Source organism: Marinobacter sp. UBA3607 (genome assembly GCF_002375525.1).
In the GTDB taxonomy this organism is placed as follows: domain Bacteria; phylum Pseudomonadota; class Gammaproteobacteria; order Pseudomonadales; family Oleiphilaceae; genus Marinobacter; species Marinobacter vinifirmus.
Window position 1 is genome coordinate 57672 of the sequence record NZ_DFLY01000003.1, and the last position, 57671, is coordinate 115342.

Below are 57671 nucleotides of genomic sequence, written 5' to 3' on the forward strand. Positions count from 1 at the left end.
CGCGGTTTTCAGTACCACCGGCAATCCACTCAACCGCGTTATCCACACCCACCAGGCGGGACAGGCGAACAGTACCGCCGAAGCCCGGGAAGATACCCAGCTTCACTTCCGGCAGACCTACCTTGGCCTTGGGAGCCATAACCCGGTAGTCGGTGGAAAGGCACATTTCGAAGCCACCACCCAGAGCGATACCGTTAATAGCGGTAACGGTCGGGAACGGCAGGTCTTCAATGGCGTTGAATACTTCGTTGGCCTTCATGCTGTTGGCCACGAGAGCTTCTTCGGAACCTGCGAACAGCTCGGTAAACTCGGTGATATCGGCACCGACAATAAAGCTGTCCTTGGAACTGGTAACCACCAGGCCCTTGAGGTTCTTCTGGGATTTGAGTGCTTCAGCTGCGGCGCCCAGCTCTTCGATGGTGAGACGGTTGAACTTGTTGACTGACTCGCCCTGCAAGTCAAAGTTCAACTGAGCGATCCCGCCTTCGATCTCTTTAACCGTGATGGCTTTACCTTCGTAAATCATCAACTGATCTCCAGTCTGTGTTTGGAACTGCTGACAACCGGCTGACAATAACTGCCGGGCCGGCTGTTTGTGCAGCGAGATTTCGGTCACTGCCCGATCTTCCGATCCAAAATTCATACAGTCGTTTGAATCGTGAGGCCACACGATGGAAAAAAACGGAGCGTTTGTCAATTTGTTTCTGCAGGGAACCCGGAGAAACTCATGATAAAAAAGTGAAGTGGTACCGGTAACCGCCGGAAATTAGTTGATTAGGCTGCGTAGTTACTTTAACTTCGAGCTGAGACTTTAGTCCACAATAATAAAACGGCATTACGGAGACTGATCCGATGAAAGACGCCCACCTGCGAATCCGCTCACTTCTGGCTGCCCTGATCCTGTTGTCCTTTACCGCATTCGGCGCCAAGGCACAGGAATCCGGTAACGAGTTCCTCGCAGACCTTCATGATTTCCGCATCAACAACTACCTGGCGCTGGACGCCTTCTACGCCTTCAGCGCAACCTCCGACACCGAATTACTCAACCGTGTTGTGGTTGGAATCAATAGCGCCAACGACGCCATGAACTCTGTGGTCGGCAGCAACAGTGGCGTGCTTTCAGACGAACAGGTCGAGGAACTGAACAGGTCCTTCGACAGCTTCAAGGACCTGATGCGCAGCAACATCAACGAAGTACGGGATCGCGGTTACCCTGACCTGCGCCTGATGGCCGAACTGGCCAACCAGGGGCAGTCGATGAACGATACCGCCACAGAGCTTTACGACCTCGCCAGGGAAAGCAGCGGAACCGAAACCAACCCGCAAGTGGAATCGGCGCGCTCAGCGGCAGTGCTGATGGCTCAGATGATGGCCCGATACGCCGCCCGTACCCACTCTTCTGTCTCCCAGACGTTCCAGGGCGCCGCCAACGAAGTGTCGCTCGACCAGCAGGCGCTGATGTTTGACGAGCTTCTGGCGCAGGCGCGCTCCGGCTCAGCGACCGGCGAACTGAAAACTGCCCTCGATGATGTGGCCGCCAAATGGCAGTTCATTCGCGGTTCCTACATCAACTACAACGATAACAACGTCAGCTTTATCATTGACCGTTACTCCAAAGGCATTATCCAGGGTCTGGACGACGCCATTGTAATGCTCCGCAATAACGCCTGATTCCTGCCTGGCCGGCCGGGTTAACTCATTGCCCGCCGGCCAAAAACTTCCCTTTCCGCTTGATGCCGGTCAGAATGGCTATACACTTGATTGATATACAATCCAGAGTCATTCAGGATCATTTCCCAGCGCGAAGGAGCAAGACCCCATGTCCACCTACAAAAAAGTTCTGGTTGCCATCGACCTGACCGAAGAAGCACCGCAGGTCCTTAACAAAGCCAAGTCCATTGCCGAGTCACAGGCGGCGGAGCTGTTGCTGGTTCACGTTGTGGAGCCTGTCGGCTATGCCTATGGCGGCGACATCCCCATGGATCTTTCTGAATTGCAGGATCAGCTGGACAAGGCCGCCCATGACCAGCTTGGGCAATATGGCGAGCAATACGGCGTAGCCAAGGACAGCCAGATTGTGACGGTTGGCCGTCCGGAATCTGAAATTCACCGGCTGGTGAAGGAACAGGGAGTGGACCTGGTGATTGTCGGTAGCCACGGACGCAAAGGTTTCCAGCTGCTGTTGGGCTCTACCGCCAATGGCGTGCTGCACGGCACAGAATGTGACGTTCTGGCAGTGCGCATTCACTGATAATGGGCGATGGCGGGGCTGCTACTGCCCCGCCTGCTCTTCCAGCTCCATCCAGCGCTCGATGACCTGCTCAAGGCGGGCTTCTGCGTCAGACAACTGCTCCAGTGTCTTCGAAACCTTCTCCGGATCTCCGGAATAAAAATCCGGCGCGGAGATCGCTTGCTGAAACTCCGCCACTTCCTGCTCCAAAGCCTCGATTTTACCCGGTAACTGCTCCAGTTCGAGCTTGAGCTTGTAACTCAGTTTCACCGGTTTGGACTTTGCTGCGGGAGCGGCAGAAGCCTCAGGCTTCTTTGTCGTTGCCTCAGTCTTTTCCCGCTTATCCTGTTTGTCCGGCCGACTGCCGGAAGACTCCGCCGGAAAAACCCCGCCTTGCCGGCGCCAATCGCTGTAACCGCCAACAAACTCGCGCACCCGACCGGTGCCATCCAGGAAGATGGTGTCGGTGACCACGTTATCCAGGAATTCCCGGTCGTGACTGATCACAATCACCGTACCCTTGAACTCCGAGAGCTGTTCTTCAAGCAGTTCCAGGGTTTCCACATCCAGGTCGTTGGTTGGTTCGTCCAGAACCAGGATGTTGGCAGGCTTGCTGAACAGCTTGGCCAGCAACAGACGGGCTCGCTCACCACCCGAGAAAACACTGACCGGCGAACGGGCACGTTCCGGGGTGAACAGGAACTCCTGCAGGTAACCCAGAACGTGTTTGCTTTGGCCGTTGATATCGATAAATTCCCGGCCCTCGGCCAGGTTATCCAGAGCGTTGCTTTCCAGGTCCAGCTCACCCCGCAGCTGATCGAAGTACGCCACCTGCAGATTGGTGCCCAGCCGGATGCTACCCTCGGTAGGCTCAAGCTCACCCAGCAGCAATCGCACCAGCGTGGTCTTGCCGGTTCCGTTCTCCCCCACCAGGCCGATCTTGTCGCCTCGCAGAATGGTCAGCGTCATATCCCGGATAACCGGCTCACTGCCCGGGTAGGCAAAGCCTGCCTGCCGGGCTTCGGCCACCAGCTTGCCGGAACGGGCCGCCTCTTCGACTGAGAAATTGGCAGTGCCACCGCGAACCCGGCGCTGGCGATGTTCTTCCCGCATGGCCCTGAGCGCCCTTACACGGCCCATATTGCGGGTTCTGCGGGCCTTGATGCCCTGCCGGATCCACGCCTCTTCCTGTTTCAGGCGCTTGTCGAACAAGGCGTTCTGGCGCTCTTCATCTTCCAGCGCCTTTTCTTTCAGCTCCAGGTACTTGTCATAGTTGGCCGCAAAACTGATCAACTGCCCCCGGTCCAGCTCGACTACGCGGGTCGCCATGCGCCGGATAAAGGCCCGGTCATGGCTGACAAACAGCATGGCACCCCGAAACTGGCCCAGAGCCTCTTCCAGCCAGGCAATCGCGGGCACATCAAGATGGTTGGTTGGTTCATCCAGTAACAGGATGTCCGGCTCTGCCACCAACGCCCTTGCCAGCAAAACCCGGCGCTGCCAGCCGCCAGACAAGGTATTGAGCGTACGGTCCGGATCTACGCCGTACTGGGCCAGGATCGTGGTGACCTTCTGGTCCAGGCGCCAGCCATCCAGGCTCTCGAGGCGCTCCTGAACCTTCATCATCCGGTCCAGGCTGGCTTCATCTGCCTGCTGGGACAAGCAGTGAAACTCCGCCAGCAACTCGCCGGTTTCCGGAAACGCCGAAGCCACCACATCGTAGGCGGTGCGGGTGTCGCCAGACGGCAGGTTCTGGGGCAATACCGCCAGCACCGAGCCCTCTTCCAGGCGTACAATGCCTCCATCAGGAGTAACATCACCGCTGACGATTTTCAGGAGCGTCGATTTACCTTCGCCATTTCTCCCTAACAGACACACCCGCTCACCCGGTTCGATGGTCAGCGAGGCCTCATCCAGCAAGGGATGCATGCCGAAGGAAAGGGAAATTTTATCCAGGTTCAGTAAGGGCACCTTGTTCACGACTCCTGTTGGGAAATGGCAACACCGTCTCCAACCGAGATTCTGCCACTACTCAAATGAATGGCATTCTGGCCGAAGATTACGCCATCAGGCGTTTTACGATAGGTAGAGAGCGTTTTCAGAGGCTCGGTTCCGGCATCTTTGATGCCCGTTTCGGGATCTACGGTTGTCAGAACGCATCGGGAACAGGGTTTGACGACCTGAAATCCTACAGTCCCGATCACCAGCGATCGCCAGTTATCCTCGGCCCATGCCGGCACGCCCTGTATGACAATATTGGGCCGGAACCGTGTCATGGATACCGGCTGCGTCAGGCGGGTATTCAGCTCATCCAGTGACCCCTGGTTGGCGAGCAGAAACGGAAAGCCGTCGGCAAAGCCCACACGCCGGTTATCGGCGACCCGCTCCGAATCGACCCGGCGAAAACTGGAATCGGGCATATAGACAAAGCGAAGCGGGACACCACAGAACTCACTTAACGCCGCACTTGCTGCAGGGTCACCCATCAGGGCATCGACGGTATCACGCCAGACCACGACCCGAACCTGCTCCTCCTCCTGCGGCACCAGGGAAAAACGCCCCTGATCCGGAATCTGCACCTCTACCGCATCATCGCTCATCACCGCACTGACCAGGGCAAGCCTTGGCACCTGCCGCTGGGTTACAAACCGGTTCTGATCGTCCACGATCATCCAGCGGCGATCCCCTTTCGGGCCGAAATCGTCCAGCTCAAAACCTGGAACTTCAACGCCTGCCAGGGATTTTACGGGATACAGGTAAAGTGACTGCACCTTCATCTTGAGCGCTCGCACAGATCAGTTTAAAAATGAGGATGCCGAGTATAGCTGACACAGACAATAGAAAGGGGAGTTATCCGGAGCCTGAAAGCAAAAAACCCGACACTGGGGTCGGGTTTTTTGGAATCTGGAGCGGGAAACGAGATTCGAACTCGCGACCCCAACCTTGGCAAGGTTGTGCTCTACCAACTGAGCTATTCCCGCAGATCTTTGTGAGGGCGTTGCCTCTCAACGGCTGCGTATTCTACTGATCGATCGCAGCGCGTCAACAGTTTTTTTAAGAAATTATGAAAGCGGATTATTGGCCAAACCTCCGCCCTCCCTCCAGATATTCCAGCTCCTGCTTCGTAGATTTACGCCCGAGGGCACGGTTACGGTGGGGAAAGCGGCCAAACCGGGCAATGATGTCGTGATGGTCCCGGGCTGACTGCAGGAAGCTCTCAAGAAAATCTCCCAGCAAGCCGTTGTGGCTTGCCGCCAACTGCCGATAGCACTCCACCGACAATTCCTGGTCCTTGATCTTCTCGGAGTGCTGTAACGGCATATACAGAAAGGCGCGTTGAACCGCCGGTAACTGAACATCCTGGCCCTGGTCCATCGCCCGCCGGCACAATTGCCTGGCCAGGCGATCGTGCTCGAAAGCCAGCGCAGCGCCCCGGAAGATATTCCGGGTAAACTGGTCCAGCAACAGGATTTCCGCCAGGGCACCGCCGGCAGCTGTACGCCAGTGCTCCAGCCCCTCCTCGGAGGCAAACAAAACCAGGGACAAAAAGCGGCGGCGAATCTCCTGGTCAAACTTTCTGTCAGACCGGAACCAGCGGTTACGATGAAATGCATCCGGCAGGCCCTGGTCATCCAGGGGGCCAAACCAGTAATCCAAAAGCTCTTTCCAATCGAACATTCAACCACTCCCTGATACATTTAGGGCAACAGTATCGTATAACTTTGCAGTCATTACGTATCAGCCAATCCATCTGATCATTCCGGAGACCTCATGGCAAATCCTCACCGCATTATCCTGCTGGCTCACGGCAGCAGCGACCAGCGCTGGTGCGATACCTTTGAACAACTGGCCAAGCCTACCCTCGAGTCAGTCGAAGACTCGTCCATTGCCTATATGGAGCTGGCCGAGCCTTCCCTGGAGACGATTGTTGCCCGGGGCAAGGAAAGCGGCGCCACCAGCTTTACCATCGTTCCGTTGTTCCTGGCTGCGGGCCGGCATTTACGCAAAGACGTCCCGGCCATGATTGAAGAGCTCGAGAAACAGCATGGTGTAGAGATCCGGCTGGCAGACCCTATTGGACAGAACCCGCACCTGGGTGAAGCCATCCGGGATGTTGTCCAGGACGAACTGGGCCGCGCTGCAGTCTGACCACCCGGTTTGCATGGAGGGAAGCAGACATGGAAAAGCGAATTCTGATAACCGGCGGTACCGGCTTCATTGGCCAGGTTCTTTGCCAGGAACTGGCCAGCCGGGGCTGGTCACTGACAGTGCTGAGCCGACAGGCGCCCAACATCGTCAAGGAACTTTGTGGCCCCGTTCAGGTAATTGGCGACCTTGGGCAGACCTCCGGTGGCGCCGGCTTTGATGCGGTCATCAACCTGGCCGGCGAAGGCATTGCAGACAAGCGCTGGTCTGATAAACGAAAACAAGCCCTCAGGGACAGCCGCATCGCACTGACCCATGATCTGGTCAGCGCCATGGAAAGCTGGGCGACCAAACCCGGGGTACTCGTATCCGGCTCTGCTGTAGGTGTGTACGGAAACCAGGGCGATCAATTAGTTACCGAAGAGACCTCACCCAATATCGAGTTTACCCACGAGCTTTGCCGCGATTGGGAGCAGGCAGCTCTGGAGGCGGAGAAACTCGGTGTACGGGTATGCCTGTCCCGTACAGGCGTGGTGGCCGGCCCCGGTGGAGGTTTCCTGCAGCGAATGCTGCTGCCCTTCAAACTGGGGCTGGGCGGTAAGCTTGGAAGCGGTCTCCAGTATATGCCCTGGGTGCACAGAGACGACGTTGTCGCCGCCCTGATCTGGATGCTGGAAAACGAACAGGCTCACGGCCCCTATAATGTAGTCAGCCCTGCACCTGTAACAAATGCCGAATTTACCAAGGGGCTGGCACGGGTGCTGAGCCGGCCCGCGATACTGCCTGCACCTGCATTCGCATTACAGTTGATGCTGGGGGAAATGGCCCGGCTGTTGCTCACCGGCCAACGAGCGGTTCCGGCAAGACTGGAAAAAGAAGGATTCCGGTTCAAGTACCCGGAGTTAGCGGATGCCCTGCAAGAAGGCGTGAAGTGAATTTTTTTGAAAAAAAGCGTTGACAGGCCCAAGGCCCTTACTTAATATACGCGCCACCTCGACGAGGCAAGCTTTTGAAAACGTTGCGTCCCCTTCGTCTAGTGGCCTAGGACTCCGCCCTTTCACGGCGGCAACAGGGGTTCGAACCCCCTAGGGGACGCCAATTTTTCCCAAGCTTTGATAGCACCCGAAGGTGCTATCCGCCATGGCTTCCATGATGATGCTTGGCGACACCCTTCGCACCGTGGTGCTTCTGATCTTTCATGATGAAGACACCAACGCCTACGAAAAATCCGATCATCAGCAACACTGTTACGATACCTGCGATTACTACAGCGTCCATATACATGGCCGTTCTCCTGTTTGATTCCGAACTTGACTAAGCTCAGGTTACGCCCCTACCGCCCACACCATCTTGACCTGCATCAAGCCCGAAACACCGTTGCAATAAGTGTCAAACTGAGACTTCTTCCGGCAATTCTTCCGATTTATCCTGAGTTTGCAGGGCAGTTGTCATAAACTGTTGCTATAGTCGTTTGCAGGGAAGCTGGGTTAACGCCCAAATCACAACACGGTTTGCAGCGCCTGGTTATGTCAGATACTTCACAAGGTGGCCTGGTCACTGAAATGCCAGACATTACGACACGTCTGAAACGTATTCGTACGGCCTCTCCTCTCTCTATCAGGCTCCTGGCATGGATCCTTCTCTTCAGCTCGGCCTTTACTTTGCTGGCGTCCGGCATACAGATCTATTCGGACTACCGCCAGGACCTCCACAAAATCCAGCAGAGGCTCGATGTGATCGAAGCAGGCTACTCGTCCAGCCTTGCCCGCAGCCTATGGGCCCTCGACCAGAAATCCCTGCAAACCCAGATGGAAGGCATTCTCAGCCTGCCCGATATCGACCACCTGCGCCTGCGCATAGAGCCGGATTCCGAACTGGTCATGGGGCAAAGCCCCCGGGGCGACGTGCTCAGCCACAGCTTTGACCTGGTTTACCGGGATGACGAACCCTTCAACCTTGGCCGAATTACCATCACCGCCGGACTGGAGCGGGTCTATCAGGATCTCAGGCACCGGGTGGGCGTCATCATCGCCACCCAGTTCTTCACCATTTTCTTTATTTCCATCCTCATTCTCTGGATTTTCCGCCACCTGGTTACCCGGCACCTGACCGCCATGGCCGGTTACACCCGCGATCTTTCCCTGAAAACCCTGTCGCGGCCGCTCAAACTGGAACGGCCGGACACCCCGGGCAATCGCCGGGACGAACTGGGCCTGGTAACAGACGCCATCAACGAGATGCGTGAGCGGCTGAACGAAGATGTGGCACGCCGTGAGCGGGACGCTGCCGATATCCTGAAGTTCTCCCAGGCCATCGAACAGAGCCCCTCTTCTGTGCTGATCTGCGACCGGCAGTGGCACATCGAATACGCCAACCAGAAATTCAGCCAGCTCACCGGCTACACCCAGGACGACATCATCGGCAAACACCCGTCCGCACTGGTGGACCAATCCATGAACAGCCGGGAAGCGTGGCACCTGTGGCAGGCAATACGGCTGCAGGTGAAGCGGGTTGGCGTTTGGCAGGGTGAAGTGAACAGCGTAAGGCGCAATGGTGAGCGTTACTGGGAACAGCTGGTGGTAACACCCATCAAGGATTCCAACAGCGATACCACCGGCTACCTGATTCTCGGTGAAGATATCAGCATCCGTAAACGCTACGAACAACAACTGTTGCGCCAGGCCAACTACGATGTGCTTACCGGCCTGCCGAATCGCATGCTGGCACTGGATCGCCTGAAGCTGGCTATCGCCCAGGCCCGCCGGGATGAAACCCAGGTTGGCGTTATGTTCCTCGACCTGGACAACTTCAAACACATTAACGACACCCTTGGCCACGATGCCGGGGACACCCTGCTGATTGAAGCCTCCAAACGGGTCTCCAGCTGCCTTCGCGGCACCAGTACCGTCGCCCGCCTGGGCGGCGATGAATTCCTGGTGGTGCTGCCCGGCCTGAGTGGCCCCGATGCCGCCTGCCAGGTGGCTGATCGCATCCTTCAAACCTTCTCGACCCCGTTCATGCTGGGCGGGCAGGAAGTGTTCGTTACCACCAGTATTGGTATCGCTACCTTCCCACAGGACTCCGATAACAGTGGCACCCTGCTCCAGCACGCCGATGCCGCCATGTACGAAGCCAAGCACAAGGGCAAGAGCGCCTATTCCCGCTTCACGCCGGAAATGACCGAGATCTCCCACGAGCGGTTGCAGATGGAATCCTACATGCGCAAGGCCATGGAGCTCGGCGAGTTCGAGCTCTATTTCCAGCCAATCATCGACACCCACTCCGGCAAGCTGGTGTCTGCCGAAGCCCTGCTGCGCTGGAACAACCCTGCCCTGGGCATGGTGATGCCGGATCGTTTCATTCCGCTGGCCGAGGAAACCGGGCTGATCATTCCGATTGGCGAGTGGGTCATCCAGGAAGCCTGCAAAGCCGCCCGCAACTGGCAAACCCTGACCGGAAACCCCATCGGTGTGGCGGTGAATGTGTCGCCGCGCCAGTTCAGGGATCCGGGCTTTACCGATGCCGTCATGCGTGCGCTCGACGCCAGCGGGCTGAGCCCGGAACTGCTGGAACTGGAAATCACCGAACGACTGATTCTGGACAACTCCATTGAAACCGCTGATATCCTTCGCAAGCTTGACCGTTCCGGAATCCGCCTGACGGTGGACGATTTCGGTACCGGCTACTCAGCTCTGAGCTACCTCAAGAGCTACCCCTTTGATACCCTGAAAATCGACAAGTCCTTCATCCAGGACGTGCTGACCGAAAACGACGATGCCTCGCTTGTTCGCGCCATCATCACCATGGCCCACAGCCTTGGCCTGAAAGTGGTGGCAGAGGGCGTCGAAGCCGAAGCCCAGACCCACTTCCTGAAGGAAGAACATTGCGATTACTCACAGGGCTACTTCTACAGCACTCCGCTCCCGGAACAGGATTTCATCCAATGGCTCGACACCAACGAGCGGGCCAGCACCTAGAACCAACACGGCGAGAACATGGAAGAATCAATACTGGTTGTGAACTGCGGCAGTTCCTCCCTGAAACTTGCACTTTTTGATCAGAAAAACCGGAAAATCGCTTCGGCGCTGGCCGAAAAGCTGAACAACAGCGATGCCTTTGCACGGATTTCCGGTGACGACAATCCGGTGAAACTGCCGGCCGGCGCCAGTCACGAACAGGCCCTGCAGGCGCTGGTGAACGAGTTTCGGAACCGGCAATTGCTGACCGGCACACCCAAGGCTATCGGCCATCGGGTTGTACACGGTGGCGAAACCTTCCGTGAAGCCGTCCTGGTGGATGATGCCACCGAACAGGCCATCGAAGCCTGTGCTGAACTGGCCCCCTTGCACAACCCGGTCAACCTCGCCGGTATCCGTGCCATGCGGGCCCTGTTCCCGGACCGCCCCCACGCCGCCGTCTTCGATACCGCCTACCACCACACCCTGCCGGAGCGGGCTTATCGCTATGCGCTACCCGAGCATTGCTATACCCAATGGGGCATCCGGCGCTATGGCTTTCACGGCACCAGTCATTACTTTATGGCCCGGGAGGCCGCAAAGCTGCTGGGTAAAACACCGGCGACCACATCGATTATCTCGGCACACCTGGGCAATGGCTGCAGCATCACCGCCATCCGCGATGGCCTGAGCGTTGACACCAGCATGGGCCTTACACCCCTTGAAGGCCTGGTGATGGGCACCCGAAGCGGCGACGTCGACCCCGGCCTGTTCGACTACCTGGCTACCCGGGGCGTCAGCGCCGCCGAAGCCCACCGTATGCTCAACAACGACAGCGGATTGCTGGGTCTGTCCGGGCAAACCAACGATATGCGATCCCTGTGCGAGCTGGCTGATCACGGCCACGAACCCTCACAACTGGCAATTGATGTGTTCTGTTTCCGCCTTGCCCGCTATGTCGGTGCCATGACGGCCTCTCTGTCACAACTCGACGCCCTGGTGTTTACCGGCGGTATCGGTGAGAACAGCCCCCGCATCCGACAGGAAACCGTCAAACACCTGGGGCTGCTCGGAATTGAACTGGACACCGGCCTGAACCGTGATCATGGCAGGATGAGCGACGGCTTTGTCAGTAGCCCCGACTCACGGTTCCCCGTACTGGTGATTCCCACCAACGAAGAACTGGTTATTGCCCAGGAAGCCGAGCGCCTGGCCTCCGCCTGAACGACCGAACCCGATAGATTTACAGGACAACCCATGGCAAAAAGTCTTTTTATTGCACCTACCTCGATGGAATCCGGCCTGACCTCCGTTTGTCTTGGCCTGCTCCGGGCCCTCGAGCGTGAAGGCGTGAGCGTTGGTTTCTACAAGCCATTCAGCCAGTCGGTACACCGCGGCGAAGCCATCCATAACGCCGGCCGCGATTCTTCCACGGCGTTTGTCACCGCCAGCAGCCACCTGCAACCACCCGATCCGATTCCCCTGAAAGAAGCCCAGCAACTGCTGAATCGAGGCAAGGGTGACCTGCTTCTGGAAAATGTCGTTGGCGAGTACCAGAAAGTCGCCAACCAGGTCGATATCGTTATCATCGAAGGCCTGGTGCCAGACCGGAGCGAAGCCTACATCGCACGACTCAATGTCGAAGTGGCTCGCAACCTGGGCTCCGAGGTAATCCTGGTGAGCGCACCAAGAAGCTGTTCCGCCTCCGACCTTGACGAGGAGCTGGATTTCTCTGCGCGCCTGTTTGCCGCCCCCTCAGATCCGGACGTCATTGCCGTCATCCTGAACAAGATTGGCGCGCCGGAGAAATCCGGCATGACCCTGGACCACCACCGTCCGGCGAAGGGAGACGTTATTGATTACCGCTCGGCCTGCAAGGTGTTCACGTCTGGCCGCTTCCACTTGCTGGCCGAGATTCCCTGGCAGCCACACCTGCTGGCGCCACGGGTGTCCGATGTTGCAAGGGAGCTCGGGGTGCCGGTATTGCACGAAGGCCATATGCACAGCCGGCGGGTTCAGAAAGTGTCTGTGTGTGCCCGCACCATCAGGAATATGACCGACACCCTGAAGCCTGGCACCCTGATGGTCACCCCCGGTGACCGCGAAGATATCGTGGTGACCACGGCCCTGGCAGCCCTGAACGGTGTGCCCCTGGCGGGCCTGATGCTTACCGGCGGACTGATGCCGGACAACCGGGTCATCGACCTGTGTCGCAGGGCACTGGATACCGGCCTTCCGGTACTCAGTTCCGATGCCAACACCTACGAAACCGCCCATATGCTGGCCAGCCTGTCGTCCGCCATCCCGATTGATGATCCGGAACGGATCGAGGAGTCCATGGAGTCGGTTGCCCGCCGCGTGGATACCGACTGGCTCCAGGAACACCTTAAGGTTCAGCGCCAGAGCCGGCTGTCGCCACCGGCTTTCCGTTACCAGCTGTCGGAGCGAGCGAGGTCTGCCAATAAACGCATCGTATTGCCGGAGGGCTGCGAGCCCCGTACCGTGCACGCAGCCATTATTTGCCATCAGCGCAAACTGGCCCGCTGCGTGTTAATCGGAAATCCCCAGGAAATCCGCTCGGTAGCGGCAGCACAGGGGCTTGAGTTACCGGAAGACCTGGAGCTGATGGATCCTGCCTCGATCCGCGACCGCTACATCGCACCGATGGTGGAGTTCAGGAAGCACAAGGGGCTTACCGAAGACATGGCAGAAGCCATGCTGGAAGACAACGTGGTGCTCGGCACCATGATGGTCGCCATGGATGAAGCCGATGGCCTGGTTTCCGGTGCCATCCACACTACCGCAAACACCGTGCGCCCTGCCCTGCAGCTGATCAAAACCCACGACAACGCCAAGGTGGTGTCGTCAGTATTCTTCATGCTGTTGCCGGAACAGGTGCTGGTATACGGAGACTGTGCCATCAACCCGGACCCGAACGCGGAAGAGCTGGCCGACATCGCCATCCAGAGCGCCGAATCGGCGGAGGCCTTCGGTATCCAGCCAGTGGTTGCCATGATCAGTTACAGCACCGGCGAGTCCGGTAGTGGGCAGGATGTCGACAAGGTGCGTGAAGCCACCCGCATTGCCCGGGAACGTCGTCCGGACCTGCTGATCGACGGTCCGCTGCAATACGATGCCGCTGCGATTGAAAGTGTCGGCAAATCCAAGGCACCAGACAGCAAGGTAGCCGGTAAGGCCACGGTGTTCGTGTTCCCGGATCTCAACACCGGTAACACCACCTATAAGGCCGTACAGCGCAGCGCAAATGTAGTCAGCGTTGGCCCGATGCTTCAGGGTTTGAGAAAGCCGGTGAACGACCTGTCACGGGGTGCGCTGGTGGAAGATATCGTGTTCACCATTGCCCTGACCGCCGTTCAGGCGCGCCAGGTAGAGGAAGCGGGAGTGGCGTGAACCACTCCCGGTCCTGCGGAGAGCCCGGTTGATCAGCGTTTAACGCTTTTCTGCCGGGTTTTCTTGATCTTGCGACCTTTCTTCAGGTCGTTATCCTTCTTGACCTTCTGCCGTGGTGTCAGCCGGTCAACCTTGTTGGCAAACGGGTTTTCACCGGACTTGAATTCGAAGCGGATGGGCGATCCCACCACTTTCAGCACCTTGCGGAAGGTGTTCTCCAGATACCGTTTGTAAGCCCCGGGCAGCGAATCCACCTGGTTACCGTGCACCACAATCACCGGCGGATTAGAGCCGCCCTGGTGTGCGTAACGCAGCTTGATTCGCCGGCCATGAACCATGGGCGGCTGATGCTGGGCTACGGCATCCTGCAGGATTGCCGTCAGGCGGTTTGTGGGCCACTTCGCCATGGCAGATTCGTAGCAGGCCTGCACCGATTCGTACATCGTGCCTACCCCGGTGCCATGCAGCGCCGAGATATAGTACTTGTCTGCATAATCCAGGAAATCGAGGCGACGGGCCACCTGCTCCTTCACCTTGCTTCGGTCTTCCGGATCCATGCCGTCCCATTTGTTGACGGCGATCACCAGTGACCGGCCGGCATCCAGCACAAAGCCGATCAGGTGCAGGTCCTGGTCTACCAGACCTTCCCGGGCGTCAATCACCAGGATCACCACGTGGGCGTCGTCGATGGCCTGCAGGGTTTTGATGATGGAGAACTTCTCCACCACTTCGTGAACGTTTTTACGGCGCCGTACCCCGGCGGTATCAATCAGGGTGTACTGCTCACCATGGCGCTCGTAGGGAATGTATACGCTGTCGCGAGTGGTACCCGGCATGTCATAAACCACCACCCGGTCTTCACCCAGCATCCGGTTAACCAGTGTGGACTTGCCTACATTCGGACGGCCCACAACGCCGATGCGGATACCCGGATAACGATCGGCCCGGTCCTGCTCCTCCGGATCTACCGGTTCAGGCAGCAGGGTTTCCAGCAAGGTACGGATACCGCGGTTATGGGCTGCGGCGATGGTAAAGCTGGATTCAAAGCCCAGGCGATAGAAATCCGCCGCCGCAACATCCGGATCCTGGCCGTCGGTTTTGTTAACCACCAGGTGCGCCTGCTTGCCGGAGCGGCGCAGGTGGTCAGCAATCATTTCGTCACCGGCCGTCAGCCCTGCCCGGCCGTCTACCAGGAACAGGACGATATCGGCCTCTTCCACAGCCTGCAGGGACTGCCTGGCCATTTCAGCGTCCAGGCCGACTTCGTCACCGGTCAGACCGCCGGTGTCGATAACAATGAACTTCTGCCCTTCGTAATGACCTTCCCCGTATTTTCTGTCACGGGTGAGGCCCGGAAAATCTGCCACAAGGGCATCCCGGGAACGGGTCATCTGGTTGAACAGGGTGGACTTGCCAACGTTTGGGCGGCCCACCAGGGCTATTACTGGGGTCATATTGGTCTGCTATGCAAATAAAACAGAAACCCGGCCGTAGCCGGGTAAATTCATGGGGCTGTCAGTCGTCCTGCTCAAGCCTGAGCACGGACAGTTTGCCGCCGTTTCCGTAAACCAGCAGATTACCATCTCTCGTAACCTGAACCGGTACGCGGATACCCTCACTGTCGAACTTCACCTGGCCCTGCAGGCTGCCGTCCTCGGCGGACAACACGTGCAGATAACCCTCGAAATCGCCTACCACCAGATAGTCTCCGGAGACGGCCGGACGGGTTACCTGGCGCCAGGACAACTGATCCTGAACCCACAGCTCCCTGCGGTCGTTGCCACGAAGCGCCTGGATGTCACCATTGGCCGAGGCCAGGTAGATATTGCCGTTACCGATTGCCGGTGAATAGAAGCTGGATGCCGGCCTGCTCCAGATTTCCTGGCCGGAACGAATATCCACCAGGGCCAGCTTGCCCTGATAACCCGCCACCATAATGGCGGAATCCAGCACCAGCGGCTGGCCGCCAATATCCACCAGGCGCTCAAGCTCTGTACGGCCCTGCGGCTGGCCTACTTCGTACTGCCAGACCGGCTGCCCGGCGGCTGCCGTCAACGCAATGACCCGGCCGTTGGCGAAGGACGCGATCACCACGTCTCCACCCACCAGCGGAGCAGCGCCGGTGCGCATGGTCAGAACCGGAACCTGGGCATCGTACTGCCAGAGCTGGTCACCGTTCCCGGCATCAAAACCGATCACCCGGCCATCGGTGGTCTGCGCCACTACCAGGGAACCGTTAGACTGCGGCGCAGCTACCACTTCCGTTGGCAGGCTCACGCGCCATTGTTCACTGCCATCCTCACTGGACAGGGCGATCAGTTCGGCATTCCGGCTTGCCAGGTACAGTTGCCGGGCATCAGCACCCGGGCCCGCAAACAAACGCTCGTCCAGGTCCTGCTCCCAGATCAGCTCGCCGTTTTCGCTTTGGACCGCGACAACCTCGCCGTCTGCAGAGGCAGCATACAAGGTGTCACCCGCATACAGCGGCGCCATGTGCAGGAACTCACCGTCGTGGCCATCGCCAACCGACATGGACCACACCCGGTCGAACTCCACACGCTCGTCGATTTCCGGCAAGGGGGCAGGCTGTTCAAAGGTATCGGTGGTGCTGCATCCGGCCAGGGCCATTGCCGCAATGGATGCCGCCGCCAGGAAACCCGAGCGGATGCTTCTGGATACCGGCATCAGGCGTCCTCCCCGACGCCCAGGTCAGACAGTTTCAGTTCCAGGACACCGCTTCGGCCCTGTTGGTTCTGTTCCCGGGCGGTCAGATAGGCTTCCCGGGCACCATCCTGGTCGCCTTTGGCCAACAGGATATCGCCCCGAAGTTCGGAGAAAATGGCATTGAAGGCATCCGCTTCGCCAGCACCATCAAGCGTGGCCAGGGCATCGTCGTGGTTGCCGGCGGCAAACTGGGCCCGAGCCAGGCGGTTGCGCACGACCAGGGAAAGCGCCTTGTCATCAGCAGCCTTGTCCAGCGCCCAGCTGAGAGATTCTACTGCAGCGGCTGGATCGTTCTGTTCGGCCAGTTGCTGGCGCGCCATCACCAGGTTGCCGTAGATGGCATAGGCGCTGTCGGAGTGCTCTTCACGCAGGGTTTCGGCGACAAAGGCCATGGTGTCTGTGTCAGATTCTCCCTGCTCACCCGAAAAGGCGTTCAGCAGATTGGCGAACTGGTTGGCTGCTTCCGCCCGTTGCTGGGCCTGGTGGTTCTGCCAGGCTTGCCAGCCGAAGACAATGGCGAGTGCCGCGCCGATACCGATCAGCAGCGAACTGCCGTTCTTTTTCCACCAATCCTTGATCGCCTGGACCTGTTCTTCTTCTGTGCGCAACTCGGCCATGAAAACTCCTGATTAATTATTAAAATACAATGCGTTACCAAGAAAACTTAAAGCAAACCCTTCAGGACTGAAGCCAGTTCGGACTGGTTAACTTCCTGCTGGGGATCGTCATTTCGAAGTGGTTTCAGGGCCACCGTGCCGCTGGCAATTTCGTTCTCTCCCAGAATGACTGCGTAGCGGGCATTGCTCCGGTCAGCCTTTTTCATCTGGCTCTTGAAACTTCCGCCACCACAATGGCTGACCACCACCACTCCGGGCAACTCATTACGCAGACATTCGGCCACCGCCATGGCTGGTGCAACGGCCTGCTCGCCCATGGCGGTTACGTATACGTCGGCGTTGTTGTTGACCTGCTCCGGCACCAGGTCGAGGGTTTCAAGCAGCAGAATCAGCCGCTCCAGACCCATGGCAAAACCTACCGCATCGGTGGGCTTGCCGCCAAGTTGCTGAACCAGCCCATCATAACGGCCACCGGCACAGATGGTGCCCTGGGCGCCAAGGCTGTCAGTGATCCACTCGAACACGGTTTTACCGTAGTAATCCAGGCCCCGAACAAGTGCCGGATTGACGGTGTAGCTTACGCCGGCCGCATCCAGCAGTGATTTCAGTTGCTCGAAATGGGCGCGGGATTCGTCGTCGAGGTAATCATCCAGCAACGGTGCCCCGTTCAGGATTTCACGGGTGGCCGGGTCCTTGCTGTCCAGGATGCGAAGCGGATTGGTGCCAAGACGACGCTTGCTGTCGTCATCGAGCTGGTCTTTATACTGCTCGAGATAACGAACCAGCGCCTCCCGGTACACCTTGCGGGATTCGCTGGTACCGATGGAATTGATTTCCAGCCGGGCATGCTCGGTCAGCCCGAACGCCTTCCACAGGCGGGCGGTCAGAACCAGCAGCTCCGCGTCAATGTCAGGGCCGGCCATGCCGAAGCACTCGACACCGATCTGGTGAAACTGGCGATACCGCCCTTTCTGGGGCCGCTCATGGCGAAACATCGGGCCGGTGTACCACAAACGGCGTGTCTGGTTGAACAGCAGGCCATGCTCTTCTGCGGCCCGAACGCAACCGGCTGTACCTTCAGGGCGCAGAGTCAGGCTGTCGCCATTGCGGTCGTCGAATGTATACATTTCTTTTTCGACGATATCGGTCACTTCACCGATCGAGCGCTTGAACAGCTCGGTGTGCTCTACCACCGGCATACGGATTTCCTGGTAGCCGTACTGGCCGAGCACCTGTCTTACCGTGGACTCTACATACTGCCAGACCGGGGTCTGGTCCGGGAGGATGTCATTCATCCCCCGAATTGCCTGAATTTTAGCCAAGTTTAAACCCTGAAAATCTTTGAATGGTGTCTTTGTAACGCTCAGTCTGAAGACCGGGCGATAACGGCTTCTTCCTGCTCCTGGCGCTTGGCAACCTGCTCGCGGATCAGCCGCTCGAGGTCATCAGCCAGTGCCGTGTTGTCCAGTTTCTGGTTCGGCTTTCCGCCCACATACAGCAGGTGTTTCGGGCTTCCGCCGGTCAGCCCCAGGTCTGCTTCCTTGGCTTCACCCGGCCCGTTAACGATACAGCCAATGATGGCCACATCCAGTGAGGTGTTCACATCTTCAAGGCGGGCTTCCAGGTCGTTCATGGTCTGGATGACGTCGAAGTTCTGGCGTGAACAACTCGGGCAGGCAATGAAATTGATGCCGCGGCTACGCAAACGCAGGCTCTTGAGGATGTCGAAGCCTACCTTGATTTCCTGTACCGGGTCTGCCGCCAGGGAGACCCGTATGGTGTCGCCAATGCCATCCATCAGCAACATGCCGAGGCCGATGGCGGATTTCACGGTACCGGACCGGAAACCGCCCGCCTCGGTAATGCCCAGGTGCAAGGGCTGCTCGATCTGTGAGGCAATCTGGCGATAGGCTGCGACGGTCATGAATACGTCGGACGCCTTCAGGCTGACCTTGAAGTTCTGGAAGTCGTGCTTGTCCAGAATATCGATGTGGCGCATGGCAGATTCCACAAGCGCCTCGGGGGTCGGTTCGCCGTACTTGCGTTGCAATGCCTTTTCCAGTGACCCGGCATTCACCCCGATGCGGATCGGAATATTGCGATCCTTGGCAGCGTTGATCACCGCACTCACCCGGTCGTCCCGGCCAATGTTGCCGGGGTTGATCCGCAAACAATCAACACCCAGCTCGGCAACCCGCAACGCAATCTTGTAGTCAAAGTGGATATCCGAAACCAACGGCACCGAGACCCGCTCACGAATCTTGCCGAACGCCTCGGCCGCCTCCATAGACGGCACAGACACGCGGACAATATCCGCACCGGCCTCTTCAAGGGCCTTGATCTGGCCGACGGTGGCATCAACATCACAGGTATTGGTGTTGGTCATGCTCTGTACCGAAATGGGCGCATCTCCGCCCACTGGCACATTGCCCACCATGATCTGGCGGGATTTACGTCTCTTGATCGGGGAATCTTGCTTCATGGTCTGGAACCAACAATCTGTTCAGGCGGTCGTTCAGGGTTCTAGGGTGAACTCTGCTCGGTTGTTCACTACGCGGAAACGGCCAGGGTCCAGGGCCTCGCCCCGGAACTGGATGGTTTCAACGGCACTCATTGCGCCAACTACCACTCTCAGTGGCGCCTCACCGGATACGTCCAGCTGGTTGCCGCGGGTACGAAGACCGGCAGCCAGGCGGTTACCGGCGCCATCAGTAACCTGAATCCAGCAATCATCACTGAACGTCATCTGCAGACGGGCCGCTACCGGCGGCTCGTTAGCCACAACTGTTTCTTCCGGAACCGGTTCAGCGACAGGCGCAACGTCCGCCGGCTCGGTCTCAAGGGCTTGGTCGTCAGCCTCAGGGGCTGTTGCAGGGGCCATGTCAGGCTCCAGGGTCACCCCGTCTTCGGGCATAACCGGCCCTGCCTCGGGCGCGGATTCAACAACAGACTCCCGCAGCTCTGGCACCACCACATCGGGCTCGTCAGCTTCAATCAAAGGAGCAGTTACAGTGCTGTCCGGCTGCAACCCGGCAGGGTCTTCGACGGCTTCGGGCTGCTCTGCTTCCGGTTGCGGTGTCGCCGGAAGCGCGGAGTCTTTGTTGCTGAGATAAGTAAAGGCCAGAAAGCCAATCAAAGCTGCGGCCACCAGCACGAGAATCAGCTTGGCGGCCCGACGCTTCTGGCGTCGGCGTCGTTCGATATTTACCAGCGGGTTAGCCTGCAGCGCCTGCTCCCGCTCCTGGCGGCGAGGCTCAAGCTCTGTGTCCAGGTCACGGATAATCGAGTCTGCATCCAGGCCTACCTGCCGCGCATAGGCACGGACATACCCCTTCAGGAACAGCTCGGTATCAATTTTGCTGTAATCACCGCTTTCAATCGCCTGGATCACGGAAACCCGAAGGTGCTGTTGGTCTGCAACCGCTGCCAGACTCAGCCCTGCCTTCTCCCGTGCCCGCCGGAGCTGCTGTCCGACAGATTCTGCGGATACGTTATTCAGCTGCTCGTCACCGGTCATTGGCAATCAGCACCTTGTATTGTTGATACTCTATGGATTCCGGGAATTCGTTCCGCAATAACAAAGCCATACTGGCTTCCTGGTCTTTGTCCCCGAAATAACGGGCAATGCGGATACCTGTGTAAAGGCTTTCTGCGGAATGGGTCAGTCGTGTATTGCCCTGAATCATGGTCTGAAGGCGACTGTAATACCGGGACGCTTCGGTGTAATTGTCCTGTTCCACCAGCACACGTGAAAGTGACAGTAACGAGCGAGCTTCGCCGCGGGTCAGCTCTACGGCTCTGCGGTAGGCTGCCTCTGCGCCTTCGAGGTTATCCAGGCGCTCTTCTGTCATGCCCAGATTGTAAAAGACACCTCCGCGCTCTCTGTACCCGGTATCCCGGGACGCAACGGAAAACTGGTTACGGGCACCTTCGTATTCTTTTTGGCCGTACAAGAAGGCACCGTAATAGACTCGCCCACGGGTATAGCTTCCGTCCGCTGACACAGCCTTGCGGAAACTTTCTTCGGACAGCTGCTCTTCGCCTTCATAACTGTACACCAGCCCCATGGCAGCCAATGCCTCGGCATTTCCGCTGTCAATTTCCAGGGCGCGATCAAGGTGGTGCCGGGCCCGCTCCAGGTTACCCTGCCCGATGTAGGCTGTCGCCAGCTGAACGTAGCTGCTCAAGGCCTTCTCGCGGTCAGCCTCCCGGCTGAAACGGCTGTCTGTGGTGGTTACGCATCCGGACACCAGCATCCCTGAAAAAATCAGGGCCAATACAGCCAGTTTTACCTTGGAATTCCTAACCATCAACAAACACCTTACCTTGGTTGTTTCTGACCCCCTGTATTCAGGGATTAACTTGCTGAACGGCAATATAACGCTGGCTTCTGCGAGTCCGGTCTTCCACCCGGCCTACCAGCTGGCCGCAGGCAGCATCGATGTCATCACCACGGGTGGTTCGGATGGTGGTCACGAAGCCGGCTTCGTTCAGCACATTCTGGAAGCGCCGGGTTGCGTTCATGCTGGGCCGGCGGAAATCGCTTTCCGGGAATGGATTAAACGGTATCAGGTTAATCTTGCAGGGCAACCCCTTCAAGATTACGGACAGTTCCCGGGCGTGCTCTGGCTGGTCGTTCACACCTTCTATGACCGTGTACTCGATAGTGGCCTTACGCTTGTCTGGCAGGCGCGCCAGGTAGCGGCGGGTCGCTGCCAGCAACTCGGCAATCGGGTACTTTTTATTCAGCGGCACCAGCGTGTTACGAAGTTCATCATTAGGGGCATGCAGAGAGATGGCCAGTGAAACATCGGTAACCTCACCCAGCCGGTCAAGGGCCGGAACAACACCGGAGGTACTCAGGGTAACCCGACGCTTGGAAATACCGTAAGCCAGGTCTTCCATCATCAGGTTCATGGCGTCAACCACGTTATCGAAGTTGAGCAGGGGCTCTCCCATGCCCATCATGACCACGTTGGTAATCGGCCGATCGGTGGGATCAAACGGCATGAAAGCGCGGCGCGCCACCCACACCTGGCCAATGATTTCTGCCGCTGTCAGGTTACGGTTAAAGCCCCGCTTTCCCGTCGAACAGAAAGTACAGTCCAGGCTGCAGCCAATCTGGGACGACACACACAAGGTGCCACGTTCCCCATCAGGAATAAGCACAGTTTCAACACTGTTGCCGTTATCCATGCGCATAACCCACTTGCGGGTGCCGTCTTTGGAGGTTTCGTCGTAAACCACCTCGGGGCCACGCACTTCAGCAATTTCCTTGAGCCTTTCGCGCAGAACGCGGCTCATATTGGTCATTTGATCGAAGTCATCAACGCCACGCTGGTGGATCCACTGCAGCACCTGCTGGGCCCGGAAACGTTTTTCCCCCAGGGTTTCAAAAAATGCCTCGAGCTTGGCTTTGGGCATCCCCAGAAGATTAATTTTTTCGGCAGGGGCAGTCATGACATAACCTCGATCAGATAACCAATTCAGGGGCAGCCGTAAGCTGCCCCTGAACAGACAACATTAGCCGCGCGGGCAGATTTCATTGTCGGAGAAGAAATACGCAATTTCGCGCTCGGCAGAAGCTGCAGAGTCGGAGCCGTGAACGGCGTTTGCGTCGATGGAAGAAGCGAAGTCTGCACGGATAGTGCCGGCGTCGGCTTCTTTCGGGTTGGTTGCACCCATCAGCTCACGGTTCTTCAGGATGGCGCCTTCGCCTTCCAGAACCTGCACAACAACCGGACCGGAAGTCATGAAAGCAACCAGGTCGTTAAAGAACGGGCGCTCTTTGTGCTCGGCGTAGAAACCTTCGGCCTGCTCCTGGGTCAGGTGCATCATTTTGGCCGCAACGATTTTCAGGTCGGCTTTTTCAAAACGGCTGTAGATTTCGCCGATAACGTTCTTGGCGACCGCGTCGGGCTTGATGATAGAGAGCGTGCGCTCGTTTGCCATGATGTTTCTCCAGTCTGGTTAGGGTAAAAATTCAGGGGTGCGATTATACGCAGTCCGAGTGCAACTGCCTACCGCACCGTACGAAGTCGGGACACAACCTGCACTATCTGCTCCACGGCAAAGTCGATTTCCTCATCGGTGGTGAACCGCCCGAAGGAAAATCTCAATGCCCGATGGGCCAGTTCGTCACTCACACCAATGCCACGCAGCACAAACGAGGGCTCTACCGTAGCCGAAGCACAGGCAGAACCGGATGACACCGCCACCTGCCGCAAGCCCAGCATCAGGGACTCGGCTTCAACACCCTCAAAGGACAGATTGACAATGCCCGGCACCCGATGTTCCCGGCTGCCGTTGAAATGAACGCCGGAAAGGGATTCCAGCCCGCCCATAAAGCGCTCACGTAGGGCTTCCATGCGCATAAGTTCGTCGGACAGCCCTTGCCCGGCCAGCTCGAAAGCCTTCCCCATGCCGGCAATCTGGTGGGTAGGCAAAGTACCGGAGCGCATGCCCCGCTCGTGGCCGCCACCATGCATCTGGGCCTCGATGCTGACCTCCGGAGATCGACGCACATACAGCGCACCGACACCTTTCGGACCGTAGACCTTATGGCCGGAAAGCGACATCAGGTCGACATTCAGTGTGGCGACATCGACCGGCATCTTTCCGGCGGCCTGTGCGGCGTCCACGTGAAACAACACGCCACGGCTACGCAACAGTTCGCCTATTGCAGCTGTATCGGTAATACAACCCAGCTCATTGTTCACCAGCATCAGGCTCACCAGTACGGTGTTTTCTCTGAGCGCACCCGCCACCGCCTCAACCGAAATACGCCCGTCGGCTTCCGGCGCCAGCCAGGTAACCTCTACGCCCTGTTGCTCCAGCCACTTGCAGGTATCAATAACTGCCTTGTGCTCGATCGTCGATGTAATCACGTGGGCACTGGCCCGGCCGGCTACGGCACCTTTAATGGCAAGGTTGTCCGATTCCGTTGCCCCGGAGGTCCAGACAATCTCCCTGGGGTCGGCATGGATAAGGTCGGCTACCTGGCGACGGGCCCCTTCAACAGCGGCCTCGGCTTGCCAGCCGTATCCGTGGGAGCGAGACGCGGGGTTGCCAAAAACTCCATCAATGGTCAAATATTTGACCATCTCATCGGCAACGGCAGGATCAACGGGCGTCGTCGCCGCATAATCAAGATATACGGGTATTTTCATAGTCAAAGGAAGTGTCGGTTATCAGGCCGGAGCCTGGTCAATCAAACGCCGTGTATTGATGGTATCCGGATCGCCATCAGACTGTTTGCGGTTCTGGCGGTCCGCCACCTGGCGGATTTCGTGTTTTCGCATCAGGTCGCCCAGGCTGATTTCACTGAGAAACTGATGAATCTGGCTGCTCAGGTCTGACCACAAATGGTGAGTAAGGCACTTTTCGCCATTCTGGCAGTCGCCTTTGTTACCGCAACGGGTGGTATCCAGGGATTCGCTGACCGCATCCACCACTTCTGCCACATAGACATCATCGGCAGAGCGACTCAGACGATAGCCTCCACCCGGGCCCCGCACGCTCACCACCAGGCTATGACGGCGCAAGCGGGAGAACAGCTGCTCGAGATACGAGAGGGAAATTTCCTGCCGGGCTGAAATATCTGCAAGGCTTACCGGCCCCTGGGCTCCGTGCAGGGCCAGGTCAAGCATCGCCGTTACAGCGTAGCGGCCTTTGGTGGTCAGCTTCATAATTTCAGCCCCGTTAATGGGAATGAATCGCGGTATGCATGCGGAAGTATGAATTGACCAACTAAAACAGTCAAGTATTCAGCCTTTTCCGTCGGCGTCGGTTTCGTCCCGCACGCAGTCAAAATCTTCCTCGTGCAAAGGTGGCAACTCGCCGTTCTGGTATTCGCTGTTCACCTTGCGAATGGCCTTGCACATGTTTTCAATGCGATCGTCCACTGCGTGCATGTGATCCAGCAGCGAACGCATGGCCCTGGCCACAGGATCCGGCATTTCTTCGGTAACCCCGTAGGCATCGAAGCCCATCCGCTCTTCCATCTGCTTGCGGCGGACATCATCTTCGCCCTGGCGCTTCACGATCACCCGGCCAGGAATGCCGACGACGGTCGCGCCCGCAGGCACCGCCTTGGTCACTACGGAATTGGACCCTACCTTGGCGCCCTTTCCCACTTCAAACGGCCCCAGGATCTTGGCACCGGCACCAACCACCACACCATTTCCGATGGTGGGATGGCGCTTGCCTTTATTCCAGCTGGTACCGCCCAGCGTAACCCCCTGATACAGGGTGACGTCGTCACCGATGACAGTGGTTTCGCCGATAACCACGCCCATACCATGATCAATAAAGAACCGCCGGCCAATGGTTGCGCCCGGATGAATCTCGATACCGGTAAACCAGCGGGCCAGGGTAGACAGGGTTCGGGCCAGCCACTTCAGCCCCAGGTTCCAGAGCCAGTGAGCCAGCCGGTGGAACAACAAGGCATGCAAACCGGGATAGTTGGTAAGCACCTCGAAGGTGTTCCGTGCCGCCGGATCCCGATGGAATACGCTGTTGATGTCTTCCCTTAAACGCTCGAACATGACCTTATTCCCGCCCTTCGTCTGCGGAGGATTCCGCCGTCGGTTTATGCTTCATACCACCTTGCTGGGTTCCGGCGGCCTTCTGGACTGCAGAGAGTACGCCTCTCAGGATGTTTATTTCCATTTCATCCATCCGTGCCCGCTGGAACAGGCGCCTTAACCTGCTCATTAACTGACGCGGATTGTCACGGCGATGGAAATTCACATCCACCAGCACCTGCTCCAGGTGGCCAAAGAACCCTTCCACATCATTCACTGTTGCCGGCGGCACATCCCAGCCGGCATCACCCGGCGCCACCATAGCCTCAAGGTAGGGGCTGGACTCGCCCTCTTCAAGGCCCCGCAGGTACTGCATGCGCAGTTCATAGCAGACCACCTGAACCGCCATGGCCAGGTTCAGCGAACTGTAATCAGGGTTCGACGGAATATGGATATGATAGTGGCAACGCTGAAGTTCGTCGTTCGACAGCCCGTGATTCTCCCTGCCAAATACCAGCGCCACCCGCCCCTTCGCACTGTGCTCTGATGCCATGGCAGCCGCCTGCGGAGGCGCCATCACCGGCCAGGGTACCTTGCGGCCGCGGGCGCTGGTGCCCATCACCAGGATGCAGTCCGCCAGGGCTTCATCCAGCGAAGAAACCACCCGGGCCCGGTCAAGCACATCCGAAGCACCGGCCGAACGAGCGTAGGAGGCTTCATCCGGGAAAGACGAAGGATTCACCAACCAGAGATTCCCCAGCCCCATATTCTTCATCGCCCGGGCAACCGCACCGATATTTCCGGAGTGGGAGGTTTCAACCAGAACAATCCGGACCTGATCGTTGAAAGTGTCGCTTCCTTCCTGCGGCATTGCGTGCTTGTGCATGTTCGTGGGGCCTGTGACTGGTCGTACATTCGCGAAAAAGAGTGGCATGATAGCAGAAACCCGACCGTTTCCGCTCTCCGGAAATCCCGCAACTTCGCCCGAACCCCATGGTATCCGTGGATTTCCTGAGCCAAAAAACGTACAAGCGAAGGGAGTTTTTGCTATGATAGCCGGCCTTAACACACCCGGATAATGAACACTCAGATGCAACCAGCAATCAAAATGGCCCTGCGCGTTGCCCGCCAGGGATCCGACTACCTGAAAGCCCACTTCGAGCGCCAGGAACCTAACGGTAAAGATGAGTCTGACCGCCTGCGCCAGCTGGAACGGGTTGAGCAGTCCATTTACGACAACTTTGCCGAACAGCTTGAAAAGGCCTACAAAGACCACACCATCGCTCCGATGGGCGAGGCTGATGCCAACGGTAGCGATAAAAGCTGGCACATTTTCCCGGTTCTGGGGCGTGAGAATTTTGTTCGGGGCATTCCCGAGTTCGCCCTGGCCCTGTCCCAGAAAAAGAACAACCGCACCGAGAACCTGCTACTGGTTAACCCGGTGACCGGCGAGGAATACTCCGCCAGCCGCGGCCATGGTGCTGCCCTGAACAGCCGCCGCGTGCGGGCTTCCGACGTAAAACTGCCGGCCAAGGCCGCAATCTCCACCAACCTTCTGGACCAGACCCGTCAAGGCGATGATCCGATGGTGTGGGGCGAAATGGCTGCGACGCTGGCCAGCGAAACCGCCATGTTCCGCACCTCCGGCTGCGTGGTCCTGGATATTGCCCGGGTTTCCGCCGGCCTGCTGGATGCAGCCGTTATCTTCCGCCCTGCCGCAGCTGACCTCGACCTCGGGGTTACCCTGGCCATGGAATCCGGCGCACTGACCGGCGACTTTTCCGGTAATCCCTCGGCTGGCAACGCCCGTCAGCTGATTGTGGCGAACCCGAAACTGTTCCGCGAAGTTCTGAAAGTACTGCACCCCTTCCGGGGTCGCCTGCCACGGTAAATTTACCGGGCACAAAAAAACCGCCATCCTTTCGGGTTGGCGGTTTTTTTATGCCGGGCCACAAGGGCCCGGCAGGCATGCATTACATGCGATTCAACCACTCGGGCGGCTGCTCTTCCTCCGCCTCGTCTCCGGCACCTTCCTTTGCAGGCACCATCAGGTCTTCGCGGGTTACACCCATCACCATCAGCATGTTCGCAGACACATAGATGGAGGAATAGGTACCCACAACCACACCGATCATCAGAGCCAGGGCGAAGTTGTTGATCGCCTCACCACCGAGGAAATAGAGCGCAATCAGCACCACCAGCGTCGTGCCGGAGGTGTTAATCGTACGAGTGATGGTCTCGTGGATGGACTGGTTGATGATATCCCACGGCTCCCCTACCCGCATTTTCCGGAAATTCTCCCGGATACGGTCCGCCACGACGATGGTGTCGTTCAGGGAGTAACCGATAATGGCCAGCAAGGCTGCCAGAACGGTCAGGTCAAAGGTCCACTGGAACAGGGCAAACACACCCAGCACAATCAACACATCGTGGGCCAGCGGAATCACCGAGGCGATACCGAACTTGAACTGGAAACGCATACCGACGTAGATCAGTACTACGGCCAGCGCAATCAGCAGCCCCAAACCACTATCCTCTTTCAGCTCGTCACCCACCTGGGAGCCGACAAACTCGGAACTCACCAGCTCCAGCTCGGCACCCGTGCGTGACAGCACCTCGGTCACCTCGCTCGCCAGCTCATCGTTACCTGCTTCCGCCATGCGGATCAGCACGATGGTGTCGGCTCCGAAGTTCTGAACCGAGAACTGCTCGTAGCCGGCTTCCGTCAGCTGGGTACGGATTTCATCAAGGCTTGGAGCCTCGGCATATTCGAATTCGACGGAGGTGCCGCCGGTAAAGTCCATGCCGAGATTGAGGCCGCGAATGCCCAGCAACGCAATAGACGCAATTACCAGAGCGATAGAGAGCACCGAAGCAATCTTTCGGAAGCCCATGAAGTCAAACGGTTGCTTTTCGGTATCAGCCATTGGCCAGCTTCCCTCCGATCGAAAGTTTCTCGACCCTGCGGCCGCCATACACCAGGTTCACCATGCTGCGCCCGACCATCAGGCCGGTAAACATGGAGGTCAGGATACCGATACACAGGGTAACGGCGAAGCCCTTGACCGGGCCGGAGCCCATGGCGAACAGAATCACCGCCACCAGCAGCGTGGTGATGTTGGCATCGAAAATGGATACGAAGGCGCGACTGTAACCGGAGTTGATCGCGCTTTGCGGCGGCACGCCCGATTTCAGCTCTTCCTTTATGCGCTCAAAGATAAGCACATTGGCATCGACGGCCATACCCACTGTCAGAACGATACCGGCAATACCCGGCAGCGTCAGGGTGGCCGAAAGTATCGACATACACGCCACCAGCAACATCAGGTTGAGGGTCAGCGCCACGTTGGCCATCATGCCGAAGCCACGATAGAAGAACGCCATGTAGATCAGGACCAGGGCAAAACCGATCATTACCGACATCAGGCCGGCATCGATGTTCTTCTGACCCAGGCTTGGCCCGATGGTCCGCTCCTGCACAAAGTACATCGGCGCAGCCAGTGCACCGGCACGCAGCAACAGCGCGAGTTCCGCGGCTTCGGGAATGGAATCCAGGCCGGTGATACGGAAGCTGCTGCCCAGGGCAGACTGCACCGTTGCCAGGCTGATCAAGCCCTTCTCTACTACGCGCTTGTCGGTCTCGACAATCTCGCCATCGACTTCGCGGGTTTCGGTCTCGGTACGGTACTCAATAAACAGCACCGCCATGCGGCGACCGATGTTGTTGCGGGTAGCGCGGTTCATCAGGTCACCACCCACGGAATCCATGGTGATGTTAACCTGCGGCTGGCCGTTCTCGTCGAACGCCTGCTGGGCATTTGCCACGTTATTACCAGTCGCAATAACGTCCCGCTCCAGGCGGGCTGAACGATTAGGCTCATCCCGGAAGCTGAACTGCTCGGTTTCGGCAGAGGCGGTGTCCTGGCGGGCTTCCATCCGGAATTCCAGGTTGGCCGTAGCCCCCAGAACCCGCTTGGCCTGTGCCGTATCCTGCACGCCCGGCAGCTCCACAATAATTCGGCTCGCGCCCTGGCGCTGTACCAGCGGCTCGGCAACACCCAGTTCGTTTACCCGGTTACGGATAGTGGTCAGGTTCTGCTCCAGGGCGTATTCCTGGATATTACGAACTTCGGCTTCAGAAAGGGCGAGCGAAATCAGGAATTCACCACCCTCGGTGCTCTCGTCGAGCAGGAATTCGTTGTAGTTGTCACGAATCAGCGTGAATGCTTCCGCCCGGGTCTCCGAATCGCGGAAACTCAGGATGATGTTGCGGTTCTCGCCCACATCACCGCCCCGGTAGCGGATGCGCTCTTCACGCATATCGCGCTTGATCTGGCCGGACAGGGCCTCAAGGCGCTGGTTAACCGCCGTCTCCATATCCACTTCCAGCAGGAAGTGAACACCGCCACGGAGATCCAGGCCCAGCTTCATGGGGCCGGCGCCCAGACTCTGCAGCCAACCGGGAGTCGACGGAGCCATGTTCAGGGCCACCAGGTATTCCCGACCCAGGGCCGCCTGCACTGCCGGCCTCGCCCGCAACTGGTCATCGGAACTGGTCAGGCGAATCAGGGCGTCCCGCTCTTCGAGGAGGCTGGATTTGACTTCGATACCGCGGCTTTCGAGTTCGCCAAGTGCGCGGTCGAGCACACGCTGGTCTACCTCGGTGCTACCACGGGCGCCGGTGATCTGGATGGCGTAGTCGTCGGGGAAAAAATTGGGTAAGGCGTAAATAAACCCGATGACCAGTGCAAACACGATCACCAGATTTTTCCAGAGAGGATACTTGTTCAGCATGGGATCCCTTTGAGCCGACTGGTCGTCGGTCTTGGTGTGTCAGCCAGTATGAATCAGCCGGCGCCACAGGGCGCCGGCGCCTGACCAGCTCAGATATCCTTCAGCGTACCCTTCGGCAGGGCGGCTGCTACAGCTACTTTCTGAACCTTGATTTCTACGTTATCGGACACTTCCAGAACGATGAAGTCGTCCGCAACCTTGGTAATGCGACCGGCTACGCCGCCGGAAGTGACAACTTCGTCACCCTTGTTCAGGCCGGACATCAGAGCTTTGTGCTCTTTTGCACGCTTGGACTGCGGGCGCCAGATCAGGAAGTAAAAGATCAGGATAAAGCCTGCGAAGAAGATGATCTGACCCATCACGCTCATACCCTGGGCGCCCGGATCCTGAGCCATGGCCAATGCAGGCATCAGAGACAGCAGACCGGCGATGAGCAGTTTGATTGATTTCATTCAGGTTCTCCGTTTATTGACTTGTCTAGGTGTAAAACTTGATCAGGAATCGCCCAGCGGCGGCACACTTTCGCCGCGTAAGGCATAGAATTCGCTTACAAAGTCGGACAATGTACCTGCTTCAATGGCGCCACGCAATCCGCTCATCAGGTTCTGGTAAAAGCGCAGATTGTGGATGGTATTGAGCTGGGAGCCCAGCATTTCACCACACTTGTCCAGATGGTGCAGGTAACTCTTCGAGAAATTCTGGCAGGTGTAACAGTCACACCGTTCATCCAGGGGCCCGGTGTCGTGCCGGTTCCTGGCATTGCGAATCTTCACGATGCCGGTTGAGGTGAACAGGTAACCGTTACGGGCATTCCGGGTGGGCATTACACAGTCGAACATATCGACACCGCGGCGCACGGCCTCAACAATATCTTCCGGGCGACCCACACCCATCAGGTAGCGGGGCTTGTCTTCCGGCATCTTGGGCGGCAGATGATCCAGAATGCGGATCATGTCTTCCTTCGGCTCCCCTACCGACAGGCCACCAATGGCATAGCCGTCAAACCCGATATTGGTCAGCCCTTCCAGCGAGCGGTCCCGCAGGGATTCATACATGCCGCCCTGAACGATTCCGAACAGTGCCGCAGGATTACCCTCATGGGCATTCTTGCTTCTTTCTGCCCAGCGCAGGGACAACTCCATGGATTCCTTCGCCTGCTTCTCGGTGGCAGGATACGGCGTACACTCGTCAAAAATCATGACGATATCGGATCCCAGGTCCCGCTGCACGCCAATGGCAATCTCCGGCGACAACTCCACCTTCGAGCCATCCACCGGTGAACGGAAGGTTACGCCCTGCTCGGTGATCTTGCGCATTTCGCCCAGACTGAATACCTGGAAACCGCCGGAGTCCGTGAGGATCGGCCCCTGCCACTGGGTGAAGTCGTGCAGGTCACCATGGGCCTTGACCACTTCCGTACCCGGCCGGAGCATCAGGTGGAAAGTGTTGCCCAGAATGATTTCTGCACCGATTTCCTTGATGTCCCGGGGCAGCATGCCCTTGACGGTACCGTAGGTGCCCACCGGCATGAACGCCGGCGTCTCGACCGTTCCCCTGGGGAAGGTCAGGCGGCCACGCCGGGCCTTGCCATCTTCTCCAAGTTTCTCGAAGCTCATGAAACAGGAATTACTCACAGGGATTCTCCACGGGATTCCGGTTGATCAGTATCGGCTTGGCCAGACGCAGCCTGGCGCCCAAGGCTTGGCTGCTGGCCGGTCAGGAACATGGCATCACCGTAGCTGAAAAACCGGTAACGCTCCTGAACCGCCTCACGATAAGCAGACATAATATGTTCATAGCCGGAAAACGCACTGACAAGCATGATCAGCGTGGACTCCGGCAGATGGAAATTGGTGACCATCGCATCCACCGTCTGAAAACGGTAGCCGGGATAGATAAAGATATCGGTTTCACCCCGAAAGGCTGACAGCACGCCGTTGTGACTGGCAGATTCCAGCGACCGTACCGAGGTGGTGCCCACCGCCACTACCCGACCGCCCCTGGCGCGGGCCTGGTTCACGGCATCTACCGTTTCCTGGGGAACGTGGGCAACCTCACTGTGCATCACGTGGTCTTTGACGTTATCCACCCGAACCGGCTGAAAGGTACCGGCGCCTACGTGCAAGGTGACGTAGGCAAACTCAACACCCTTTTCTTTCAGTAGCCCCAGCAGATCGTCGTCAAAGTGAAGCCCGGCGGTAGGCGCCGCCACGGCACCCGCCTCCCTGGCGTAGACAGTCTGGTAACGCTCCCGGTCTGACTGATCATCATCCCGCTCCATATAAGGAGGCAACGGCATGTGGCCAATGCGCTCGAGCACATCAAGAATGGGTTCTTCGCTCTCGCAGACAAAGCGGAACAGGGCATCATCCCGGCCGGTCATGCGCAGGGCCGTACCATCCTCAAGCAACACCCGCTGCCCCGGCTTGGGAGACTTTGAAGAACGGGTGTGGGCCAAGATTTCGTGTTCACCGACCACTCGCTCAACCAGCACCTCTACCCGGCCACCGGTTTCCTTCTGGCCGAACAGGCGCGCTGGAATAACACGGGTATTGTTGAACACCAGAAGGTCGCAAGGCTGAAGCAGATCAGGCAGGTCAGTAAAACGAAGGTGCCGGGTATGGCCGGTAGAGCCATCAAGATTCAGTAAGCGGGATGCACTGCGTTGTTTGAGCGGGTAACGGGCGATGAGCTCGTCCGGCAGGTCAAAGTGGAAATCAGAGACGTTCATGGGCCGGGCTATTCACGACGCCGCAGGTTGCGGCCAATAAGTGGTAGCGGCGGGCGGACTCGAACCGCCACGGGTTTTACCCCAACGGATTTTGAATCCGTCGTGTCTACCAATTTCACCACGCCGCCATCGGAGAGTGGGAGGATTATACTGACCCTGATTCTGAAAGCAACCGATCATTCATCCCAGGATGCAAGCTGCCCCGGCGCTTGCCAATTTTCAACAAATTCACGGGTTTCCGGCCGCGGCACGTGTGGCTTTTCCTGCACCACAGTACCCGTATACAGAAAACCGACTATCGATTCGCCTTCCGCCAGCCCAAGGCCACGATGCACCTGTGCATGGTAGGTAACCGGGCCGGTGCGCCACATGCCGCCGTAACCCGCATCGCGCAATGCCAGGCCGATAAATGCCATGCCGGTGGCAGCAGACATCACCTGCTCTACTTCCGGTACCTTGGGATGATGTTGCGGTGAGGCAATCCCGACAATCACCATCGGAGCCCTCAGCGGTGCTTTACGGGATTTTTCGACTTCCTGCTCACTGGCGGTTTCCGGGCACGCAGAGGCGAACAGCTCGCCAAGGGCTTCCAGCGCCTCACCCTCTATCACCAGGTAGCGCCAGGGCCGCAACAAGGCATGGTCCGGAGCCCTTGCTGCACACTGGAAAGCCTGCTCGAGAACATCCTTGGGCGGAGCCGGGGCCTCCAGGCGGGGCTCGGAGGCACGGTCAAGCAGAAAGCGGGTAACAGAGCTCATAGACACCTGTAAAAATTGTGGCTTATACGTAATACTGCTAACCTTCAGTGTTAGCTCACTTCAAAACTACAAAAAACCGGCAGCACACAATGAGCGACCAAAAGAATTTTAGCAACTCCGTGTCTGAATCTGTGCTTGGGGCCAGGCTCTGAAATGATGAACGCACCGGCAGAATTACGCAACGCTACCGGGTCCGCCGGAAAAGTTGTGCATGGCGACCTCTCAAGCCACGAAACCGTGGCTATTCCGCCTATGCCGGATTACAGCGGCCGGATTCTCGGGTATGGCGTCAACACTGCCATCATTATTGCCGGCGTGCTGCAAGGTATCTTCCCGGGCTGGATGCTTTGGCTGGTCGCCGGCACCATGCTCTGGCCCCACGCCGCACACCTGATATCCCGTCGCACCTTTCTGAGACGATCTCCCCGCATCCGGCAGAAAATGCTGTTCCTGGATTGCGTGATCGGCGGTGGCTTTATCGGAATGATCGGATTAGTCGCCATTCCTGCGGTATCCACCGTGCTTATGCTGATGTTCAGCTGCCTGATTGTTGGTGGCACACGCCAATGGCTGGTAGGCACCTTGTTGATGGGCGCGGCCACGGCTGTGTCGGTTGCCAGCTTCGGTGTTGCCGAAAGCTTCCAGTCGCCACTGCTGACCAGCCTGATCTCGGTGTTGGCAACCGGCACCTACATTTGCGTTACCGCGTACTATTCCCACCAGCAAGCCCGCGCCCTGCTCCTGGCCAAAACCCAGATCCAGAACCAGCGGGAGCAATCCATTGCCCTGTCGCACAAGCTTTCCAAATACCTGTCGCCCCAGGTCTGGCAATCCATCTTTACCGGCGAGCGGGATGTCCGGCTTGAAACCCAGCGCAAGAAGCTCGCTATTTTCTTCTCGGACATTAAGGGCTTTACCGAACTCTCCGAAGAAATGGAGCCGGAAGCGCTGACCGAACTGCTCAACCATTACTTCAACGAAATGTCGGAAGTGGCCCTGAAATACGGCGGCACCATCGACAAGTTCGTTGGCGATTCCATCATGGTCTTTTTCGGTGACCCCACCAGCCGGGGCCAGAGAGAAGATGCCTTTGCCTGCGTGTCCATGGCCATCGAGATGCGCAAGCACATGAAGATCATGCGCCAGAAGTGGCGAAGCCAGGGCATCAAGACACCGTTACAGATCCGCATGGGCATCAGCACCGGCTACACCACTGTGGGCAACTTCGGCGCCGAAAACCGTATGGACTACACCATTATCGGCAAGGAAGTGAACCTCGCCAGCCGCTTGGAGTCCCTGGCGGATTCTGGCGAAATCCTGATTTCCTATGAAACCTTCTCGCTGGTGAAAGATCGCATCATGTGCCGCGACAAGGGCGAGATCACGGTAAAAGGCTTTGCCAAGCCGGTGCCGATCTATGAAGTGGTGGACTTCCGCCGGGACATGGGCCCGCACCGCAGCTTCATGGAACACGAGCACAGCGGATTTGCCATGTATATGGATTCGGAAAAGATTACCGAGAGAGAGCGCAAGGCCATACTGGCCGCCCTCGAAGACGCCGCCGACCGGCTGCGCATCGAGGAAGACAGCGAATAACCCCCGCCTTTACTGCCGTACCAGCCGCGGCCCCGGACCCTGCTCAGGGCTGGTGCTGCGCCACGGATTGATATCCAGCCCACCCCTGCGGGTATAGCGTGCACACACCGTCAGGTGTTCCGGTTTGCAGCGGGCCATCAGGTCTGTAAACACCGTTTCCACGCAGTGCTCGTGAAAGTCCTGCTTCTGGCGAAAGCTGACGATGTAGCGCAACAGGCCGGATCGATCTATCTTCTTGCCCTGATAGCGGATCAGCACCGTTGCCCAGTCCGGCTGGCCGGTGACCGGGCAGTTGCTTTTCAGCAGGTGCGAACACAGCTGCTCGCTGACCTGCTCACCGGACACCGCCAGGGACTCCGCCGAGTACTCGTACACCACATCATCTACCGGCTCGTCATCAATCAGCTCATAACCTTCCGGGCGCCCGATAGCCGGTGCCGACTCATCCACACTGAGCAGACGCACATCCACAGACGCTCCACAGGCACTGGACAGGTCAGCGGTAATGGTTTCCGCCACCTGTTCGACGGTGGAGAACACGGCCTGGTTGAGGGAATTCAGGTACAGCTTGAGCGACTTGCTTTCGATGATGGACGGTGACGCGGCAGGAAAGCGGATCTCCGCCCAGGCGACCGCCGGCACGCCACCAGGCCGAAGCCAGGAGATTTCCCAGGCTTGCCAGAGATCTTCCCCGAACCAGGGCCAGCGACCGTCTTCCAGGCCGATGCGACGCCGATTCTCTTCCCGTGCGACCGGAAACAGTAGCGAAGGATCGTACTGATCCGGGTATTCGCTGGATTTACCCAGCGGAGCGTTATGCAATGCCATGTCGTAAAGATTCCCCGATCAGTGACGGATGCCTTTGCCCCGGGCCAGCATGCGCAGTGCAACGGCAGCCAACAGGACAATAAAGACGACAATCATACCAAGGGAGATGAACGGATTAACGTCCGAAACACCCAGTATGCCGTAGCGGAACCCGTTCACCATGTACAGGATCGGGTTGATCATCGACGCCCCCTGCCAGAACGCCGGCAGCAGGTCGATGCTGTAGAAAACACCACCGAGATAGGTCAGCGGCGTGAGCACGAACGTCGGCACAATGGAGATGTCATCAAACTTGGTAGCCAGCATGGCATTGATAAAGCCACCAAGGGAGAACAGTGCCGAGGTCAGGAACACCGTAATCACCACCATGGGCAGGTTGTGGATAGACAGCTGGGTAAACGCCAGGGACAAGAGGGTGACAATCAGTCCGATACTCAGGCCCCGGGCCATACCACCCGCCACATAACCTGCCAGAATCGTCCAGTTGGGTACCGGCGACACCAGCAACTCCTCGATGCTGCGCTGGAACTTCATCGAAAAGAACGACGACACCACGTTAGCGTAGGAGTTGGTGATCACCGCCATCATGATCAGACCGGGCACGATGAACTGCATATAGTCGTAGCCGCCCATGTCGCCGATCCGGGAACCAATCAGGTTACCGAAGATGATGAAGTACAGGGTCATGGTGACCGCCGGCGGCAACAGCGTCTGCGGCCAGATGCGCGTGAAGCGGCGGATTTCCCGCAGGACAATGGTCTGGAAGGCGATCCAGAGGGCCTGAATGGTCATGCTTTCACCCCCGCACCGTTTTCGGCTGCCCGGGCATTGTCTTCGACCATTCGCACAAACAGCTCCTCCAGCCGGTTGGCCTTGGTACGCATACTCACCACTTTGATTCCTTGACGTTCCAGTTCGACAAACAGGGAGTTCAGGCTCTGACCTTTCTCCACATCGACTTCCAGGGCGCCGTCTTCGTTAAGACTGCTACGGAAGCCGTCCAGTTCCGGCGCGGAATCCATCAATTGTTCTGTATCCAGAACAAAGGTTTCCACGTTCAGCTGCTGCAGCAGTTCCCGCTTGCTGGTGTGCCGGATAATCTCGCCGTGGTCGATAATGGCGATGTTACGGCACAGGGCTTCCGCCTCTTCGAGGTAATGGGTGGTCAGGATAATGGTGGTGCCCTGGCGGTTCATCTCTTCCAGGAACTGCCACATAGAGCGCCGTAATTCGATGTCGACACCGGCGGTCGGCTCGTCAAGAATCAGCAACCTGGGTTCATGCACCAGCGCCCGGGCAATCATCAGGCGCCGCTTCATACCGCCGGACAGCATGCGGGACGGGGTGTCACGCTTGTCCCACAAACCAAGCTTGCGCAGGTATTTTTCGGCAGAAGCCCTGGCCTGCTTCAGGGGAATGCCGTAATACCCGGCCTGGGTAGTGACGATATCAATGACTTTCTCGAACTGGTTGAAGTTGAACTCCTGTGGCACCACACCAAGGTTCAGCTTGGCGCCCGAGAGATCCGTATCGATATCGTGGCCAAACACCCTCACCTTGCCGCCACTCTTGTTCACCAGGGACGACACTATGCCCAGGGTCGTGGATTTGCCGGCACCATTGGGGCCCAGCAGGGCGAAAAAGTCCCCTTCCCTGACTTTCAGATCGATTCCCTTCAGGGCCCGGAAGCCATCGCCGTAGCTTTTCTCCAGCCCTTCGATTTCGAGTGCAAAGGTCATAAACCGTACCGTTTCCGAAATTTACCTGGCAAGCCAGGCTAAAAAGTAGAGAGCTATTGAATTGTGGCAAAAGGCGGTATTTCAAGGCCGCGGATTACAAACCGGCCAGCAGGCCAAACCCCCAAACTGCGACAGGATTCCCGATATACTCCAGGCACCGTCCCTATAATGCCGTTACAACAACTTACAAGACACCTGTCACCAGGCATCGGGTGCATCAGGTCAACGCGAAGGGATTGTACGACATACCATGAAACTCGTTCACCTTACCCGCCTGTTTCTTCCACTTTCCGCTGCCGTGGTTTGCACCGGCTGCCTGGACAGCGGCGGCTCCGGCTCTGACGACACCCGCATCGGGCGAATCAATTACCAAGGCCTCAGCGGACTGACCTACACCACCAACAGCCAGAGCGGTGAAACCAACGAAGCCGGCGAGTTCCGCTACTATCCCGGTGAAACCCTGTCACTGAAAGTGGGCAAGTTACCGATCATCGATAACGTTCCGGCACAGGATTTTGTCAGCTTCCTGGATTTTCAGCCGGAACTGCGGGAAGCCTTGAAAACCGCCAGCGTGAACGATCGGGGCCTGAAAGATCACCGGCCGGTGGAAGCCAGATTGCTCCCGAACAACACCGAGCTGCAAAACCGCACACGGTTCCTGCTGGCGCTGGACTGGTCCGGCAACGTGAGCGAAGGCGAAGGCATCGACATTCGCCCGCGGGTGATCGAGCAGCTGAATGCAGCCATTAACGATCCGGATATCCCCGACACCCTGGATTTCACCGTGAGCGCCCAGGATTTTTCCGCGGCAGATTCGCCAGCGAACCGCATTCTGCAAAGTATCTGCTTCTACCCTGAGGGTGACCGCCTCTGTGGCGCGCCGCCCAGCCCGCAAGAGATTGAGGCGGCACCGTCCCGCCCTGAAAACGACGAGGACCTGGACCCGAACACCGTTTATAAAGAAGACGTGCAATCCCTGGCCGACCGAATCCGCGAAGCCGTCAGAACCCTGGAAGATGTCGACAGTGAGCAGGCTGAAAACTACCTTGAGCGGGAGCTGGCGAGCATTTCCAACCATTACGGCCGCCGTTACTTCCTGAAAGACTACCTTGCCAGTCATCCCGCCAGCGACACTGGCATCAAAACCATCGGAATCCGAAAAATCGGTGGCGAGGCGGCGTTAGCCGAAATCGAGGCAGTCAGCACCCGACCGAATGATATCGCGGTGCACTCCTGGAGCTGGCAGACGGCGGAAGTAGAGTACTATGTGGCGGGCGACACCGGTGGTGAATCCGACATCCGGATCAACTTCAGGCCCGAAGACACCTACCGGTGGATTACCAAGGATATCCGGGTAATTATCGACTGAGCAGCTTGCCCAGCGACCAGCGGGACTCGGCTCCGGTCACATCATAGCCGGCCGGGTCCAGCCCTTCCGCACCATGGGGCAAGCACTCTTTAACAGACAGCATCGCCTCTCCGGATTTCGATTCGTTATAGCTGGCCAGGTCGATAATCTTTGCCGTTTTACGGGACTGGCGACCGGCATCCTGCATCACCATGACACTGGGCCACAGCCGCCGTTCCGGCGAATGGGAAATCACAATGCCCCGCTGCCCGTCTGACAGCTCCACCAGGCTGCCGGTGGGGTAAACCCCGATTGCCTTGATGAAGGCCTCGACCAGGTCATCCTGAAACTCGATGTTACGCATTTCGTAAAGCATCGACACCGCTTTCGCCGGCGTCAGTGAATCGCGGGTTTCGCGGGGCGTAATCAGCGATTCGAAAAACTCGGCAATACCGGCGACCTTGGCCAGCAACGGAATTCTGTCGCCTTTCAGCCCTTGAGGGAAACCGGAACCGTTATGGCGCTCTCGATGGTTCTGAACCACCGTCATCACCGCCCGGGACAGCCCCGAGTTTTCCAAAAGCGCCGCACCACGTTCGATATAACTGCGGTATTGCGCGTACTCTTCCGCGGAAAGCTGTTGCTCACGCTCAACCAGGTCTTTGGGCAGCGCAGTCTTGCCTACCTGGGACAACAGGCAGCCCATCGCCAGGTGGTTGAGCAAACCTTCATTCAAGCCCAGTTGACGGCCACAAACCAACGCCCACACCGCTGTATTCAGGGCGTGCTGGTAAAGAAAATCATCATAGTGGCGGGTGCGGCTGAGCCACAGCAGAGCACTGGGCTGACGAACGACACTGGCGACCATCTTGCGGGTGAGATTGGCTACCGGCCGCAAATCAGGGGCCTTGGCGGAGCGAATAGCATTAAAAACCTTCTGAAGAGCCGCCTCGCCATCGTCGAGAAGTTCCCGCGAAGCCTTTATTTCTTTACGCAGAGGTACCGTAACCTGGTGGCTGACCGGCTCGCGGATACTCAGTGGCGGCAGTTTCAGCTCGTTCCGGCCATTACCCCGCCCGGAAGCCCGCTGGCTGAACAGACGGACATTGCCCTCTTCCTGGTCAACCTTCTGCCGCGCTTCGGCAACGTCTACCTTGACCCACTTGCAATGGGAATGCAGGGCCCGGATATCACTCTGGGAACGAATGTAGAACCCCTGAATGGGGAATGGCGTCTGGTGCCATGGACGATCGAGATCCGACACAAACATGCCGATCTCGAGGTCATGGACCATTATTTTTCTCTGACTTACGCCCACCACGCACCTCGGCTCAAGCTTTTGACACTATTTTACAGTTTGTCACTTGCACAAAAAAACGTCACTTTAATTTAGTAGCCAACCGTCACTGTACATCGCCCTCAGGTAACGCAGTTTATCTTTGTGCAACAAACTGTATCAGCGGGACAGCCATCACAGGTTACACCTGGCTGATCACTCCTCCTTACACAGCGATTCATCAAAGGCCGGCAAGCGCGCACTCAAAGAGCCTCTGGGTACCCGCCTCGCGAACACGGTATAAGCCACCGCTGAGGAGCGGATGTAATCGACGTTAACTTCTTCGTCACCCCGTACTATTTGCCGCTGCACAGGCTCACAGGAAACCCGCAAAGAAAACCGGCCGCCCAGCTCCGCAATGCGCCCGGCTCCGTCCGGGGAGGAAACTGTCATACACGCGGTGGCGCCGGATGCCGGCTGGCCTGAACCCGCCACAGTGTCCCGGGCCGGATCTGCACAGGCCCGGATGCCATCTCCGCACTCCCCTGCCTGGTCATGACTGTCATCAGCCAGCCGCCAGACCCGCTCGCTGCACTCCGTTTCCACCTTCATGGTGGTGGACTTGTCAGACAGCAACCACCAGTCAGGATAGTCGGCGCTATCCCAGTGCACCCTTACCTGGCGGCTTTCGCCGGCCGAATTCTCCGCTGGAAACATGGCGTAGTGAGTGTAATAACTGGCACACCCCGACAAACCGAGCAGGGGCAGGAGTGGCAGTCCAAAAATCACAACACTTCGGGCGATCGACGGGCATTTCATCAGTAAAAACCTTCCTTGCTTGACTGACTCCATTATCAACGGCCTGCCTTTTTTATCTACGTACTACTCATCATTCTGCGGCACCAACTTATTCCAAAAGGGTTATTGACTCCGATGCTGATAGTAATGAGAATGGTTGACGTTTATAGTTGCTTGTAAGATTCATCTCCATACAGGCTCAAAGTCCAAAGGAACGAAACTATGCGAATGAAACTTGCCGCTACCGCTGCCATCGCCCTGACGGCCCTGCCCCTGACCGCTTCTGCAGACGGCGAAGTGAATATCTATTCTTACCGCCAGGCTTACCTGCTTGAACCTCTGTTGAATGCCTTTACTGACGAAACCGGCGTCAAAACCAACGTGGTTTTCGCCAAGCAGGGCCTTGCAGAGCGCCTGGAGCGTGAAGGCCGCAACAGCCCGGCAGATATCGTAATGACGGTCGATATCTCCCGCATTAACGAGCTGGTCGAGAAAGACCTGGTTGCCGGTGTTGAGTCAGACACGCTGAACAAGAACATTCCGGAAAACCTGCGCCACCCGGAAGGCAAGTGGTATGCACTGACTACCCGTGGTCGCCTGATTTTCACCTCCAAAGAGCGCGTGGAAGCCGGTGAAATCGCCAGCTATGAAGACCTGGCCGATGACAAGTGGGAAGGCCGCATCTGTACCCGCAGTGGCAAGCACCCGTACAACATCGCCCTGATTTCTTCGATGATTGCCCACCATGGAGAGGAAGCCACCCGGGAATGGCTGGAAGGCGTTAAAGAGAACCTGGCCCGCAAACCGCAAGGTGGCGACCGCGACCAGATCAAAGCCATCGCCGAAGGCGTATGTGACGTAGCCATTGGTAACAGCTACTACTATGGCAACATGCTGATGGATGAAAACCAGCGCCCGATTGCCGAACAGGTGAACCTGGTATTCCCGAACGCTGAAGGCCGCGGCACCCACGTTAATATCAGCGGTATCTCCCTGACCAAGAGCGCTCCCAACAAGGACAACGCCATCAAACTGATGGAGTTCCTGTCATCGCCGAGCGCCCAGCGTATCTACGCCGAGGCAAACACCGAGTACCCGGCTAACCCGGAGGTGAAGCCCACCGGACTGGTGGCTGAATGGGGTGAGATCAACCCTGATGGCCTGTCTCTCCAGGAGATTGCCAACAACCGGAACGCTGCAGTAAAACTGGTCGACACCGTGGATTACGACGGCTGATCCATCAGTAACTGATCGATAGCTTTTATAGCTGACTCGAAAGGTGCTCCGGAGGGTTCCGGGGCACCTTTTCTTTTAGCAGGACAAAAGGAAATGACCCGCATCATTGCAGGGAGCATGCTCAGTATCTAAAATCGGAACACTTCTCATCACCACTATCAGAACGGATCACTCATGACAGAGGTCGTTACCAGCGCCAATCCGGGTCTATCGCAACCATTGCTGGCCAAACGAACCTCCAAACGATGGATGATCAGCGCACTGGTCACCACTGCCATCGTAGCCTTACCCGTTCTGTCGGTGATTGTCCTGGCCCTGTTCCCGGAAGAGAACATATGGCCGCACCTCCTGGAAACCACCCTGCCCCGCTACCTGGTGACTACCATCAAGCTGATGATCGGTGTGGGCGTAATAACACTGGCCATCGGGCTGGCAACGGCCTGGGCCGTCACCATGTGCGAATTTCCCGGCCGTAAATTTTTCGAATGGGCGCTGATGCTGCCCTTTGCGGTGCCCGCCTACGTGATCGCCTATGTGTATACCAGCCTGCTGGATTACGCGGGCCCGGTTCAGATTGCCCTGCGGGACTGGTTTGGCTGGCAAAGCGCCGCCGACTACTGGTTTCCGGAAATACGCAGCCTGGGCGGCGCGACCATCATGATCGGGCTGGTACTGTACCCCTACGTGTACCTGCTCGGCCGCGCCGCGTTTCTTGAACAGTCCCCATCACTGTTTGCGGTCAGCCGCAGCCTTGGCCATTCTGCCCTGAGCACCTTTTTCAAGGTAGTGTTGCCCATTGCGCGCCCGGCCATCGCCGTAGGCTTGTCGCTGGTGTTGATGGAAACCCTGAACGACTTCGGCACCGTGGACTTCTTTGCGGTACAAACCCTCACCGCAGGCCTGTTCGATACCTGGATGAACCTGGGCAATCTGGGGGGAGCCGCGCAGATCGCCACCACCATGCTGATGTTCGTGGTACTGCTGGTAACGCTGGAACGCTATTCCCGCCGCCGGCAGCAACAGTTTGCCGCCCGGGACAACCGTGAGCCGCTGCACCGGTTCACCATGTCTTTCCCGCGCCAGATGATTTGCGTAGTGGTATGCGCCGTGCCACTGGTGCTGGGCTTTGTCATTCCCGGTGCAACGCTCGGCTACTACGCCTGGGAATATTTCGATGTAAGCTGGAACCCCGACTTCCTGCGCAACACCATGAACAGCCTGTTCCTGTCCGGCTCGGCCGCCCTGACCACGCTGGTAATCGGGGTAACCCTGGCCTACAGCCGCCGGCTGCACAACACCCGTGGCATGCAGGTGCTGATGCGCCTTTCCTCATTGGGGTATGCCATGCCCGGTGCCGTATTGGCAGTCGGTGTGATCGTCCCCCTGGCCGGGTTTGATAACTGGCTGGATTCCCTGATGCGGGATTACCTGGGAGTCAGTACCGGCCTGCTGCTCAGCGGCAGTGCCTTTGCCCTGATCTTCGCCTACACCGTCCGCTTTCTGGCAGTATCAGCCGGAAGCGTGGAAAGCGCCCTGCAGAAAGTAACCCCAAGCATGGATATGGCGTCCCGTTCACTGGGCCACAGCCCCGGCAAAACCCTTGTGAAAGTCCACCTGCCGATGCTCAGGGGTACACTGATTACGGCGGCACTGGTGGTCTTCGTGGACTGCATGAAGGAGCTGCCGGCAACGCTGATACTGCGGCCTTTCAACTATGAGACCCTGGCCACTTACGTGTATCAGTTTGCGTCTGACGAGCAGCTGTACCATAGCGCACTGCCCGCGCTGATCATTGTGCTGGCCGGTATCATCCCGATTATTCTGATGAACCGCTCCATCTCCAATTCCCGCTCCATGGCTTAGAGCCCGCTTTCAACTGGCGCAAAAAACAAAGGCCCGGCAATATGCCGGGCCTTTGTCGTTCACCATCAATCCTGCAGCCGTTACTGCCAGATCACCGGCTGCTTCTGGGCATACCAGTTATCCACCTTCGTCTGGTAGGCATCCTCCACCACGTTACGCTTGAGCTTCAGCGTGGGTGTCAGGAAGCTGTTCTCGATGGACCATTCATCGCTGACAACCGTGATGAACGCCAGCTGCTCGTGGGGATCCACCGTCTTGTTCACGTCGGCAATCAGCTTCTTGAAGCTTTCCTCGATTTCCTTCCGGAAACCGGCGTCGGCCATCTGAGGACGGATTTCCTCGCCCAGCAGCACCAGCGCATGGGGCTGGGTCTGGTTGGCACCAGAAACGCACACCATCTCAATGGCATCGTGAGCCATCAGGCGGTTCTCGATCGGTGCCGGGGCAATGTACTTGCCTTTGCTGGTTTTGAAGATCTCCTTGATGCGGCCGGTCAGCTTGAGACGACCCATTTCGTCGATTTCGCCCTTGTCACCGGTTTTCAGGAAGCCGTCCTCGGTGAAGGTTTCCCGGGTTTTCTCCTCGTCCTTGTAATAGCCCATCATGGTGGCCGGGCTCTTCACCAGCACCTCGCCCTGCTCGCTGATTCTAACTTCAACGCCGGGCAGCGCCTCGCCAACATAACCGGTCCGGGTACGGCCGGGCTTGTTCATGTGGGAGTAGGCAAAGTTCTCGGACATGCCGTAGCCTTCCAGCAGCTCCAGCCCGAGGTTGCGGTACCAGTCGAGCACATCGTTGGACAGCGGCGCCGAACCGGAGCCTGCCAGCTTGACCTTGTCGAGTCCCAGCCCCTTGAGCACTTTTTTCTTGATCAGCTTGCTGACCACGGGGATCTTCAGCAAACGCTCGAGCTTCTGCTTCGGCACCTTCTGCAGCACGCCATGCTGGAACTTCACCCACAGGCGGGGTACAGACAGGAACAGGGTCGGCTGTGCACGCTGCAGGTCCTGGACAAAGGTATCCAGTGACTCGGCAAAATACAGCTCGAACCCGGCGTACAGTGAGCCAAGCTCCACAAAGGTCCGCTCGAACACGTGGGCAAGCGGCAGGTAAGACAACATCCGCTCACCCGGGCCCACGCCCAGGGTTTCGATGCCACCGGCGGCAGCAAAGGCCATGTTATTGAAACTCAGCATCACACCTTTTGGCCGGCCGGTACTGCCGGAAGTGTAAACAATGGTGGCCAGCTCTTCGGGCTCACGCTCGGTCTTGCCCTCCAGCGGCGGATACTTGGCAACGATATCGTCCCAGGTTTCAAAATCATTGGGCGGGCTGAGGGGGTAGGAAATGCAGCGCACGGAATCCGGCACGCCGGGCTTCATCATGTCCCAGTCGTCCAGCTTGCCTACAAACAGGACTTCACACCCGGCATGGTCGAGGATGTAGTTGACGGTATCGGCATTCAGGGTGGGATACAGTGGCACGGAGATATGGCCGGCCATCCAGATTGCCCAGTCGGTCATCACCCATTGGGCACAGTTCTTGGAAATCAGGCCGATACGGCTTTTTTCCGGCAGGTTAAGAGACTTCAGGTACGATGCCATCCGGCGGGCTTCGTCTACCGCCCGGCCCCAGGTGTATTGCACCACCTTGCCATCGCCGATGGGCTGGGTCATATAGAGGGAGTCCGCCATTGTGGCCTCCCGGTGGTAAACCATTTCCAGGGGAAGTTTCTTTGCTGTGTCCATGGACCTTCCTGCTTTGTCTTTATAGTTTTCAGAGTTGCGTTTTTAGTGTTATCCGTGGCCTGAATAGCCATTACGACTTTAGTAGCCTATTTGAACACACCTTCACTCGTCAAAACGTGATGAATGCAAAATTATCTGCAGTTCAATACATTGAGGAAAAACAACCGATAAAGTTCATCGCAATCGCTACCCCGAACCCCGCAACCCTGTGGTATACTTGCGAACTTTGAAAATTTTCCACCCCGTTCCAAGGGGAAACCTGCAAAAGACCCGGAGATCGGCATATGGCCAAGAAAACTCTGCGTACGCTGATCGGCGCGTCGCTGCTCGCCGCTGCAAGCCTGGTTCAGGCAGAAGACACTCGTGTAGTTGCCATCACCCAGATTGTTGAACACCCGGCACTGGATGCCGCCCATCAGGGCGTGGTCGACGAGCTGGCCGAACGTGGTTACCGTGAAGGTGAAAACCTGCGTCTCATGCACGAAAGTGCCCAGGGCAACTCGGCTATCGCGTCCCAGATCGCACGCAAGTTTGTGGGTGAAAGCCCGGACGTCATCGTGGCCATTGCCACACCGTCAGCCCAGACAGTTGCCGCAGCCGCCCGGGAAATTCCCGTTGTCTTCTCCGCCGTAACCGACCCGGTTGCCGCCAAGCTGGTTAAGAGCTGGGAAGCACCTGGCGCTAACATCACCGGCGTAAGCGACATGCTGCCGATCGAAAAGCACCTGGATATGCTCCAGCGTGTAATGCCGGATGCCAAGCGTATCGGTACCGTATACAACCCTGGTGAAGCCAACGCTGCTGCCCTGGTCGAACTGCTGGAAGAGCGCCTGAGTGCCCGTGGACTGGAGCTTGTTAAAGGCGCTGCCACCAAGACTTCCGAAGTACTGGGCGCTGCCCGCTCCCTGGTTGGCAAGGCCGATGCCATCTACCTGACCACCGACAACACCGTTATCAGTGCAGCTGAAGCGGTTATTTCCGTAGGCGAGCGCGCCAAGATCCCGGTCTTTGCCGCCGACACCGCTACCGTAGAGCGCGGTGCGGTTGCAGCCCTGGGCTTCAACTACTACAACCACGGCCGCCAGACCGGCGCCATGGTAGCCCGCGTACTTGAAGGTGCCAGCACCGCAGACATGCCGGTGGAAATCATGGAAGAGCTGGACCTGTATGTGAATCCTGAAGCTGGTGAGCGCATGGGCATTACCCTGTCTGAAGACCTCATCCAGGAAGCAGTAAAAGTCGTCAAGAACGACAAGTAACGCCTGACCAACACGGGCGGACCCCAAAAGGGCCCGCCCGTTTTCTTTCACGGTGAATCCATACCCATGCTCAGCGAAATTGCTTTTTACGGCGCACTCGAAACCGGCCTCATTTATGGCCTGGTTGCTTTTGGTATCTATATCTCTTTCCGTGTTCTGGACTTTCCCGACCTGACGGTAGACGGCAGCTTTCCCCTTGGCGCTGCTGTGGCAGCCGTATTGCTGCTGGAAGGCTGGAACCCCTGGCTGGCCACAGGCTGTGCCGTCCTTGCAGGCATGGCCGCCGGCGCGGTGACTGCCATCCTGAACGTTAAACTGAACATTCTTAACCTGCTGGCCTCCATCCTGACCATGATTGCGCTTTATTCGGTGAACCTGCGCATCATGGGGCGGCCCAATATTGCGCTGCTTACCGAAGAAACCGTGCTGACCCCTTGGTACGACTTGGGGCTGGATTACCACCAGGTTCCGGTACTGCTGTTCGTGATCGTGGTTTTTGTGTCACTGATCCTGCTCTGGCGTTTCATGAAATCCGAAACCGGCCTGGCCATGCGCGCCACCGGCGCCAACGCCCGAATGGCGCGCGCCCAGGGCATCGCGACTGGCGGCATGATCATTCTCGGCGTTGCCCTCTCTAACGGCCTGGTTGGCCTGGCCGGCGCCCTGTTCGCCCAGAGCCAGGGCGCGGCAGACGTAACCATGGGCGTTGGTGTGATCGTTATCGGCCTGGCCTCGCTGATTGGTGGCGAAGCGGTTATTACACCGTCTACGGTTATCCGGGCCCTACTGGCCTGCGTGATTGGTGCCATCATCTACCGCCTCGCGATCGCCTTTGCCCTGAATGCCGACATTCTGGGACTGCAGGCACAGGACCTGAACCTGATCACCGCAGTGCTGGTAACCCTGGCCATTGTTCTGCCGGGCGTGCGCACCAATATCGCCAACCGCTTCACCCGCAAGAAAGCCTGAGGAGGCACTATGATCAGCGCAACCGATCTGAGGCTCACCTTTGGCAAGGGGACTCCCCTGGAGAACCCGGCCTTGCGGGGCATGAGCCTGACTGTAAACCAGGGTGAATTTGTCACGGTTATCGGCAGTAACGGTGCCGGCAAGTCCACCTTCCTGAACGCCCTGGCCGGCGAAGTGATGGTCGACAGCGGCCAGATTATCGTGGACAACCAGGACGTAACCCGGCTGCCAACCTACAAGCGCGCTGCGCGGGTGGCCCGGGTTTTCCAGGATCCCCTGGCGGGCACCTGTGAAAACCTGTCCATCGAAGAAAACCTGGCGCTGGCCATCAAGCGCGGCCAGCGCCGTGGCCTCAGTGCTGCGGTGAAGAGACAGTATCTGGGCCAGTTCCGGGAAAGCCTGTCTTCCCTGAAGCTGGGCCTGGAAAGCCGCCTTGGTGATAAGATGGGACTGCTTTCCGGCGGCCAGCGCCAGGCTGTGAGCCTGCTGATGGCAAGTCTAACCCCGTCCAGCATCCTGCTGCTGGACGAACACACCGCGGCGCTGGACCCCAAAACCGCAGCCTTTGTGCTGGATCTCACCGAGCAGATCATCGAAGAGCAGAAGCTGACCGCACTGATGGTCACCCACAGCATGAAACAGGCACTGGAAGTCGGCAGTCGCACTGTGATGCTGCATCAGGGCCAGGTGGTGTTCGACATCGCCGGTAAGGATCGGGAAGGCCTGGAGGTGAAAGACCTTCTGGGACTGTTCGAGAAACAGCGTGGGCTTCAGGTAGACGACGACAGCCTGTTACTCGGCTGATTCAAACCAGAGCCTGACCTGAAAAGCGGGGCCTGGCCCCGCTTTTTTTTGTTTTGTTAATTGTGGCAAGGATCACCTTTTAACCACTACATCTAGTAATCTCCGCAAACGCAGGTTTCATGCGGGGTTGCGGAGTTTCAAGCCTTTTTCCATTGAATTTCTTTGCGGGGCATCGCTCCGGCAATAGTTCGTACCTTATTCACAGAACACTATATCCTGTTATACTCCATTCAAAATAAGCCCATATATAGGGTTAAAGCCAAAGACAGACTGGAAACCGAGGGTGGCAATGAACGCTAAGGCACAGGCAGTAATCACAACGATTCCGATGCAGGAAGCTTCGCTCGACATCTGGAGCAGCAAGTACCAGCTGAAAACCAAGACTGGCGAGCCGGTCGACAAGGACATCAACGCAACCTACGAACGGGTTGCCCGCGCCCTTGCCGAAGTCGAGAAAAAGAATGTACGCGACAAGTACATGAAAGAATTCCTGTGGGCCCTGCAGAACGGCGCCATTCCGGCGGGCCGTATCACCTCCAATGCCGGAGCCGAGGCTCACAAGCCGGCGACCTCGACCATCAACTGCACCGTGTCTGGCAGCATCCACGACTCCATGAATGACATTCTGGAGAAAAACCACGAAGCAGGCCTTACCCTCAAGGCTGGCTGCGGTATCGGCTATGAATTCTCCACCCTGCGCCCCCGTGGTGCCTACGTGGCCGGCGCCGGCGCCACTACTTCCGGCCCGCTGTCGTTCATGGATATCTTCGACCGCATGTGCTTCACCGTGTCGTCTGCCGGTGGCCGCCGCGGTGCCCAGATGGCCACCTTTGACGTTCACCACCCGGACGTCATCGAGTTCATCCAGGCCAAGCGTGAAGATGGCCGCCTGCGCCAGTTCAACCTGTCTCTGCTGATCACCGAAGATTTCATCGAAGCCGTACGTAACGGCGACCACTGGCACCTTTCCTTCCCGGTCACCAAAAAGGAAGTGGAAGAAGAGGGCCTGGACCTGGCCGACACCAGCAAGTTCCTGTACCGCGACTTCCCGGTTCAGGACAGCTACGTTATTAACGATGAAGGCAAGGTCGCCTGCCGCATCTACAAGACGGTGAAAGCCCAGTTCATCTGGGACACCATCATGACCAGCACCTACGACTACGCCGAGCCGGGCTTCATCCTGATTGACAAGGTCAACCAGATGAACAACAACTGGTTCTGCGAAGACATCCGTGCCACCAACCCCTGTGGCGAGCAGCCCCTGCCCCCTTATGGCAGCTGCCTGCTGGGTTCGGTCAACCTGACCAAGTTCGTGGACTACCCGTTCACCGACAAGGCCAGCTTCAACTACGAGAAATACCGCAAGGTCGTTGGCACCTTCACCCGTATGCTCGATAACGTAGTGGAAATCAACGGCCTGCCGCTGGCCGAACAGCGCCACGAGATTACCTACAAGCGTCGTCATGGCATGGGCATTCTGGGCCTCGGCTCTACCCTGGCGATGCTGCGCATGCCATACGGTTCAGATGAATCCGTGAAGTTCACCGAAGAAGTGGTTCGGGAGATGGCCGTAGAAGGCTGGCGCCAGTCCCTGGCCCTGGCCGAAGAGAAGGGCCCGGCTCCGATCATGGAAGACGAGTTCGAAGTGACTCCGAAGATGATGAGCAAGTGCCCCGAGCTGGCCAAAGACGGCTACAAGGTGGGCGACATTCTCAAGGGCAAGCTGCTGCACGCGAAGTACAGCCGCTACATGCAGCAGATCGGCCACGTAGAGCCGGAGCTCGTCAAGCAACTGGCCGAGAAAGGTGGCCGTTTTACCCACCACACCTCCATTGCTCCGACTGGCACCATCAGCCTGTCCCTGGCCAACAACGCCAGTAACGGTATTGAGCCGAGCTTCTCGCACCACTATGCCCGGAACATCATCCGTGAAGGCCGGAAAACCAAAGAGAAAGTGGACGTGTTCAGCTTCGAACTGCTGGCCTACCGCCACCTGGTCAACCCGGGCGCCATGCCGTTCTCCGATGACGACGACAAGAAGCTGCCCGGCTACTTCACCACATCCGATGATGTATCACCGAAGCAGCACGTAGACATTCAGGCGGCCGCCCAGAAGTGGGTTGATTCCTCCATTTCCAAGACCGCCAACGTACCGCAGGACTTCAAGTACCAGGACTTCAAGGGCATCTACCTGTACGCCTACGACATGGGCCTTAAGGGTTGCACCACTTTCCGCTTCAACCCGGAGGCGTTCCAGGGTGTACTGGTTAAAGAAAAAGACCTTGAGAATACCCTGTATGAGTTCACCCTGGACGATGGCAGCAAAGTCACCCTGAAGGGCAACGAACAGGTAGAGTACGATGGCGAAGTCCATACCGCCGCCAACCTTTTCGACGCCCTCAAAGAAGGCACCTACGGAAAATACTGAGTCCGGAAACCGACAGACAGGAACAGCAAAATGACAGTCAAAATCAGCAACAAAATCGTCGGCTACCGGGTCAAGAAAGCCGATGCGGAAACCCCGAACGAACACCAGGCACCGGTACAGGCTGAAACCAAGCCGGTGGAGATGAATGAATACATCGAGCGGCCGGATTTCCTGTTGGGCACCACCTACAAGATCAAGCCGCCCGTGGCCGAGCACGCGATGTACATCACCATCAATGACATCCTGCTCAACGAAGGCACTGACCACGAGAGCCGCCAGCCCTATGAAGTGTTCATCAACTCCAAGTCGATGGAACATTTCCAGTGGGTTATCGCCCTCACCCGCGTTATCTCGGCGGTATTCCGCAAAGGTGGCGACGTAACCTTCCTGGTGGAAGAGCTGCGCAGCGTGTATGACCCGAACGGTGGTTACTTCAAGAAAGGCGGCGTCTTCATGCCGTCACTGGTTGCCGAAATCGGCGCCGTGATCGAGAAACACCTGAAAGCCATCGGCCTGCTGGAAAGCGACGAGCTGAGCGAAACCACCAAGCGCATTCTCGCCGAGAAGCGTGCGGAGTTTGAAGCCAGCCAGGACAAGGCCACCAACGACGACACAGGCAGCGACTACCCTGCCAACGCCACCATGTGCGGCAAATGCAACACCAAGGCTGTGATCGTGATGGACGGCTGTGCTACCTGCCTGTCCTGCGGCGACAGCAAGTGCGGCTGAAGTAATCAGCTGACGAGTTGAAAAAAGCCCGGTTGCGCAAGCAACCGGGCTTTTTTTACAGGCAATTACAGATAAACGCCAGGCGTCTCAGGAACAGGAACCACAGCAGGTGCCACCGCCATGGCCGCCTTTGCTGGTTTCTTCCTTCTTCTCTTCCGCGTTGGCTTTCGGGTCAAACCCTTCAACCTTTGCGGTTTCAGTTTCTTTCTCTTCTTTCTTGAAAATATTCAGAAATGACAGTGCCATCAGGTGTTCCTCTATCAAGGTTTATTAACATTCATTTTTAATGAATGTTAAAGAGTGCCGGGAATGGGGTCAAGCAATTTGAGTAGGTATGAATGCTGGATTTTCCTGCTGTACGGGGTATGCTGCGGGTATAGTGGAATAACGGTTTTATCCTGCTATCCAACACAGGTGCACACTGAGCTGACATGAACACAATCACGTCTATCACGATTCGCAAGTACCAGATTCAGGATCTTAGCCCGGTGGTTCGGCTGTTTACGGATTCCGTACATGAGCTGACCGCTGGGGCCTATGATGAAACCCAGCGCTATGCCTGGGCCTCCCGCACGCCTCACCTGGATGTCTGGCGCGAGCGGCTGGACTCGCTGGAAACCCTGGTCGCCGAGGAAGGCGACGACCTGGCTGGGTTCATTTCCTACGACAAGGACGGCACCATTGACCTGGTGTTCACCGCGCCCAACTTTGCCCGCCGGGGCATTGCCTCCACCCTCTACCATGAGGCGGAGAAGCAACTGATCGGCATGGGTGTGAAAGAGCTGAAAACCGAGTCCAGCGTGGTCGCACGGCCGTTCTTTGAGCGGCACGGCTTTGAAGTGGTCGACGAGCAGCGAGTCACGGTTCGTGGAGCCCAGTTCCTGCGCTATAACATGCGCAAAGTACTGGAAGGATAATGCGGTGATGCACTATGGCATCACCCCATGCTCACAGGGCCAGCTGCTGGCCAGCTGGTCTGAAGAAGGCCTCTGCGCCATCGAGCTGGGCGACACAGATGAAGAACTTGTCGCCCTGCTTCACGCCCATTTTCCCGGCCAGGTTCTCAAGCCCGCAACCGCCGGCAACGCCGACATCCTTGAGCCCGTGCGGCAGTTTGTCGACACCCCCACTGGCAGCCTCGGCATGCCCCTGGCACCAAAAGGCACTGTCTTCCAGAAAGAAGTCTGGCAAGCCCTTCTGCAAATTCCGGCAGGCACCACCGTCAGTTACAGCGAACTTGCCCGGAAGCTGGGCCGCCCGAAAGCCACGCGCGCCGTTGCTACGGCCTGCGCAGCCAATAAACTGGCGGTGGTAATACCCTGCCACCGGGTTGTCCGGTCTGACGGCAGCCTCGGAGGCTACCGCTGGGGCATCGAGCGTAAACGGGCCCTGCTCAACCTTGAAGTGACGCTGGCAGCCAGCGCTTCTTAGCCTTCTCCACAAGATCCCGGGCGTCGTTGTTCCAGGGGTGGAAGTTCGGGCTGTAATACTTCAGGTAAGACGGTATCAACTTGCGGAACACACCCGGCTTGCCCCACATATAATTAAAGGCCCCGGCCCAGGATTTCAGGTTCCCCAGCTGGCCGTCTTCCTTCATCAGCTGAATCACGTGCAGCGTGCTGAAGAACGGGAAGATCACACTCACAACCATCATTTCCGTCACCCGGATAAACTCGCTGCCGCCGATACTCTTATAAACATCAAAGGCCACCGCCTTGTGCTCTGACTCTTCAATAGCGTGCCAGGCCCAGACTGGCGCGATCCTCGGGTCCATTTCCTCGAGCGCATCAAACTTGAGCAGAAACTCCTCTGCCATCAGGGCCGTAAAGTGCTCAACCGCCACGGTATGGGCCAGCTGGCGCTCCGGAGTGAAGTTCCTGCGCAGCTTGTTCATGAACCACTGCACTTCACGCTCTAGCCGGCCCAGACCAACGCCCCGCTCCTCCAGGAAGCCGTTCATCAGTTTGTGCTCTTTCGAGTGATGAGCCTCCTGGCCGATAAATGCCCGGATCGCCTTCTTCAGCTCCGGGTCCGTAATCTGGTCCTGGTAGTGACGAACAGAATCAATGAAGAATTTTTCTCCGGGCGGGAAGCTGGCAGACAACGCCCCCAGCAACAAGGTTTTTACCGGGTCGTTATCCCACCAGTATTTTGGGAGATCCTCCGGAAACTCGAAATCCGGACTGCGCACTTCCGGAACCAGCCCCGGCGGTGTCGCACTCCGGTAGCCCCTTGTGGACTTCTTGATCTGTGTCGCTGGCGCGTTCATAGCAAACTCTCCTGAACCTGTGGGCTCGAATACCTTCCTACAGACTACGCCCCCTTTTACGGGAGCGTCAGGTGATTGCGGGCCAATTTCGTGATCAGGCGGGCTCTGTGGCCTCTGCAGCAAGCGCCCGTACCCGTTCGAAGTCCTCCTCGGTGAACACACCGTTAACCCCGGACACTGCCGCCAGCTGCATGCCGTGCTTCAGGCCGAGTTTGTAGATTTCCCGCACCTTCTCCCATTCGATATTACGGCCCAGGGTGAAGTTCTCGAACCGGGCTTCCAGCGCCAGTACGATGGTTTCGGCCAGGCAGGCATAGGCGATGCCTTTGGGCAGGCCAATGTCTTTCATCTTTACCGGCCCGGGAAGCTGGATTTCACCGGATTCGATGACCAACACATCCGGCCGCCGGGCCACATCTTCTGCCGGAATATCCAGCGGCCGGGCCACGTCGGTAATCACGCAGCCGGGCTTCACCTTCATGATATCCAGGATGCGCTTGCCGGCCCCGGAGGTGGCCGTTACCACCATATCCATATCCGGAAGATCGCGATCGGTGGTGGCTGCCACGTGAACGGTAGCACCCGGGGTTTCCAGTTCGATGCTTTCCTTCAGGGCCAGCAGCTTGGCCGCTTCCGGAGCCACCATATAGATTTCATCCACGGCCTTGGCCAGCAACCGGGCACACACAGAACCAATGGCTCCGGTAGCGCCCACAACCATGGCCTTGCCAGCCATCTTGCCGCTTTTGCCGATACTCACCCTGCCAATACGCTGCGCCGCTTCGTGGGCGGCCCAAAGGGCACCTGAGGCGCTGTAGCTGTTGCCGGTAGTAATCGGCAGCGGTGCCCGCTTGGCCACCGTAATCCCGGCATCCCCGACTACCTTGGTAAACGCGCCCAGGCCCATAATCTGGGCACCCAGTTTCCTGGCCAGCTTTGCCGCCGCCAGCAAGCGGCTGTAGGTAAACTCCGGGTCGTGGGCCATGATTTCTTTCGGGGTGCCGCCCACGGTAATCAGCCAGCCTTCCACTTCATCACCAGTGGGTGACTGAATGCCGGAGACCTTCGAATACACAAATGGCGGCGTATAGGCGATGGCTTTTTCCACCAGGTTCATCACCGCCGGCGGCGATACGCTGGCGACCCAGTCGAGGGGCGGGGTTTTGGTCAGATACTGTTGCGACAGCGGATGGATTACAAAGGCGAACCGGTTTATACGGCGGTAGCCATTGGGGTACAGAATCCGGGGTTCCACCCCGAGCCGCTCGATCACATCGAGAAAGTCATCCGCCCCCAGCTGCTCCGGAGTTCGTGACAACGCTGCGCTGATCATCGCCTCCATAACGTTCACCCCCACTGGCCGACCTTCCAGCCAGGGGCTGTAGTCCACCACCATGGCGACTTTCCGGGAACGGAACCAGTCCAGGGCAGATTCGCTCACCCGGGAGGTGATCACGGTTTTGCCATCCAGCTCTTTCTCCGTGAAAGCCTCCAGATCCCCCATGGCCCCGACAATTACATGGCAGTCCCTGACCGATTCATGCAGGGAACCGCTGATCAGTTTCTCCCCCATCCGGTAAAGCGGAGTACGGTGCAGTCGCTCGATGACCTTGACGGCATTGGGGCTGAACATCACCGGTGCGGTGAGCTTGGTGTAGGCTTCCAGCTGGCTCAGGGAAGTCAGCAGACGTGGCACGCCGAAATCCAGGTAAGGATCAGCGAACAGCAGGTTGTCTGTATGTTCCGACAGCGCCTTGGCAATGCGGAAACCGGCCTGGCCGTTGAGGAACAAAACGCGGGCATTGTCGAAAAAATGGCCCAGTTCGGTCTGGGTATGGCGCACGGCCCATTCCTGGAGAATGCCCCGAAGACCGGCCCCGGTGGTGACGGGCTTGTCCGGCACACAGGCTTCCAGACGCGAGGTATCCGGGTGTTGAAGCTGCTCCCGCCCTACCTGGTAATGGTCGTGGATCATGCTCAGGCCGATGGCATCTGCCTGTTCACGCACCGAATCCAGAACGGCCTCGGCACGGTCCAGGTTGCCATCACTCCCCACCCTGACAACACGGAAGTCCTGGCCCAGAAAACGGGTTTCAAGCTCGTAGTCGTACTCGGATGAGCCCTGGCTGATACTCACAACGGTTTTCATGGCGCCTTGTCCCTGTTGTTGTCCCTGTTGTTTTGTTCTTTCTCAAGTCTAGAAGCTGGGGCCTTATCCTGCCTTAGCCCAGATCAAATACCACCGCGCAAATTACCGGCTACACTGAAAAGCACGTTTGATCACCACATCCTTCCACGGAGGTACCATGACCATTCAGGACGAACTGATTACCACCATTGCCGACCTGGTGCAGCCCGGCAAAGGCATACTGGCTGCCGACGAGAGCACCCCTACCATCGCCAAGCGCTTCAAGGCGGTCGGCGTGGAATCCACGGAAGCCACACGGCGGGAATACCGCAGCATTATTTTCTCCACGCCCGGCCTTGGCGAGCACATCAGCGGCGTGATTCTGTACGACGAAACCCTGGAACAACTGAGCCTGGATGACGTCGCCATCCCCAATCTGCTTGCCAGTCAGGGCATTGTGCCCGGCATCAAGGTTGATCAGGGTAAAGGCCCGCTGGTGAATGCCCCGGGGGACGAGATTACCTATGGGCTGGATGGCCTGGCTGCAAGGCTGGAGCATTACAAATCTATGGGTGCGCGATTTGCCAAGTGGCGAGATGTGTTCCATATCTCGGATACCCTGCCTTCGTTCCAGGCCATCAAATCCAATGCCGAGGTACTGGCCCGCTATGCCGCCGTGTGTCAGTCCATGGGTATTGTGCCGATTGTTGAGCCGGAGGTACTGATTGACGGGAATCACACCATCGAACGGGCCGCAGAGG

53 protein-coding genes and 3 tRNA genes (2 of these 56 cut by a window edge) are annotated in these 57671 nt (G+C 57.8%); 21 read left to right on the forward strand and 35 right to left on the reverse strand.

What is annotated here, in order from left to right; translation table 11 throughout:
- A protein-coding gene (gene fadB, locus B2589_RS00500) for a fatty acid oxidation complex subunit alpha FadB (protein WP_199457334.1) crosses the window boundary here: on the reverse strand, nt 1-526 show its 5' portion. It extends 1622 nt beyond the left edge of the window; the window shows 526 of its 2148 coding nt (coding positions 1-526); it begins with the start codon at nt 524-526; its stop codon lies beyond the left edge, outside the window.
- A gap of 326 nt (nt 527-852) precedes the next feature.
- Here fadB and B2589_RS00505 point away from each other — a divergent pair, with 326 nt between their 5' ends.
- Together B2589_RS00505 and B2589_RS00510 are read left to right on the forward strand one after the other, a co-directional pair.
- Entirely contained in the window at nt 853-1671 is an 819-nt protein-coding gene (locus B2589_RS00505) for a hypothetical protein (protein ID WP_022989224.1), read from the forward strand.
- 148 nt (nt 1672-1819) lie between these two features.
- Nucleotides 1820-2251 carry a universal stress protein gene (locus B2589_RS00510; protein WP_022989223.1) on the forward strand — a complete coding sequence of 144 codons (432 nt, stop codon included), beginning with the start codon at nt 1820-1822 and terminating at the stop codon, nt 2249-2251.
- A gap of 21 nt (nt 2252-2272) precedes the next feature.
- Here B2589_RS00510 and B2589_RS00515 read toward each other — a convergent pair whose 3' ends face one another.
- The 4 genes from B2589_RS00515 to B2589_RS00530 all read right to left on the reverse strand — a co-directional run bounded on the left by B2589_RS00515 (nt 2273) and on the right by B2589_RS00530 (nt 5908).
- Entirely contained in the window at nt 2273-4201 is a 1929-nt protein-coding gene (locus B2589_RS00515; RefSeq protein WP_286815283.1) for an ATP-binding cassette domain-containing protein, read from the reverse strand.
- 5 nt (nt 4202-4206) lie between these two features.
- Nucleotides 4207-5007: an MOSC domain-containing protein gene (locus tag B2589_RS00520; protein WP_286815284.1), complete on the reverse strand. Its 801-nt coding sequence runs from the start codon at nt 5005-5007 to the stop codon at nt 4207-4209.
- 128 nt (nt 5008-5135) lie between these two features.
- Nucleotides 5136-5211: transfer RNA gene (locus tag B2589_RS00525), tRNA-Gly, on the reverse strand.
- A gap of 94 nt (nt 5212-5305) precedes the next feature.
- On the reverse strand, nt 5306-5908 hold the full coding sequence (locus tag B2589_RS00530; protein ID WP_286815285.1) for a DUF924 family protein: 603 nt from the start codon (nt 5906-5908) through the stop codon (nt 5306-5308).
- A gap of 93 nt (nt 5909-6001) precedes the next feature.
- On the opposite strand from B2589_RS00530, the gene B2589_RS00535 reads away from it, so the two are divergent.
- The 3 genes from B2589_RS00535 to B2589_RS00545 all read left to right on the forward strand — a co-directional run bounded on the left by B2589_RS00535 (nt 6002) and on the right by B2589_RS00545 (nt 7474).
- Nucleotides 6002-6379, forward strand: a complete 378-nt coding sequence (locus B2589_RS00535; RefSeq protein WP_094625060.1) for a sirohydrochlorin chelatase — start codon at nt 6002-6004, stop codon at nt 6377-6379.
- 29 nt (nt 6380-6408) lie between these two features.
- The gene (locus B2589_RS00540) at nt 6409-7311 is read left to right on the forward strand and encodes a TIGR01777 family oxidoreductase (protein WP_286815286.1); all 903 of its coding nucleotides are present in this window, start codon (nt 6409-6411) and stop codon (nt 7309-7311) included.
- A gap of 87 nt (nt 7312-7398) precedes the next feature.
- Nucleotides 7399-7474 (forward strand) — tRNA-Glu (locus B2589_RS00545).
- A gap of 33 nt (nt 7475-7507) precedes the next feature.
- On the opposite strand, the gene ccoM is transcribed toward B2589_RS00545, so the two are convergent.
- Nucleotides 7508-7654, reverse strand: coding sequence for a cytochrome c oxidase subunit CcoM (gene ccoM, locus B2589_RS14335; protein ID WP_286815287.1), 147 nt, complete (start codon nt 7652-7654; stop codon nt 7508-7510).
- Between the two features lie 284 nt (nt 7655-7938).
- Between ccoM and B2589_RS00555 the strand changes: the two genes are divergently transcribed.
- The 3 genes from B2589_RS00555 to pta are packed head-to-tail and all read left to right on the forward strand — an operon-like array spanning nt 7939 to nt 13743.
- On the forward strand, nt 7939-10353 hold the full coding sequence (locus B2589_RS00555) for a bifunctional diguanylate cyclase/phosphodiesterase (RefSeq protein ID WP_286815288.1): 2415 nt from the start codon (nt 7939-7941) through the stop codon (nt 10351-10353).
- An 18-nt stretch (nt 10354-10371) separates the two neighbouring features.
- Nucleotides 10372-11556, forward strand: coding sequence for an acetate kinase (locus tag B2589_RS00560; protein ID WP_286815289.1), 1185 nt, complete (start codon nt 10372-10374; stop codon nt 11554-11556).
- Between the two features lie 33 nt (nt 11557-11589).
- The gene (pta, locus tag B2589_RS00565) at nt 11590-13743 is read left to right on the forward strand and encodes a phosphate acetyltransferase (protein WP_286815290.1); all 2154 of its coding nucleotides are present in this window, start codon (nt 11590-11592) and stop codon (nt 13741-13743) included.
- A 32-nt stretch (nt 13744-13775) separates the two neighbouring features.
- Here the strand turns inward: pta and der are convergent, their stop codons facing one another.
- The 13 genes from der to trmJ all read right to left on the reverse strand — a co-directional run bounded on the left by der (nt 13776) and on the right by trmJ (nt 26495).
- Nucleotides 13776-15197, reverse strand: a complete 1422-nt coding sequence (gene der, locus B2589_RS00570; protein WP_022989213.1) for a ribosome biogenesis GTPase Der — start codon at nt 15195-15197, stop codon at nt 13776-13778.
- A 61-nt stretch (nt 15198-15258) separates the two neighbouring features.
- Complete coding sequence (bamB, locus tag B2589_RS00575; RefSeq protein ID WP_286815291.1) at nt 15259-16428, reverse strand: outer membrane protein assembly factor BamB; 1170 nt, start codon at nt 16426-16428, stop codon at nt 15259-15261.
- A complete protein-coding gene (locus B2589_RS00580; protein ID WP_022989211.1) occupies nt 16428-17084 on the reverse strand; it encodes a YfgM family protein in 657 nt (218 codons plus the stop codon). Before B2589_RS00580 ends, bamB begins: the two co-directional genes overlap by 1 nt.
- A gap of 47 nt (nt 17085-17131) precedes the next feature.
- On the reverse strand, nt 17132-18406 hold the full coding sequence (gene hisS, locus B2589_RS00585) for a histidine--tRNA ligase (RefSeq protein WP_082640903.1): 1275 nt from the start codon (nt 18404-18406) through the stop codon (nt 17132-17134).
- A gap of 41 nt (nt 18407-18447) precedes the next feature.
- Complete coding sequence (gene ispG / locus B2589_RS00590; protein WP_022989209.1) at nt 18448-19566, reverse strand: flavodoxin-dependent (E)-4-hydroxy-3-methylbut-2-enyl-diphosphate synthase; 1119 nt, start codon at nt 19564-19566, stop codon at nt 18448-18450.
- A 33-nt stretch (nt 19567-19599) separates the two neighbouring features.
- Nucleotides 19600-20601 carry a RodZ domain-containing protein gene (locus tag B2589_RS00595; RefSeq protein ID WP_286815292.1) on the reverse strand — a complete coding sequence of 334 codons (1002 nt, stop codon included), beginning with the start codon at nt 20599-20601 and terminating at the stop codon, nt 19600-19602.
- Nucleotides 20591-21394 (reverse strand): type IV pilus biogenesis/stability protein PilW, encoded by an 804-nt coding sequence (gene pilW / locus B2589_RS00600; protein WP_286815293.1) that lies wholly within the window; start codon nt 21392-21394, stop codon nt 20591-20593. Before pilW ends, B2589_RS00595 begins: the two co-directional genes overlap by 11 nt.
- Before the next feature lie 40 nt (nt 21395-21434).
- Nucleotides 21435-22544, reverse strand: a complete 1110-nt coding sequence (gene rlmN, locus B2589_RS00605; RefSeq protein ID WP_022989206.1) for a 23S rRNA (adenine(2503)-C(2))-methyltransferase RlmN — start codon at nt 22542-22544, stop codon at nt 21435-21437.
- A gap of 63 nt (nt 22545-22607) precedes the next feature.
- The gene (gene ndk, locus B2589_RS00610; RefSeq protein ID WP_022989205.1) at nt 22608-23036 is read right to left on the reverse strand and encodes a nucleoside-diphosphate kinase; all 429 of its coding nucleotides are present in this window, start codon (nt 23034-23036) and stop codon (nt 22608-22610) included.
- Nucleotides 23037-23104: 68 nt separating this feature from the next.
- A complete protein-coding gene (locus B2589_RS00615; protein WP_286815294.1) occupies nt 23105-24253 on the reverse strand; it encodes an IscS subfamily cysteine desulfurase in 1149 nt (382 codons plus the stop codon).
- Between the two features lie 21 nt (nt 24254-24274).
- Nucleotides 24275-24772 (reverse strand): Fe-S cluster assembly transcriptional regulator IscR, encoded by a 498-nt coding sequence (gene iscR, locus B2589_RS00620; protein ID WP_022989203.1) that lies wholly within the window; start codon nt 24770-24772, stop codon nt 24275-24277.
- 78 nt (nt 24773-24850) lie between these two features.
- Entirely contained in the window at nt 24851-25630 is a 780-nt protein-coding gene (gene cysE / locus B2589_RS00625) for a serine O-acetyltransferase (RefSeq protein WP_286815295.1), read from the reverse strand.
- A 4-nt stretch (nt 25631-25634) separates the two neighbouring features.
- Nucleotides 25635-26495: a tRNA (cytosine(32)/uridine(32)-2'-O)-methyltransferase TrmJ gene (gene trmJ, locus B2589_RS00630; protein WP_286815296.1), complete on the reverse strand. Its 861-nt coding sequence runs from the start codon at nt 26493-26495 to the stop codon at nt 25635-25637.
- A gap of 204 nt (nt 26496-26699) precedes the next feature.
- On the opposite strand from trmJ, the gene B2589_RS00635 reads away from it, so the two are divergent.
- Nucleotides 26700-27500 carry an inositol monophosphatase family protein gene (locus tag B2589_RS00635; RefSeq protein ID WP_036219547.1) on the forward strand — a complete coding sequence of 267 codons (801 nt, stop codon included), beginning with the start codon at nt 26700-26702 and terminating at the stop codon, nt 27498-27500.
- A gap of 82 nt (nt 27501-27582) precedes the next feature.
- Here the strand turns inward: B2589_RS00635 and secF are convergent, their stop codons facing one another.
- From secF to B2589_RS00670, 7 genes are all read right to left on the reverse strand, one after another.
- Nucleotides 27583-28536, reverse strand: coding sequence for a protein translocase subunit SecF (gene secF / locus B2589_RS00640; protein WP_058340526.1), 954 nt, complete (start codon nt 28534-28536; stop codon nt 27583-27585).
- Nucleotides 28529-30403 carry a protein translocase subunit SecD gene (gene secD, locus B2589_RS00645; RefSeq protein WP_058340525.1) on the reverse strand — a complete coding sequence of 625 codons (1875 nt, stop codon included), beginning with the start codon at nt 30401-30403 and terminating at the stop codon, nt 28529-28531. Before secD ends, secF begins: the two co-directional genes overlap by 8 nt.
- 89 nt (nt 30404-30492) lie before the next feature.
- Nucleotides 30493-30798, reverse strand: coding sequence for a preprotein translocase subunit YajC (yajC, locus tag B2589_RS00650; protein WP_227498326.1), 306 nt, complete (start codon nt 30796-30798; stop codon nt 30493-30495).
- Between the two features lie 99 nt (nt 30799-30897).
- Entirely contained in the window at nt 30898-32019 is a 1122-nt protein-coding gene (gene tgt, locus B2589_RS00655) for a tRNA guanosine(34) transglycosylase Tgt (protein ID WP_036219564.1), read from the reverse strand.
- A gap of 14 nt (nt 32020-32033) precedes the next feature.
- Nucleotides 32034-33134 carry a tRNA preQ1(34) S-adenosylmethionine ribosyltransferase-isomerase QueA gene (gene queA, locus B2589_RS00660; protein ID WP_286815297.1) on the reverse strand — a complete coding sequence of 367 codons (1101 nt, stop codon included), beginning with the start codon at nt 33132-33134 and terminating at the stop codon, nt 32034-32036.
- 41 nt (nt 33135-33175) lie between these two features.
- Nucleotides 33176-33262: transfer RNA gene (locus B2589_RS00665), tRNA-Leu, on the reverse strand.
- A gap of 48 nt (nt 33263-33310) precedes the next feature.
- A complete protein-coding gene (locus tag B2589_RS00670) occupies nt 33311-33892 on the reverse strand; it encodes a nitroreductase family protein (RefSeq protein WP_286815298.1) in 582 nt (193 codons plus the stop codon).
- 153 nt (nt 33893-34045) lie between these two features.
- Between B2589_RS00670 and B2589_RS00675 the strand changes: the two genes are divergently transcribed.
- Entirely contained in the window at nt 34046-35488 is a 1443-nt protein-coding gene (locus B2589_RS00675; protein WP_286815299.1) for an adenylate/guanylate cyclase domain-containing protein, read from the forward strand.
- Nucleotides 35489-35497: 9 nt separating this feature from the next.
- On the opposite strand, the gene queF is transcribed toward B2589_RS00675, so the two are convergent.
- The 3 genes from queF to B2589_RS00690 are packed head-to-tail and all read right to left on the reverse strand — an operon-like array spanning nt 35498 to nt 38055.
- Nucleotides 35498-36316: an NADPH-dependent 7-cyano-7-deazaguanine reductase QueF gene (gene queF / locus B2589_RS00680; protein WP_022989191.1), complete on the reverse strand. Its 819-nt coding sequence runs from the start codon at nt 36314-36316 to the stop codon at nt 35498-35500.
- Between the two features lie 18 nt (nt 36317-36334).
- Entirely contained in the window at nt 36335-37108 is a 774-nt protein-coding gene (locus B2589_RS00685; RefSeq protein WP_022989190.1) for an ABC transporter permease, read from the reverse strand.
- On the reverse strand, nt 37105-38055 hold the full coding sequence (locus B2589_RS00690) for an ABC transporter ATP-binding protein (protein ID WP_286815300.1): 951 nt from the start codon (nt 38053-38055) through the stop codon (nt 37105-37107). The genes B2589_RS00685 and B2589_RS00690 overlap by 4 nt, the downstream gene beginning before the upstream one ends.
- A gap of 250 nt (nt 38056-38305) precedes the next feature.
- Between B2589_RS00690 and B2589_RS00695 the strand changes: the two genes are divergently transcribed.
- Complete coding sequence (locus tag B2589_RS00695; protein ID WP_286815301.1) at nt 38306-39424, forward strand: organic solvent ABC transporter permease; 1119 nt, start codon at nt 38306-38308, stop codon at nt 39422-39424.
- Here the strand turns inward: B2589_RS00695 and B2589_RS00700 are convergent.
- Together B2589_RS00700 and B2589_RS00705 are read right to left on the reverse strand one after the other, a co-directional pair.
- Nucleotides 39414-40721, reverse strand: a complete 1308-nt coding sequence (locus tag B2589_RS00700; protein WP_414673912.1) for an HD-GYP domain-containing protein — start codon at nt 40719-40721, stop codon at nt 39414-39416. The two genes, B2589_RS00695 and B2589_RS00700, sit on opposite strands and share 11 nt — an antisense overlap.
- A gap of 174 nt (nt 40722-40895) precedes the next feature.
- The gene (locus B2589_RS00705; RefSeq protein WP_022989186.1) at nt 40896-41498 is read right to left on the reverse strand and encodes a hypothetical protein; all 603 of its coding nucleotides are present in this window, start codon (nt 41496-41498) and stop codon (nt 40896-40898) included.
- Nucleotides 41499-41699: 201 nt separating this feature from the next.
- Here B2589_RS00705 and B2589_RS00710 point away from each other — a divergent pair, with 201 nt between their 5' ends.
- Both B2589_RS00710 and B2589_RS00715 read left to right on the forward strand, forming a co-directional pair.
- Nucleotides 41700-42713, forward strand: coding sequence for a Fe(3+) ABC transporter substrate-binding protein (locus B2589_RS00710; RefSeq protein ID WP_058340517.1), 1014 nt, complete (start codon nt 41700-41702; stop codon nt 42711-42713).
- Between the two features lie 174 nt (nt 42714-42887).
- Nucleotides 42888-44576, forward strand: coding sequence for an ABC transporter permease (locus tag B2589_RS00715; protein WP_022989184.1), 1689 nt, complete (start codon nt 42888-42890; stop codon nt 44574-44576).
- 80 nt (nt 44577-44656) lie between these two features.
- Here the strand turns inward: B2589_RS00715 and B2589_RS00720 are convergent, their stop codons facing one another.
- Nucleotides 44657-46324 (reverse strand): AMP-binding protein, encoded by a 1668-nt coding sequence (locus B2589_RS00720; RefSeq protein WP_199457315.1) that lies wholly within the window; start codon nt 46322-46324, stop codon nt 44657-44659.
- Between the two features lie 284 nt (nt 46325-46608).
- Here B2589_RS00720 and B2589_RS00725 point away from each other — a divergent pair, with 284 nt between their 5' ends.
- The 5 genes from B2589_RS00725 (at nt 46609) to B2589_RS00745 (ending at nt 52513) form a co-directional block, all read left to right on the forward strand.
- Nucleotides 46609-47583 (forward strand): ABC transporter substrate-binding protein, encoded by a 975-nt coding sequence (locus tag B2589_RS00725; protein ID WP_022989182.1) that lies wholly within the window; start codon nt 46609-46611, stop codon nt 47581-47583.
- Nucleotides 47584-47649: 66 nt separating this feature from the next.
- Nucleotides 47650-48552: an ABC transporter permease gene (locus tag B2589_RS00730; RefSeq protein ID WP_022989181.1), complete on the forward strand. Its 903-nt coding sequence runs from the start codon at nt 47650-47652 to the stop codon at nt 48550-48552.
- Nucleotides 48553-48561: 9 nt separating this feature from the next.
- Complete coding sequence (locus B2589_RS00735; RefSeq protein WP_022989180.1) at nt 48562-49356, forward strand: ABC transporter ATP-binding protein; 795 nt, start codon at nt 48562-48564, stop codon at nt 49354-49356.
- Between the two features lie 289 nt (nt 49357-49645).
- Nucleotides 49646-51784, forward strand: a complete 2139-nt coding sequence (locus tag B2589_RS00740) for an adenosylcobalamin-dependent ribonucleoside-diphosphate reductase (protein ID WP_286815303.1) — start codon at nt 49646-49648, stop codon at nt 51782-51784.
- 30 nt (nt 51785-51814) lie between these two features.
- Nucleotides 51815-52513: an NrdJb gene (locus B2589_RS00745; protein WP_022989178.1), complete on the forward strand. Its 699-nt coding sequence runs from the start codon at nt 51815-51817 to the stop codon at nt 52511-52513.
- A gap of 87 nt (nt 52514-52600) precedes the next feature.
- On the opposite strand, the gene B2589_RS00750 is transcribed toward B2589_RS00745, so the two are convergent.
- The gene (locus B2589_RS00750; protein WP_082640900.1) at nt 52601-52759 is read right to left on the reverse strand and encodes a CCGSCS motif protein; all 159 of its coding nucleotides are present in this window, start codon (nt 52757-52759) and stop codon (nt 52601-52603) included.
- A gap of 185 nt (nt 52760-52944) precedes the next feature.
- On the opposite strand from B2589_RS00750, the gene B2589_RS00755 reads away from it, so the two are divergent.
- Both B2589_RS00755 and B2589_RS00760 read left to right on the forward strand, forming a co-directional pair.
- Nucleotides 52945-53430 carry a GNAT family N-acetyltransferase gene (locus tag B2589_RS00755; protein ID WP_286815304.1) on the forward strand — a complete coding sequence of 162 codons (486 nt, stop codon included), beginning with the start codon at nt 52945-52947 and terminating at the stop codon, nt 53428-53430.
- A 7-nt stretch (nt 53431-53437) separates the two neighbouring features.
- Entirely contained in the window at nt 53438-53944 is a 507-nt protein-coding gene (locus B2589_RS00760) for a methylated-DNA--[protein]-cysteine S-methyltransferase (RefSeq protein ID WP_286815305.1), read from the forward strand.
- Here the strand turns inward: B2589_RS00760 and B2589_RS00765 are convergent.
- Together B2589_RS00765 and B2589_RS00770 are read right to left on the reverse strand one after the other, a co-directional pair.
- On the reverse strand, nt 53907-54782 hold the full coding sequence (locus B2589_RS00765) for a metal-dependent hydrolase (RefSeq protein ID WP_022989175.1): 876 nt from the start codon (nt 54780-54782) through the stop codon (nt 53907-53909). The genes B2589_RS00760 and B2589_RS00765 overlap by 38 nt on opposite strands.
- Nucleotides 54783-54876: 94 nt before the next feature.
- Complete coding sequence (locus B2589_RS00770; protein ID WP_286815306.1) at nt 54877-56931, reverse strand: dehydrogenase; 2055 nt, start codon at nt 56929-56931, stop codon at nt 54877-54879.
- Between the two features lie 157 nt (nt 56932-57088).
- On the opposite strand from B2589_RS00770, the gene B2589_RS00775 reads away from it, so the two are divergent.
- Nucleotides 57089-57671, forward strand: the 5' portion of a protein-coding gene (locus B2589_RS00775; RefSeq protein ID WP_286815307.1) for a class I fructose-bisphosphate aldolase. Its footprint extends 437 nt past the window's final position; the window shows 583 of its 1020 coding nt (coding positions 1-583); its start codon is at nt 57089-57091; its stop codon lies beyond the right edge, outside the window.

Coding starts and splice junctions, on each gene's coding strand:
- B2589_RS00505 (WP_022989224.1), top strand. CDS start 853: ATGAAAGACGCCCACCTGCGAATCCGCTCACTTCTGGCTGCCCTGATC.
- B2589_RS00510 (WP_022989223.1), top strand. CDS start 1,820: ATGTCCACCTACAAAAAAGTTCTGGTTGCCATCGACCTGACCGAAGAA.
- B2589_RS00520 (WP_286815284.1), bottom strand. CDS start 5,007: ATGAAGGTGCAGTCACTTTACCTGTATCCCGTAAAATCCCTGGCAGGC.
- B2589_RS00530 (WP_286815285.1), bottom strand. CDS start 5,908: ATGTTCGATTGGAAAGAGCTTTTGGATTACTGGTTTGGCCCCCTGGAT.
- B2589_RS00535 (WP_094625060.1), top strand. CDS start 6,002: ATGGCAAATCCTCACCGCATTATCCTGCTGGCTCACGGCAGCAGCGAC.
- B2589_RS00540 (WP_286815286.1), top strand. CDS start 6,409: ATGGAAAAGCGAATTCTGATAACCGGCGGTACCGGCTTCATTGGCCAG.
- ccoM (WP_286815287.1), bottom strand. CDS start 7,654: ATGGACGCTGTAGTAATCGCAGGTATCGTAACAGTGTTGCTGATGATC.
- B2589_RS00555 (WP_286815288.1), top strand. CDS start 7,939: ATGCCAGACATTACGACACGTCTGAAACGTATTCGTACGGCCTCTCCT.
- B2589_RS00560 (WP_286815289.1), top strand. CDS start 10,372: ATGGAAGAATCAATACTGGTTGTGAACTGCGGCAGTTCCTCCCTGAAA.
- pta (WP_286815290.1), top strand. CDS start 11,590: ATGGCAAAAAGTCTTTTTATTGCACCTACCTCGATGGAATCCGGCCTG.
- der (WP_022989213.1), bottom strand. CDS start 15,197: ATGACCCCAGTAATAGCCCTGGTGGGCCGCCCAAACGTTGGCAAGTCC.
- bamB (WP_286815291.1), bottom strand. CDS start 16,428: ATGCCGGTATCCAGAAGCATCCGCTCGGGTTTCCTGGCGGCGGCATCC.
- B2589_RS00580 (WP_022989211.1), bottom strand. CDS start 17,084: ATGGCCGAGTTGCGCACAGAAGAAGAACAGGTCCAGGCGATCAAGGAT.
- ispG (WP_022989209.1), bottom strand. CDS start 19,566: ATGAAGCAAGATTCCCCGATCAAGAGACGTAAATCCCGCCAGATCATG.
- B2589_RS00595 (WP_286815292.1), bottom strand. CDS start 20,601: ATGACCGGTGACGAGCAGCTGAATAACGTATCCGCAGAATCTGTCGGA.
- pilW (WP_286815293.1), bottom strand. CDS start 21,394: ATGGTTAGGAATTCCAAGGTAAAACTGGCTGTATTGGCCCTGATTTTT.
- rlmN (WP_022989206.1), bottom strand. CDS start 22,544: ATGACTGCCCCTGCCGAAAAAATTAATCTTCTGGGGATGCCCAAAGCC.
- ndk (WP_022989205.1), bottom strand. CDS start 23,036: ATGGCAAACGAGCGCACGCTCTCTATCATCAAGCCCGACGCGGTCGCC.
- B2589_RS00615 (WP_286815294.1), bottom strand. CDS start 24,253: ATGAAAATACCCGTATATCTTGATTATGCGGCGACGACGCCCGTTGAT.
- iscR (WP_022989203.1), bottom strand. CDS start 24,772: ATGAAGCTGACCACCAAAGGCCGCTACGCTGTAACGGCGATGCTTGAC.
- cysE (WP_286815295.1), bottom strand. CDS start 25,630: ATGTTCGAGCGTTTAAGGGAAGACATCAACAGCGTATTCCATCGGGAT.
- trmJ (WP_286815296.1), bottom strand. CDS start 26,495: ATGCACAAGCACGCAATGCCGCAGGAAGGAAGCGACACTTTCAACGAT.
- B2589_RS00635 (WP_036219547.1), top strand. CDS start 26,700: ATGCAACCAGCAATCAAAATGGCCCTGCGCGTTGCCCGCCAGGGATCC.
- secF (WP_058340526.1), bottom strand. CDS start 28,536: ATGGCTGATACCGAAAAGCAACCGTTTGACTTCATGGGCTTCCGAAAG.
- secD (WP_058340525.1), bottom strand. CDS start 30,403: ATGCTGAACAAGTATCCTCTCTGGAAAAATCTGGTGATCGTGTTTGCA.
- yajC (WP_227498326.1), bottom strand. CDS start 30,798: ATGGCTCAGGATCCGGGCGCCCAGGGTATGAGCGTGATGGGTCAGATC.
- tgt (WP_036219564.1), bottom strand. CDS start 32,019: ATGAGCTTCGAGAAACTTGGAGAAGATGGCAAGGCCCGGCGTGGCCGC.
- queA (WP_286815297.1), bottom strand. CDS start 33,134: ATGAACGTCTCTGATTTCCACTTTGACCTGCCGGACGAGCTCATCGCC.
- B2589_RS00670 (WP_286815298.1), bottom strand. CDS start 33,892: ATGAGCTCTGTTACCCGCTTTCTGCTTGACCGTGCCTCCGAGCCCCGC.
- B2589_RS00675 (WP_286815299.1), top strand. CDS start 34,046: ATGATGAACGCACCGGCAGAATTACGCAACGCTACCGGGTCCGCCGGA.
- queF (WP_022989191.1), bottom strand. CDS start 36,316: ATGGCATTGCATAACGCTCCGCTGGGTAAATCCAGCGAATACCCGGAT.
- B2589_RS00685 (WP_022989190.1), bottom strand. CDS start 37,108: ATGACCATTCAGGCCCTCTGGATCGCCTTCCAGACCATTGTCCTGCGG.
- B2589_RS00690 (WP_286815300.1), bottom strand. CDS start 38,055: ATGACCTTTGCACTCGAAATCGAAGGGCTGGAGAAAAGCTACGGCGAT.
- B2589_RS00695 (WP_286815301.1), top strand. CDS start 38,306: ATGAAACTCGTTCACCTTACCCGCCTGTTTCTTCCACTTTCCGCTGCC.
- B2589_RS00705 (WP_022989186.1), bottom strand. CDS start 41,498: ATGAAATGCCCGTCGATCGCCCGAAGTGTTGTGATTTTTGGACTGCCA.
- B2589_RS00710 (WP_058340517.1), top strand. CDS start 41,700: ATGCGAATGAAACTTGCCGCTACCGCTGCCATCGCCCTGACGGCCCTG.
- B2589_RS00715 (WP_022989184.1), top strand. CDS start 42,888: ATGACAGAGGTCGTTACCAGCGCCAATCCGGGTCTATCGCAACCATTG.
- B2589_RS00720 (WP_199457315.1), bottom strand. CDS start 46,324: ATGGACACAGCAAAGAAACTTCCCCTGGAAATGGTTTACCACCGGGAG.
- B2589_RS00725 (WP_022989182.1), top strand. CDS start 46,609: ATGGCCAAGAAAACTCTGCGTACGCTGATCGGCGCGTCGCTGCTCGCC.
- B2589_RS00730 (WP_022989181.1), top strand. CDS start 47,650: ATGCTCAGCGAAATTGCTTTTTACGGCGCACTCGAAACCGGCCTCATT.
- B2589_RS00735 (WP_022989180.1), top strand. CDS start 48,562: ATGATCAGCGCAACCGATCTGAGGCTCACCTTTGGCAAGGGGACTCCC.
- B2589_RS00740 (WP_286815303.1), top strand. CDS start 49,646: ATGAACGCTAAGGCACAGGCAGTAATCACAACGATTCCGATGCAGGAA.
- B2589_RS00745 (WP_022989178.1), top strand. CDS start 51,815: ATGACAGTCAAAATCAGCAACAAAATCGTCGGCTACCGGGTCAAGAAA.
- B2589_RS00750 (WP_082640900.1), bottom strand. CDS start 52,759: ATGGCACTGTCATTTCTGAATATTTTCAAGAAAGAAGAGAAAGAAACT.
- B2589_RS00755 (WP_286815304.1), top strand. CDS start 52,945: ATGAACACAATCACGTCTATCACGATTCGCAAGTACCAGATTCAGGAT.
- B2589_RS00760 (WP_286815305.1), top strand. CDS start 53,438: ATGCACTATGGCATCACCCCATGCTCACAGGGCCAGCTGCTGGCCAGC.
- B2589_RS00765 (WP_022989175.1), bottom strand. CDS start 54,782: ATGAACGCGCCAGCGACACAGATCAAGAAGTCCACAAGGGGCTACCGG.
- B2589_RS00770 (WP_286815306.1), bottom strand. CDS start 56,931: ATGAAAACCGTTGTGAGTATCAGCCAGGGCTCATCCGAGTACGACTAC.